Source organism: Mucilaginibacter terrae (genome assembly GCF_042679325.1).
GTDB lineage: Bacteria > Bacteroidota > Bacteroidia > Sphingobacteriales > Sphingobacteriaceae > Mucilaginibacter > Mucilaginibacter terrae.
On sequence record NZ_JBHTMJ010000016.1, the window covers coordinates 1 to 57,549 of the forward strand.

The following is a 57,549-nucleotide window of genomic DNA, read 5'->3' on the forward strand; positions in this document are numbered from 1 at the left end:
CGCTGCCGTTCCCTTCTTCGTTTCAGCTTTTTTAGCCTCGTCCGTTTCGGGAGTGCAAAGGTATGATTTAATATTGTTTCTCCAAATTTTATTTGAAAGAATTTTATTTCGTTGTTTTAAGATTTTGATGCTTTAAACAACTCTCCTACCTTCACTATTTATAAGAACTTAAATCCTTCAGACTCGTTTGTCTTGGGGATGCAAAGATGCACTATTTACACTATACGTGTCAAGTACTATTTTTACTTTTTTTATCGCTCTTAAAACTTCAAATAACAACCCGCTGTCAATTGCAGGGCATCAAATATAAGTACATAACTATCCGCAAAGCAAATAAAATTTACAATTTACAATAACTGCAATTTCCTGCTACATATAGCTGTAAAATTTGTTAATTTCACAAACACATTATACTAATTTAACCTACCTGCATAATATGTATCTTTGAACTGCATGATCAACGATACTCATTTTCCTAAAGGTTTTATCTCTTCCTTAGTGCAAGTACCCGGTTTTAATACCGAAAGCTTTATAGCAACACATCAAAATGCCGATGCGCTTACTTCGGTAAGGATCAATCCGTACAAAACAATTACCTTAAACTATACCCAGCCGGTGCCTTGGTGCACTAACGGATTTTATTTGGATAGCCGCCCGTCCTTTACATTCGACCCGCTTTTTCATGCAGGTTGCTATTATGTGCAGGAAGCATCGTCCATGTTTATCGATCATATTTTACACCATATATATAATAAGGATAACGGGCCGGTGAAAGTGCTCGACTTGTGCGCTGCCCCGGGAGGAAAAAGTACGCTCATTAGTTCGGCCATTGGCGATGAAGATCTGCTGGTGGCTAACGAGATCATTAAAACCCGCGTGCCCGTACTGACCGATAATTTAAACCGCTGGGGAAGAACCAATGTGGTGGTCACCAACAACGATCCTAAAGCTTTTGCCCGGCTCAAGGGTTTCTTTGATATTATTGTGGTGGATGCGCCATGTTCGGGATCGGGAATGTTCAGGAAAGATCCGGCAGCGATGGACGAATGGTCGGGAGGAAGTGTGACCATGTGCCAGCAAAGGCAGGAACGCATACTGGCCGATGTTTACCCCGCGCTTGCCGAAGATGGGTACTTCATCTACTCTACCTGTTCGTACTCCTATGAAGAAAACGAGGCGGTGCTGGATTGGCTATGCGAAAAGTTTGAACTGGAAACCGTGCAGATACCTCTGCAAACCGAATGGGGGGTAGTGGAAAGCCAGTCGGAACAACATAAAGCCTGGGGTTATCGCTTTTATCCCGACCAGGTAAAAGGTGAAGGGTTTTTTGTAGCCTGCCTGCGCAAGCGTGAAGATACCGGCAGGTTGCAAAACTTCCGTTCTAAAAACTCGCCTAAGCCTAATTATAAGGAGATAGATTTATTGAAGCCTTATGTGAACAACCCGGCTGATCTTTACTTTTTTAAACTGAACGACGATTGGCTGGCGATCAACAAACATCACCGCGATAGCCTGGAAACTTTGCAGTACTTTTTATATCTCAAAAAATCGGGCATACGTTTAGGAAAATTGGCCGGAAATGAATTGATCCCCGACCACGAACTGGCTTTAAGTTTAATCTTGAATAAGGATGCCTTTTTACAAACCGAACTTACCTACGAGCAAGCCATAGCTTACCTGCGTAAGGACAATATGGATAATTTTGAAATTTACGGCAAAGGCTGGAGTTTAATGACCTACCAGGGCCATGCTTTGGGCTGGGCTAAGTTGCTGCCGAATAGGGTTAACAATTATTATCCGAAAGAATTGAGAATAATGACACAGTTAGATACAAGAGACAAGACTTTAACTTCGGTTGACGACTGCTTAGGAAGCGTAGGAAATCCTGTTTCTTGTCTCTTATTTCTTGCTTCTATTAATACTCTCCCGTACTCAACATTACCAACGTGCAGGCCGAAAGCGTTTCTATTCCACGTTCCCGGGCAAGGTTGCGCAGTTCTGGGTTTTCGGTACCCGGGTTAAAAATTATACGCTTGGGATTAGTAGACAGAATATAATCGTACAGCGGCGGTTGATTTTGGGTACCTATATATAAGGTAATGGTATCAATATCGCTGTGTACTTTTTCAGCGGGTTCAATAGCCACACCTGCTACTTCTCCTTTTTTAATGCCTACATTAACTATAGGGTGACCTGTGCGCACTAAACGATTGGCGGCCAGGTAAGCATAACGGCTACTATCGGGTGTAGCTCCTAATATGAGTGTCTTTTTTTCTTTAACTAACATGGTTCATTCGGTTTAATAAGGCAATTTGCCCTGCATGATAAATCTGGTGCTGAATAAAACCGTAAACCAATTCTTTGTAGGTGGTTACCGGTTCGCCCATTTCGCGCTGGTCGTTAATCAGTTCATCCCATCTATCATTGGGTAAAGCCTGCATTGCTTTAATGAGGTTACTATTGGCCTCATCTAAATTAATAACCAACTGGTGCCAGTTTTGTTCCGAAGGTTCAGCGGGCTCGGGCCAGTCGCCCCGGGCGGGTTCGGCAGCCGGGTTACCCTGAAAACGACTGATCACTTCTTCGGTCCAGCCGGTCATGTGTAGTATAAGATGTGCAACGCTGTGTACCGAACCGGCCGGTTTGTTAAATGCAGCCTTCCAGTCCCCCTCGGTTATAATTTCGCTGATGGGTTTGCCATACCAGGGCTTACCCAAAAATGCGGTTTCTAATTCGTGCTGAAATTGACCTGCTGTTGTCATATTATACATACCACAATATTAGTTCCATTTTTCGGGAATGCCCATTGTAACATATTAAAAGCAAGGTAATCTATTTATAGATGAGCGATAACGGAACTTTTTCTGTTTGCTTTAAAATGTTTTTAATGCCCAGCCGTCTGCACTTGTAAATACATTATACATTGGTTACCGCCTTAATACCCGAAAACAAGAACAGCTTTACCTTAAAAGCCATTAAAGATTATGGTAAGGGCTTGCTTGCGTTTATACGGCGCAGGGTAAAGAACGATGCCGATGCGGAAGACATACTGCAGGATGTTTGGTATCAGCTGAGTTCGGTGGTTAACGCAGCCCCTATTGAGCAAACGGGAGCCTGGCTATACCGGGTGGCCCGCAATAAAATTACTGATAAACACCGCAAGCATACCGAAGTTTTGCTGGATGATATGCTATTTAATAATAGCGACGATGACGGCGACGACTCGCCCGGCTTTTTGGATATTATGCTGAGCGAAACCAAGACGCCCGAAACCGAATACCTGCGCAACCTTTTTTGGGAGGAGCTTTTTGCCGCGCTGGATGAATTACCGGCAGAACAAAAACAGGTATTTATATGGCAGGAACTCGAAAGTAAAAGCTTTGACGAAATAGCAAAACATACGGGTGTAAATGTGCAAACGCTCACCTCGCGTAAACGCTATGCGGTGCTGCACCTGCGCAAGCGGTTGAAACAATTATATGATGATATGAAAGACTTTTAACATTAAAAATCATGAAAAAAATATTTTTTGCCCGCCCTTACCGGTTTATATTCTTCCCTTTAGCTGCAGCGGCGTTTTTATCGCTCATTAGCTTTATAGTGATGCACTTGTGGAACTACCTGCTGCCTGGCCTGCTGCACGTAGATATGATTACCTTTTGGCAGGCCATGGCTCTGTTTGTTTTATGTAAGATCCTGTTCGGTTTTGGCGGGCGAGGTAAGTTTGGCGGCGGCGCTCCCTGTATGCGCCAAAAAATGGAAGAACGGTTAAAGCACATGAGCCCCGAAGAACAGCAACGTTTTAAAGAACAGTTCAGTAACCGTATGTGCCACAAAAGTGGGCATTGGGGAAGACGTGATTGGTTTGGGGAGGAGGCCAAGCAGGAAGATAAAAAGGCAGATTAAGAAAAATCCCCTCCTGGGAGAGGGTGCGGCTGGATTGAGCGCGAAGGCAGGGGTGGGGTTATTGCCGAGCGATTGGTAACCAAGTCGCTTCATTAACCCAACCCCTACCCCTCCGAGGAGGGGATTAAAAAAACTATCCATTGATCTGCTTTACCGCCGCCAAAGCGCAATTCATTCCATCAATAGCGGCCGAAATTATGCCGCCTGCATAACCGGCACCTTCACCGCAAGGATATAGGCCATGTATTTGCGGGTGCTGCATGGTTTCGCGGTCGCGGGGTATTTTGATTGGTGATGACGTGCGGGATTCTACCCCTACCAGCAAAGCCTCGTTGGTATAATATCCCTTCATTTTACGCCCGAAAGCAGGTAATGCTTTTTGTAACCGCTGGTGGATCCATAGCGGCAATACTTCTTGCAAGTTTGCACTTACCACACCTGGGAGATATGAGTTCTTAGGAATATCTGTTGAAATCCGGCCTTCCACAAAATCCACCATGCGCTGGCCGGGAGCTACCAGGTTACCGCCACCTGCCGTAAAAGCAGCTTGTTCTACCTGTTGCTGAAAGCGCAAAAGTTTAAACGGATCGTTATCATCACCAGGTACGTCTTCCAGGTTAATTTGTACTACGGTACCCGAGTTGGCAAAGGGGTTGTTCCGTTTAGATGGGCTCCAACCGTTCACTACAATTTCGCCCGGCTCGGTGGAGCATGGCGCTATAATACCACCCGGACACATACAAAAAGAGAACACGCCCCTATCATCTATCTGCTCTACCAGGCTGTAATAAGATGGTGGCAGGTATTCGCCACGCACCTCGCAATGGTATTGGGCCTTGTCTATAATTTCTTGCGGATGCTCTATGCGGACACCTAAAGCAAAAGGCTTGGCCTCTATTAAAATATGCTGCCGGTGCAGCATTTCAAATACATCGCGGGCCGAATGACCTGTGGCTAAAATCACTGCATCGGCTTTTAAATTATCGCCAGCAGCAGTTTTTACACCGGCTATTTTACCAAATTGAATATCCAGCGCGGTTACTTTGGTATCGAACAAGAACTCACCGCCGGCATTCAAAATGGTTTCGCGCATGGTGGTAATAATTTGCGGCAGTTTATTTGTACCTATATGCGGACGGGCATCCACCAAAATATCTTCGGTGGCACCATGCGCTACAAACATTTGCAGCACCTGGTTCACATCGCCACGCTTGGTAGACCGGGTGTACAGCTTACCATCCGAATAGGTACCCGCCCCACCCTCGCCAAAGCAATAGTTCGATTCGGGGTTAACCAATCCTTGTTTGTTAATATTGGCCAAATCGCGGCGGCGTTGTTTTACATCCTTACCGCGTTCTATGATGATAGGTTTTACTCCCGACAGTATGCATTGCAGCGCAGCAAATATACCGGCCGGGCCAGCACCAACTATGATAACCGCCTTTTTATCTTTTACAGTTAGATAATTGATGTTGAAATTGGTTGGCGGTGCCGGCTCATCTAAATATATCTGTACCTGCATACGGTAAACCACCTTGCGGCCACGGGCATCAATAGAACGTTTGCGGATTTTTAGTTCCTTTATTTTTTGAGGTGATAGTTTAAGCTTGTCAGCCGCAATGGCTTTCAGGGCTTCTTCGTTTTCGTGTTCCTCGGGCAGGCACACTATTTCAATCTCTTTCATCATAACGCTATGCCGGGTTTTTATCGCGGATGGTGCAAAGATACAGAATGTTCGGCGGGGGGTAAAAAGTGTTCGGGCATGTACGGAGAGTGTTCGTTAACGAACACTATAGTTGATTTTTAAATCCACAAAAACCTAATAACCAATAACTTAATTATTTGGTGCCAAAGTTGGCATAGGTGTATCAAATAAAGCAAGCAAAGCCATGATTACCGAACACAGCTTAGACCGCATTTGGAAAGGTTGCCTTCAGCAAGAAAGCAAACAACAAGAAATGCTATATAAAGTATTGGCCCCTAAAATGTTAGCAGCTTGCAACCGTTACGCTACCGACCGCGACGAAGCGCAGGATATAATGCAGGAGGGCTTTATTAAAGTTTTCGGCGGCATGCATAAATACCGTGGCGAAGGTAGCCTGGAAGGTTGGATTCGTCGGATAATGGTGCATACAGCCATATCCCGCTACCGCAAATTGAAGCCATTGGTATTAACCAACGAATTGCCCGAATGCGTAACCATAAACATGAGCTACAATGAAAGTGGCCTGGAAACTAAAGAATTGCTTTACATGATAGCGCAATTGCCTACCAACTACCGCAACGTTTTTAACCTATATGCTATTGAAGGCTATTCGCACCAGGAAATTGGTGAAACTTTGGGCATTACCGAACTGGTATCGCGCACAACCTTGTGCCGTGCCCGTGGTGTATTAAAAGATAAACTTAGCCGCTTAAACATTCGTGAGCAACACTGTTTGGCGAGTTAAAGAGATGTATTACGGTATTATAAATAAAAAAAGCTTTAAAATCACTTCCAGTTTTTGGTCGGTGTTACCACTGCACCAATGATCAGATACAATTGATTATTGATAAACAACCAAAGGCTAAAATTGGACCTTGTATTTCAATAAGCATATAATAGATATACATCACAAAATATTAAACTGTAATTGACCTGATAAGCGACACGACATTTAATTTAATTTAAAAAACGCTCACTCCGGCAAGCGTCCCGCTTTTAGTTGAATATTTCTAAGTTGCATTGTTGCTCCCTTTATACCTGTCTTTTTATCACAAGTAAGACGCGTACGCCCAATGTTAGCCAGGCTATAAATGTCTTCAAAATTTAATAGAAAGAACCATACAGGCAAAATTGTAGTGTTTATGAAAACATTTTAGTTGTTGAGTATATTATATAATTCAGTTTTAAAAAGATAACTCATAGCTGAACAACAGCAATAATTGAGTTTTGGTATTACTAAATTATAAGATTTGTTTTATGAAAAGGTCATCCATTTTTATTACAGGTGCGCTGCTTGGTTCTTGGTTAGTAACTGGAATTAATTATGCCATGGCGCAAGACGCTCCTATTATGGCACTCGACCCTACGCTCATGGCAGGCTGGTCGGGAAATTTGGCCTATACCGACACTTGGGGTTCTAAATCGGCGTCTACCATTAAAAAAAACTATTCATACCAATCCACACCTGCCTTACGCCAGTCGGTAGTTGCCGGTTTTACCAAGCGGCTGCAAAGCCAAAGCCTGAAGGGCGCCCAGGCGGTGGCAGCTACTTTTGGACGAGGCAAGGCTGATTATGGGACCTATTATACCCAAATGCTGAAAACATCGGGCTTGCATGATAACGACGCCGCCGATGCATTGGCAGGTTTGATTGTGGTGGGATACCAGATTGTAAACAACGTACCCGATGAGCAGGTAACCGCAACTATGGAACGCGCGGCGCGGACCCAGTTGCAGGAATAATTGCTAAGAACGAAAAACTCAATTCATCGGCTACAAGGGCGCAGTTTGGTGAAGAACTGAAGCTGCAAACCGTAGTACTGGTATTAGGCTTACAGGAAACGATGAAGAACAATACCGTAGATGCTTATCGAAAAAGCATCTCATCCATGTTTCAAAGCCAGTATCACATGAATTTGCTTCAATTTAAGCTGACTAACCAAGGCTTTGCCAAAAAATAAGTTTTTTGCTGAGCTGGCTGCCGCAAGCGTCTCGCTTGTGGTTGAACTTTTTTAATTTGCATTATTCTTTACTTTTCTCATTTTACCACAAGCGGGACGCTTGCGGTAGCAGGGAGGGATGCTTGCGTGAGCAGCGGGGAGATGAACTTTTTGAGTTATAATCAAAAATAATATTTGCATTTTAGTCTAACATTACTCAGCTAACTTTTACCATATCAATTATATATGAATATTACAGGTTCTGGCATAGGCAGTCTGATTGCGTCTACCTTCTTTATAATTGGCTTTATTCCACTGATCAGCATTTTAGTTTTTAATAACATTGGTCTATACAAAGATTGGACACGCGGCCTTAGAATATTTGGCTACCTATTTTCCTACGGATTTATTTTTGCATTAGAATATCTTCTCATCTACTCGCTAAAACAGAGCGCAATTTCTCCTTTATTTTACTTCTTTATCTACCTGGTTATATTACTTTTTTTAACCTCCATCTTTAAAAGTAATTTCCGGCGCAACTCCAGAAGATCTTCCCTTACAATATCAATCCTTACCTTGTTGGTATTAACAGCGATTAGCATCAAAGTAAAGCCCAAGGTGGTTCTTTATAATCCTGCGTTTGAAAATGAGTTTGTTAAGGCATTAGGCTTAAAATTTATTGCAGCCGATTCTCTGTATGCATCGCATACCCTGTGTATTGAAAATGACACCTTAGCCGGTTTTTATAATAATGTTTTAAAACATGTATCGGAAGGTGAGGCTAGACCCAAATGCTTCTTTGTTCAAAGCATTAATGATTTGCATTATCGTAAAATAATAAATGAGACCGGCTGGATTGGATCGGCTTACCATATTGATTATGCTAATGGTGCCATTTATACTGACGGAACGGGCTATGGGCATTTAGCTAAAATGATATATCCTGACGCTACCTCAGCGGAAGGATATATTAATTCCTCCAACAGCATGGCCTTGGTTTATAAACGTCTTATCTATAGACACAAGCTGATTGTTATTGCTAATGAGGGGTTCGCTGTGTTTGATATCGATAGCGAAAAGCTGCTTTACTTCAGCTCCACCAGACCTTATCCCCAATTGATAGACAATAAACTGATTTATGTGAACTGGGAAGATAAAAAGGCGACCGTGAACTGGTTTGATATAGACAAGCTAAAAACAATACGGAGTACGGAGATTTCCGGAGGTAAACTTTTGGGAAACAGTCCTTTCAATGACGAAGTATATAGCCCACCTATTTTTAACAAAACAGCGCTTTTTATCCTTACAAATAAAGGACTGCAAGTTCTAAGCTTATCCGATTATAAAAACGTTAGGACCATTGGCTTACCAACGACTAAATCCCCCTGGACATATCATCAAGTAGATAACAGCAAGGCCTATATATCTACAGACAGCATTCTTGTTGCCCTCAACTTAGCAGACGGCAAGACCTGTTGGAAGCTTAATGGCATGCGTTTGTATGGATTATACCATGATTTAGTGATTGCATTATCTTCCGACAGGGCGACGTACTATATAATTGACAAGACTACTGGCAAAATAATACATGTCGTCAAGTCTTCAGACGAAGACAGGGTCAGAGTTTTCGATAAGTACGTAATTATTAGTTCAGGTTTAAACGGCAAGCTGTATAGATAACGCCTACAAAAAAAATACAAATTCCTAATAAGATAATGATTATACCAGCAATCCTAATTTTTGTCATTAGCTTATAAACTATCTCATTTGTGCTCTCTCCGCATCCCCCGCTACCGCAAGGGTCTCCCTTGTGGGCTTTGGGACCCTTGCGGCAGCGGGGAGTGGAATGAATTAAAACACCTAAAATCTGTACTTAAAATAAAAAATGAAAGCAGTAAAAACAAATTGGGTTAACTTGTTAGGAATATTCCTTACAGTAACTTCGTGCATGACAATTTATAATTATATAGATCCACAAGCCTCAAGAACAATATTCCAAGCTTTTATAGCGTCTTTATTTTTAGTATTGGGTTACGGTATGTTGTTTTGGTTGTACTTAATAATCACTTTAATAATATTGGACTATTTACTTATTCATAAAAAAAATCAAAGTCTTAAATTTAATCTTATACTTGAGTGGATTCTTATAAGTTCTCCATTGATTTATGGTATTGTAAAATATTATGAATGGATATTTTTGATTGCAATAGCAAGTTTCCTTATTACTCAGTTAATTAGAGAAAGGTTATTAAAAGCTTTGTTATAATATTTACCAGTACATTTACGGCCCCGCTACCGCAAGGGTCTCCCTTGTGGGCTTTGGATAAATTGGTATCAAGATTTGAAATTACTGCTATAGTACACTACCTAACAATATCCACAAGGGAGACCCTTGCGGCAGCGGGGGGATGTGACTTTCATTAATACTTTATTAGTTATAAGTCTTTTAATTCCAAGTAACCTTTGATCTGCAGGCATTTCTATTTCAAGGTCAAGTAAACCTGTTATGATTTGCTGTTCCATTTTATCGCCTGATGCCAAACGATCTTCAACATGCATTTTTGTAGTTAATTCTAGTCCTCTGATTATATAGCCGTAATTGATGTAAAAAGTGTTACTAAAATTAGATTTTTGCAAATTGATTATTTTAGTTAGTTCATTACCATTGAACAACCAATTATTACCTTTCCTTTTAAAAGCAAAAGGGATCAATATGTCGTCTAAAATTCTTGCTAAATCATCTTTCTTCATATTAAGCACTCCTATGGTGGTCGGTATTATCACCGTATTACTAATGTAATATATTTCTCCCACAAAAAAGGACAAAGGATTTTCATCCCTTGTCCTTAATATATTAGTGATTATCTAAAAGCTTACTGACTCAAGTACATCGATTTCTCTTTGTACAGGTGGCGGAAATAAGGATCTTCCAGGTTAGGGATAAAGCGGATAGCTTCGCCGGTCGATTTCATTTCGGGGCCTAATTCCTTGCTTACTTCCGGGAATTTATCGAACGAGAATACGGGTTCTTTAATGGCATAACCTACCAGTTTACGTTCTATGGTAAAGTCGGTAAGCTTGTTTACGCCCATCATTACCTTGGCGGCGATGTTAATATATGGCACATCGTACGCTTTGGCAATAAATGGTACTGTACGCGATGCACGTGGGTTAGCCTCTATCACGTAAACTTTATCGTTTTTAATAGCGAACTGGATGTTCAGCAGACCTTTTACATTTAAAGCTTTGGCAATTTTAATGGAATATGCTTCCATAGATTGCAGCACGGTCTCGCTCAAATCGAACGGTGGCAGCACGGCAAACGAATCGCCCGAGTGAATCCCGGCCGGCTCAATGTGCTCCATCATACCAATAATGTGTACGTTCTCGCCATCGCAAATAGAATCCGACTCGGCTTCGGCAGCACGGTCAAGGAAGTGATCGATGAGTACGCGGTTGCCCGGCAACGCCTTTAACAGGTTAACCACCGCGCGTTCCAGGTCTTCATCGTTGATGACAATGCTCATGCCCTGTCCGCCTAATACATAGCTTGGGCGCACCAGTACCGGGTAACCTACTTTATGTGCTACTTCGATAGCTTCTTCGGCATTTTCAGCCACACCGTAAAGCGGGTAAGGAATATCGAGGTCTTTCAGCAAGTCGGAGAAACGGCCGCGGTCTTCGGCAATATCCATATCGTTGTAAGAGGTGCCGATAATTTTGATACCATGCTCATGCAGCTTTTCGGCCATTTTTAATGCAGTTTGACCGCCTAATTGCACAATTACACCTTCCGGTTTTTCCAGGTCGATAATCTCACGTACATGCTCCCAAAATACCGGCTCAAAGTACAGCTTATCGGCCATGTTAAAGTCGGTAGATACGGTTTCGGGGTTACAGTTGATCATGATGGCTTCATAACCCGACTCTTTAGCCGCAATCAATCCGTGTACACAACTGTAGTCGAACTCAATACCCTGGCCAATACGGTTAGGGCCCGAGCCTAATACAATAATCTTTTTCTTATCGGACGGGATACTTTCGTTCTCACCCTCGTAAGTAGAGTAGTAGTATGGGGTTTGCGCCTGGAACTCAGCCGCGCAGGTATCCACCATTTTATAAACCCGGTTAATGCCTAAGGCTTTGCGGCGTTGGTACACCTCTTCTTCGGTAGTGTTGGCACCTAATATCCAGGCTATCTGTACATCCGAAAAGCCTTTTTGCTTCACGGTCACAAATATATCTTCGGGAATATTGTTTACCGAGTAGCGGCGCAGTTCGGCCTCCAGGTTCACAATTTCCTGGATCTGGTTTAAAAACCAGCGGTCTATTTTGGTTGCTTTCCGTACCGATTCGATAGGTACGCCCAGGCTCAGCGCATCATAAACATGGAACAACCTGTCCCAGCTCGGATGCTCCAGGCTGTGCATAATTTCTTCCAAATTGCGGCTTTGGCGGCCATCGGCACCTAAACCGGCGCGACCTATCTCTAAACTCTGACAAGCTTTTTGTAATGCCTCAATAAAGCTGCGGCCTATACCCATTACCTCGCCCACAGATTTCATTTGCAGGCCCAGTTCCTTGTTGGCGCCTTTAAATTTATCGAAGTTCCAGCGGGGGATTTTTACAATTACGTAATCGAGCGTTGGCTCAAAGTAAGCAGATGTGGTTTTGGTGATCTGGTTTTCTACCTCATCCAAATTATAACCTATGGCCAGCTTGGCCGCAATTTTAGCAATTGGGTAACCGGTTGCCTTAGAGGCCAGGGCCGATGAACGCGATACCCGCGGATTGATCTCAATAGCGATAATGTCTTCGTTGGCCGGGTTAACCGAAAACTGCACATTACAGCCACCTGCAAAGTTACCAATGGCGCGCATCATTTTAATAGCCTGGTTACGCATATCCTGGTAGCAGCGGTCGCTCAGGGTCATGGCCGGGGCTACGGTAATACTGTCGCCGGTATGGATACCCATCGGGTCGAAGTTCTCGATAGAGCAAATGATAATCACGTTATCGCGGTTATCGCGCAGTAATTCCAGCTCATATTCTTTCCAACCTAAAACGGCTTGCTCAACCAAAACTTCGTGCGTTGGCGACGCTTGCAAACCGCGACTTAAAGCCGCATCAAATTCTTCTTTTTTATGTACAAAGCCGGCACCTTTACCACCCAGGGTATAGCTCGGGCGTATTACCAGTGGAAAACCGATTTCCTGTGCGGCTTCTTTACCTTCTAAAAAGGAGTTGGCAATTTTCGATTTAGCCACACCAATACCAATATCCACCATTAACTGGCGAAAAGCTTCGCGGTTTTCGGTCTTTTCTATAGCGGCAATATCAACGCCCACTATTTTAACCCCAAATTTTTTCCAGATGCCGCGCTCGTCGGCTTCAATGCACAGGTTTAAAGCAGTTTGGCCACCCATGGTAGGCAATACGGCATCAATCTGGCGCTCAGTTAAAATTTGCTCTAAACTTTCGCAGGTGAGGGGCAGCAGGTACACATGATCTGCAATAACCTTATCCGTCATAATAGTAGCTGGGTTACTGTTGATAATAGAAACGCTGATGCCTTCGTCTTTTAGCGAAAGGGCGGCTTGTGAACCGGCGTAGTCAAACTCGCAGGCCTGACCGATAATGATAGGGCCTGAACCGATGATCAGTACCGATTTGATGGAGGTATCTTTGGGCATAGTTTTTTGTAGTCTAAAGTCTTTAGTGCTCAGTCTAAAGTCTATTGTCAATGCCAGAACTGTAAGGTGTAATTCATATACAGCTACAGACTAATCGACTATGGACTATCGACTATAATTTCTATGCGCTGAAAAGGAAATAAAACCCGACTTCAGCGTCGGGATGCAAAGATAGAAGAATAGAGGTTATTTGTTTGAAAAATTTGATAATTAATCAATAGTGTTTGGCATAAGATAAAGGGGAAGCGTAAGCTATCCCCTTATATTTATACTTTAGAGTTACCACATTTTCAAGTATGAACGAATCTGCAAACTTTAGCGGACAGCCTGTCATCAGCCAGGTGTTAAAGTATATGTTTGGTTCATTAGTTAAGCCGACAGCCAAAACCCCACAAGGCAACCAGTATTACAAACGCTTTAAAACGTATCACCATTTTGGTGACAATGATTTTTACAACACTGAACGGATGCAGTTCACTGCAGTAAGTAAGCAGTATTATGCTGGCCTGAAAGGGCAAGATCAATCATTTAGATTTAACCTGTTTCCCCAAACACAGTAAGCTCTCAGATGCCAATAAAAACCGTCCGAATGTCATCTTCGCTGCCCTATATGGTCAGTTATACGACAGTTACAAGGAATTTTTTACCAGGCAGCAGTCCGCTCAAACTTACGCTCAATAATGCCATCGGCCAACAATTAATCAACGCCTTGCATCTTTTGGCAAAACAAAGGCATGGCCAATGAGCCAGCAAAGTGAGTATTGATAGCGGCAATTTAAGGGGTTGATTACGACAATACTTTAACATAGATTTGAAACATGAAGCACATATCAATTTTAGTCCCCAAGGGAGCTATTTTAGGTAGTTTAGAGGGTTCGAGGCAGTTACTTACACAGGTAAACCATTTTTTTGCAGCCCGCGGCATGGCCCCGGTGTTCAAAGTGCAGCTGGTGGGTTTAAGTAAAGAAACGCCTATTAGCGGCGGCTCGTTTACCGTAAATGCCGATTTATTGATTAATGAGGTTGAAAACACCGACCTTATAATTATCCCTGCTCTGGATGGCGAAATTACTTGTGCTATACAAAATAATAAAGAATTTATACCCTGGATTATTCAGCAACACCAAAGCGGCGCCGAGGTAGCCAGCCTTTGTATGGGTGCCTTTTTACTGGCCTCTACCGGTTTGCTAAAAGGCAAAAAATGTGCTACCCACTGGATGGCCGCCAATGATTTTAAACGTATGTTCCCGGATGTGGAACTGGTGACCGAAAAGATTATTACCGATGAGCAGGGCATTTACTCGAGCGGTGGAGCGTTCTCGTACCTCAACCTTATTTTGTACCTGATAGAAAAATTTACCGGCCGCGAAATGGCCGTATTAAGCTCCAAGGTGTTTGCTATAGAAATGGAGCGTACCAGCCAGTCGCCGTTCATTATTTTCCAGGGACAAAAAGACCATACCGACGATTCTATCAAAAAAGCGCAGGATTTTATCGAGCAAAATTACCAGGAAAAGATTTCGGTAGAGCAGCTGGCTTCGTTATTTGCCTTAGGCCGCCGCAATTTGGAACGGCGCTTTAAAAAGGCTACTGCCAATACCGTGGTAGAATATATACAACGGGTAAAAATTGAAGCCGCTAAAATGAGCCTGGAAAGTTCGCGGGAGAGTGTGAACGAGGTAATGTATAACGTAGGTTACAACGATACCAAGGCTTTCCGCAGTACCTTTAAACGGATCACCGGGTTATCGCCCATGGAATATCGCAATAAGTATCAGCGGGAGAGTGTGAGTTAGCGTATGTTAAATAAGCTATTAAAAGAATATGTCATTGCGAGCGATAGCGTGGCAATCCCCGCCAGACTGTTCTAAACGGGATTGCCACGTCGCTATCGCTCCTCGCAATGACATAATGGATGGTTACTTTAGCCCCTTATTGGGTAACATTCGCTTTAAAGCCGTACTTTTCGCTATAGCGTTTGTAAAGCTGTTTGTGCAGGTTATCCAGGCTAATGGTTTTGCCTTGTATAAAGGCGCTCTCCACATTCAAGGTCAGCATATCTAACGCGTCGCCTGTAGAAATGAACAGGTTGGCATCTTTGCCGGTTTCTAAAGTTCCGGTAGTTTTATCGATACCTAAGATCTTAGCGTTGTTCATGGTAATCATAGATAGGGCCTGCTCTTTAGTTAAGCCGTAACCTACCGCCTGGCCAGCCTCAAAAGGCAAGTTGCGCTGACGCCAGAAACCTATACCAGTTAAGCCGTACATTACACCGGCTTCCTGCAACAAGTGTGGTAATTTGTAAGGCAGGTACACATCATCTTCATCCTTATCGGGCAGGGTTTGGGTTTCCTTAATTATTACCGGTACGTTATTGTCCTTCAACACGTCGGTTACCAGGTACGAATCTTTGCCCCCCACAATAACGGCTTGTACGCCATACTGCTTGGCAAAATTTACCGCCTGAATAATCTCTTTAGCGCCATCGGCATTAATAAACAGCTTTTTAGTGCCGTTAAATAAACCGGCCATAGCAGCTAAACGGGTATTGGTAATACTTTGCTTAACCTCGGCATAGCTTTTGGCTTGTGAGAACAAACTGGCTATTCCATCAATAGCTTTTTGCGCCCTTTCGGCAGGCGACTCTTGCGGGCCGGCACCCGGCGTAGCAAAAGCCCTGCGACGGCCACCTGCGGCACGGGCAACAGGCCAGGTTAAGTGAATGCCAATATCCTTTTTATAAGCGGCATCTTCCCAGTTCCAGCCGTCGAGCATCATTACCGATGACTGACCCTGTACGGTGCCACCCTGTGGGGTAGGCTGTGCCAGCAATATCCCGTTAGAACGTACGGTTGGTATCACTTTCGAATCGGTGTTGTAAGCAATAAGGGAACGTACATGCGGGTTGAGTTCGCCGGTCTCGGTTTCGTCGTCAGTAGCTTTTATCGATTCAAATTCTACCAAACCCAACGAGGTAATAGGGCAAATAAAGCCCGGGTAAACTTGCTTACCGCTGGCATTAATTACCGTAGCGCCGGTAGTAGATGGCGCAGCGCCTTCGCCAATAGCGGTGATCTTTCCTTTATCGAAAGCGATGTAACCGTTGTTAATTACCTTGCCGTTACCTACGTGTATGGTGGCCCCGGTAATAACCATGGGGCCTGCTTGTGGCTTGGCCGGCATAATGTTAGCCTGGCCAAACGCGAGGACTGCCGTAAGCATCAATCCTCCAAAACTTAAGAGCGGTTTAAAAATATTATTTGTCATCTCGAACGATAGTGAGGGATCTTGTTTGGATCTGTATGTAGCACATTTAGTGTGAGTAACAAGATTTCTCGTTAACACTCGAAATGACATGAATTTTGATGTGAAGTTATTTTTCATTTCTGTTAACTTTTGGTGGATTTAGTTCTGCGCTTTTTGAACAGTGGTTTGATTTTGGTTCATGCGGTTGTACTCATCAGCTATAACGAATGCCGCATCTTCCACATCCTCGCACTCGTACAAACGCGGACGTTGAAACGCCGGGCGTTGCGTAGCTGCACCACGGCCTTTCGACTCAATCATTTTTTGAATGATGCGGCCTTCATCGGCTTTTAAAGCTTTTTGCTGTTCGGCGTCTTTCGAATAATCCCAGTATGCAATACCGTCGACATAAGTTTTTTCGGCTACAGCGTAAATAGACAGCGGGTTGGCCGACCATAAAACCAAATCGGCATCTTTACCTGCTTTTAAGCTGCCAATGCGGTTATCCACATGCAGCATTTTGGCCGGGTTAAGGGTAACCAGTTTTAAGGCGTCTTCCTGGCTCAGCATGCCGTAAGTAACTGCTTTGGCAGCTTCCTGGTTAAGGCGACGGGCCATTTCGGCATCATCAGAGTTAAAGCCGGTTAATACACCTACCTCGTGCATTAGCTTACCGTTGTAGGGGATAGCCTCGGCCACCTCATATTTGTAAGCCCACCAGTCGCTAAAGGTCGAACCTGCGATGTTGCGTTTTTTCATACCATCGGCCACTTTATAACCTTCTAATATGTGGGTAAAGGTGTTTATCTTGAAGCCCATAGAATCGGCCACGTGCATCAGCATGTTAATTTCCGATTGTACGTAAGAGTGGCAGGTAATAAAACGCTTGCCATCTAAAATTTCAACTAAGGCATCCAGCTCCAGGTCGCGGCGGGTAGTGCTACCTTTTACGGCACGTGCAGCTTTGTATTCTTTAGCGCGGGTAAAGGCGTCAATATAAACCTGCTCCACACCCATACGGGTTTGCGGGAAACGTACGTTAGCATCACCAATTGCAGCAGGGCGGTTGCTTTGTTTAACGTTTTCGCCCAGGGCAAACTTAATGAAACCATCGCTGCCTTCAAATTTTAACTGCTCGGGCATTACTCCCCAGCGTAGTTTAATTAATTGGGTTTGGCCGCCAATGGCGTTAGCCGAACCATGCAGAATGTGAGACGTAGTAACTCCACCTGCCAATTGGCGGTAGATATTAATGTCTTCGGCATCAATTACATCGGCAATACGAACTTCGGAGGTTACCGATTGGGTGCCCTCGTTTATACCTGCAGTGGCTGCAATATGTGAGTGTTCATCCACAATACCGGCCGAAATATGCTTGCCGGTAGCATCGATAACCTTAGCGCCACCTGCCGACAGGTTTTTACCTACCGCTTTAATTTTGCCGCCCTCTATCAGTACATCAGCATTTTGCAGGATGCCTTCTTTTTCGTTGGTCCAAACAGTAGCGTTTTTAAACAGTGTAGTTTCTGCTTTAGGTACCATGGTATTGCCAAATGCAACAAAAGGATAAACCGTAGAGCCAACTACAGGCGCTTTGGCCGTTTGATCGGCGCCCGGTGCACCAGCACCACCACCACGGCCTCCACGGCCACCTGCCGGGGCAGTACCGGTATAAGTAGCGGTCCATTTAACCGAACCACCATCCGGCAGTAAACCATCGCCACGCAGGGTAACGGGCGACATAGAGGTGATGTAACCATTTAAACGGATGTTGCCCGAGGGTTTGTTTTTTAAATCGAAGTAAAGGCTCACCAAATCGCCGGTGCGAACAATGGTGCCCGTAGTTTTGGTGCTATCGGCACCATTGCGGTTAATATTAGCCGTGTAAGCGCCGGGTGTACCGCCTATAATAAGGGTTGTGTTGGCAAAGCCGCTTCCGCTCAAATTATAGGTACCACGCAAATCGCTTACGTCCATTTTGCTTACCACAAATTTTTCGCCCTGTACCCAGTTTTCGTAAATTACGTTATCGGCCTTAAATAAGTTAGCCGATGTAATGATGAAGTTGGCCATTTTGCCTTTAGCCAACGTACCTATCTTATCGCTCACGCCCAACATAGTGGCCGGTATTTCGGTTAAGGACATTAAGGCTTGCTTTTCAGTCAACCCGTTGGTAATGGCGGTACGCAGGTTAGTCCAAAAATCGCGCGCGTTGGTTAAGCCGTTAGTGGTAAGCGCAAAGCGGATCCCGGCCTTTTCTAAAGCGGCAGGATTGGTTGGCGCCAGTTCCCAGCTTTTCATTTGCGCATAGCTAATGTTGCGGGCATCTAAAGCATCTTCCACATCAAAAGCAGCTGGAAAATTCAAGGGTACAATTAAGCTGGCGTTTAATGCTTTAACAGCATCAATACGCTGGTACTCCATACCATCGGTTTTATAAATGTATTGTTTACCAAATTCCTTGGCTATTTTATCGGCCCGGAGAATGCTTTGCACGTCGCCTACCTCAAAAAATTGCGGCAGGGCCTGGGTGCGGTTAAATTCGGCTAAAGAAATATTGTATTCTTTGCTTTGGCCTTTATACCATTGCGCATCCAGGTAAGTTTGACGTAACAAAGCTATACTACCCATTAACGACGATGGATAGTTTGTGGCGGCAGTACCCTTGCTAAAAGAGTAATGTGCGGCAACCTCGTCTTTAATAATTACTTCGTTATCGCGGGCATCGGCCAAACTAAATACGGCCGATGTGCCACGGGCAATACCGTCTTGAACCAAAGTTTGCACAGCACCAAAGCCATTTCGCTTCATTTCTTCGGCACGGGTGTTATTCACATGAAACATTTTAAGGGCGGAAACATCGGGACGGATAGCCTCGTTCCAGCCGTAAGGACCGGGCTTGGTTGATACTGGTACAGATGCGCGGCCAAAACCGCCAAAACCGCCTCCGGCCTGACGCGGAGCCTCGGGGATACCATAAGTAGTGTATGCATCAATTAAGCCCGGATAAATAAATTTCCCTTTTAGGTCAACAGTAACATAACCTTTTGGTATGGTTGTACCGGTACCAACCGATTCAATTTTGCCATCTTTAATAACCAGCGTTCCATTAGTAATAGTTTGAGCCGCGCTCACCACAATGGTGGCATTAGTGAACGCATACTGCCCCGATCTTACATCCCAGGAGCCATTTACCGGGAAAGTTTCCTGCGAATAGCTTAAATGGGTGACAAGAAGGGCAAAACACGCGAGTAATAGTTTCTTCATTTTGCAGTTTTTGAGTTAATCGGTTTAAATATATTTATTTATGAGGCTAAAATGTAGCGGATTTTAAATATTAGCTTTATTGTTACATCAAATTTGTAAATAGTTTGTAGTTAACGGCCATAGTTATGGTATATGTTGTTGCTGTTAACCTATTTTGAGGAAATTATTTTACATAACTATCTAAATAAATAATCATTAACATTCCTACCAGTCTGTCAAAAGCAAAAATACAGAACAAATTTTAGCAGGTAAACTTTAACCGTGTACCATCAGTTATGAACTATTCACAAGCTGTTTCTTATATTTGTTAAAAAATTATATCATGTCTTCATACGAAATTTTTAAATACCTGCACTCGGGTCTCCGTTTTGTGGTACTGCTGCTTATGGTGGTTGCTATTTTACAAGCATTAATAGGATGGCTGGGTAGTAAAACCTACAGCAAAGGCAACCGCAAGCTTTACCTGTTTGCCATGATTGGGGCGCATACCCAGTTATTAATTGGATTAGTATTGTACTTTATAAGTCCGCTGGTGCAATTCGCCAAAACTACAATGAAAGACCCACAGGCTCGCTACTGGACGGTAGAACACATTACCATGATGCTGTTTGCCATTGTTTTAATTACCATAGGCCATAGCAAATCGAAAAAAGCAACCCTGCCCGAGGCTAAACATCGTGCCATAGCTATTTTTTATGGATTAGCAGTAATCATCATCGTGGTTGCCATTATACAGAGTAAAAGGCCGTTTTTAGCTATAACAGGTTTATAGCTAACCATATATTGTTCGGCACAACAGCGCTGCAGCCAAATTATTGTTTGAAAATCAAAAAATATTTTTCGCAAAAAATTTGCAGGTTCATAAATTGTCATATATTTGCCATTGTAAATGACAACAAAAGAACATAAACTAATCTGGTGGCACTTTAGTAATAAGGCAGCCCGGTAAGTTTATTAGTTTACAAAAAAGATTAAGCAATTATAAACCTGATTTGAGACCCGGCGCCAACCACGCCGGGTTTTTTCGTTTAGTTGATTTTTTTATACTGATGCAAAAATTTAAATTAAATACCACTTACAAAAAGCTGCTGGCCGATACCACTACCCCGGTGAGTATTTACCTGCGCCTGCGCGATATATTTCCTAACTCGCTGCTGCTGGAAAGTTCGGACTACCATAGCCGCGATAATAGCCTGAGTTATATATGCTGCGAACCCATTGCCGGCTTGGTGTTGAGCAAAGGCGTATTAACTCAAAAATACCCTGATGGCAGCCAGGAACAACTGCAAGAAGGCCGGTTTAACTTAGTTGAGCAGATAGCTGTTTTTTTAAAGCGCTTTGAAACCGATACCCTGCCGCTCAAAATCATCTCTAACGGTTTGTTCGGTTATTTTACCCATGAGGCGGTGGAGCATTACGAAACCATCAAGCTTAAAAAAGCGACGGATGATGTAAGGCAGATCCCCGAAATGCAGTACCATATATACAAGTACATAATTGCGATCGATCATTTTAAGAACGAACTGTACATTTTTCAAAATCAGTACGGCGAACAAGCCGATGATAAAGGACTGGAAAAAATGCAGTACCTGCTCAAAAACAAGGATTTCCCCGAATATTATTTTCAAAGTAAGGATAGCGAGCAATCAAACCTGACCGACGAGGGTTTTATATCCATAGTAGAGAAAATGAAGCAGCACATTTACCGTGGCGATGTTTTCCAAATTGTACCATCGCGTGCCTTTTCGCAAAGTTTTTCGGGCGATGAGTTTAACGTGTACCGGGCTTTGCGTTCCATTAACCCGTCGCCATACCTGTTTTATTTCGATTATGGCGATTTTCGCATCTTCGGGTCATCACCCGAGGCACAAATCACCATTAAAAACCGGGTAGCCAGTATTTTTCCTATTGCCGGAACGTTTAAACGTACAGGTGATGATGAAAAAGACGCCGAAGCCGCCCGTGCTTTAGAAAACGACCCCAAGGAATCGGCCGAGCACGTGATGCTGGTTGACCTGGCCCGTAACGATCTGAGCCGCCACTGCCAGCAGGTAGAGGTGAAAGCTTTTAAGCAGGTGCAGTATTATTCGCACCTGATTCACCTGGTATCGCATGTGAGTGGTAATTTACGTCCTGGTGTATCGTCGTTTAAAATTGTGGCCGATACTTTTCCGGCGGGTACGCTGAGCGGCGCACCTAAATTCAGAGCCATGGAAATTATTGACGAAAACGAAAATATCAAGCGCAGCTTTTACAGTGGCGCCATTGGTTACTTGGGTTTTAATGGTGATTTCAACCACGCCATTATGATTCGTTCGTTGTTGAGCAAAAACAACGTACTGCACTACCAGGCGGGTGCCGGCATTGTGGCCGACTCCATTGCCGAAAGCGAACTGAACGAAGTAAACAATAAAGTAGCCGCCCTGAGAAAAGCCATTGAAATGGCGGAAGAAATTTAGGTGCGGGGAACGGGGTTTTGGGTTGCGAGGTGTGGGAAAAAAAGGAGCGGGGAGCGAGTTTTGAGGAGTGCGAAAGCGCCGAAGTGAAAAAAAGAAGTTTTTTAAAGAGATTTTAAGGAAAAATGAATAATTCTGAAGATATATCAAGTTCAAACTCCCCCTTTAGGGGGCTGGGGGGCGGCAAAATCCTGATCATAGATAACTATGATTCGTTTACCTATAACTTAGTGCATTTGGTAAATGAACTGGGTTTGGAGTGCGAAGTATGGCGTAACGACCAGTTTAAACTGGAGGATGTGGATCAGTTCGATAAGATCATTTTATCACCCGGTCCGGGCGTGCCTTCGGAGGCTGGCTTGCTGCTGGATGTGATTAAAACGTATGCACCAACCAAAAGTATTTTTGGAGTTTGTTTAGGTCAACAAGCTATTGCAGAGGCTTTTGGAGGCTCGTTGTATAACCTGAGCCGCCCCATGCATGGTATTTCAACACCCATTAAGGTTACCGATGCCGGTGAACAATTGTTCCTTAATTTGCCTGGCAATATCAGTGTAGGCCGTTATCACTCCTGGGTGGTATCTAAACAGGATTTGCCCGATGTATTAACCATTACCGCTATCGATGAAAGGGACGATTCGATAATGGCACTGCGCCATAAAACGCTGGATGTAAGAGGTGTACAGTTTCACCCCGAGTCGGTTTTAACCGAGTATGGTAAAGAAATGATGGGAAATTGGTTAGCCCTCCAGCCCCCTAAAGGGGGAGTTAAAGTGGGGGCGGAAAACTAAAAAACTAAAATTAATAGAAGTATATAACTATTTATAATACTCCCCCTTTAGGGGGCTGGGGGGCTTCATGACGATATTAGATCAAATAGTACAAAAAAAGAGGAAAGAAGTAGCCGCGGCTAAAATGATTACCTCGTATATTCATTTAGAGGAGCGTGAGATGTTCGAGCGTGAGCCGCTGTCGTTCAAGGAGTTCCTGCTCGATCCGGCGCGTACAGGCATTATAGCCGAATACAAGCGAAAATCACCATCCAAAGGCATTATAAACGACCAGGTTAGGGTAAAGGATGTAACCCAGGCCTATGCGGCGGCGGGTGCTTCGGCCTTATCGGTACTAACCGACAGGTACTTTTTTGGAGGTGCCAAGCGCGATGTGTTAGAGGCGCGGAAATTTAATAACATCCCCATTTTGCGTAAGGATTTTATGATAGATGAGTACCAGGTTATAGAAGCTAAAACGTTGGGTGCCGATATTATTTTGCTGATAGCCGCCATATTAACCCCTGCCGAAATCAAACAGTTTGCTGCCCTTGCCAAAAGCATTGGACTGAACACCCTGCTGGAGGTACATAACCTGAAAGAACTGGAACGCAGCCTGGACGATAACCTGGATGCCATAGGTGTAAACAATCGCAATCTGGCCGATTTCAGCGTATCGGTCGATACCTCGTTTCAATTAGCCGAGCATATCCCCGAAGGGGTAATGAAGATCTCTGAAAGTGCTATTAGTAACACACACGTAATTAATTTATTAAAAGAAGCCGGTTATAATGGTTTCCTGATTGGTGAAAACTTTATGCGCCAGCCTGATCCGGGAGCAGCGATGGAAGAGTTTGTAAAGGAGTTAAGGGGGTAATTTGAACTCGCCTGCCATTACTTCAATTTAAACATTAACTGCTATTTTGGCACTTATTGCGCTTTACTTCTGCTAAATACCATACGGCACGCAACTTGGCATTTTGATTGATATATAATTGTTAATGAAGCAAAAATTTTATGATACTGCTCTTAAGCAGGAAACTGCTGTATTGGTAGGTATTATTACGCCCGGCCAAACCGACGAGCAAACTAAAGAATATTTAGAGGAGCTAAAGTTTTTAGTGGATACAGCCGGTGGTAAAACAGTTAAGAACTTTACCCAGCGTATGCAACGCCCCGAGCGCGCTACCTTTGTAGGTACTGGTAAATTAGAAGAAATACAGGCTTATGTAAAAGCCGAAGAAATAGATATGGTGGTATTCGATGATGAGTTATCACCCTCGCAACTACGTAATATTGAAGCTGAACTGGGTGTAAAGATTCTGGATAGAAGTAATTTGATCCTGGATATTTTTGCAGGCCGGGCGCAAACTTCACAGGCCAAAACACAGGTAGAACTGGCCCAGTTGCAATACCTGTTGCCACGCCTTACCCGTTTATGGACCCACCTGGAGCGCCAAAAGGGTGGTATTGGTATGCGCGGACCGGGTGAATCGCAAATTGAAACGGACAGGCGTTTGATCTTAAACAAGATTTCGTTGTTAAAAGAAAGGCTTAAAGAAATTGATAAGCAGAACGAAACGCAACGCAAAAACCGCAATCAGTTAGTGCGCGTGGCTTTAGTGGGTTACACCAACGTGGGTAAATCCACCATTATGAACATGATCTCCAAATCGGAAGTGTTTGCCGAGAACAAGCTGTTTGCCACGCTGGATACTACGGTACGTAAAGTGGTGATTGAAAACCTGCCTTTCCTCCTGTCAGACACAGTTGGGTTTATCCGCAAATTACCTCACCATTTGGTAGAGTGTTTTAAATCTACACTGGATGAAGTACGTGAGGCCGATATATTGGTACACGTAGTTGATGTATCACATCCTCACTTTGAAGACCAGATACATACTGTAAACGAAACGCTGAAGGATATCGGTGCTATTGATAAACCGGTAATAACAGTATTCAATAAAATAGATGCCTACCAGCCAACGCAAATTAACCCGGATGAACCGGAGCAAATGCTGAGTTTAGAAGAATTTAAACACACGTGGATGGCCAGTAATAACAGCCCGGCCATATTTATTTCGGCCCTGAAAAAAGAGAATGTGGATGAGTTCAGGAAGCTTTTGTATGATAAGGTAATTGCAGTACATACCGTGAGGTACCCTTATGATCATTTGCTGTATTAAAGTATATATATTTTTATAAATTTTGCATCTCATCAATAGTAAGATATGTTTTAACTTAATTAGCTGAAAGTTCACCAATTTTTTGGGTAATAATTTGTTTGTTAAAGCTTTACATTACCGTTACATTAATTAATGTCTAAACACATATTTTTGATTATTAACAAAAAAATTATGTCATTATTACAATCATTAGAGTGGCGTTACGCTACCAAGAAATTTGACGATAGCAAAAAGATAAGTGCCGAACAGTTAGATACACTTTTGAAAACGGTACAACTTACACCTTCATCATACGGCTTACAACACTATAAAATATTAGTGGTAGAAGATGCCGCCATACGTGAGCAATTGAAAGAAGCCTCATACGGCCAATCGCAATTAACTGATGCATCGCAGGTAATTGTATTTGCCGCCGAAACGGAGATTAATGAGGCGTATGTAAAGCGTTACATTGACTATACAGCAGAAGTACGCCAGATTGAACGTGCCCAATTGGAGCAGTTTGAAAACGTTATATTAGGGACGGTTTCTCACAAAACTGAAGACGAAAAAATAGCCTGGGCACATAAACAAGCGTACATTGCCTTGGGCGTATTGGTGAGTGCGGCATCAGAGTTAGAAATTGACACCTGCCCTATGGAAGGGTTTGATACCAGTAAGTTCGATGAGATACTGGGTTTAAAAGAAAAAGGTTTAACATCATCGGTTATTGTAACCATTGGCTACAGATCACCTGACGATCATTACAGTCACCTTGCCAAGGTACGCAAGACTGCAGAAGATCTGTTCATTAAAATATAATTCTTTTATAGCATAACAATTGGAATTGTTGAAAGGGCTGTCTTAATAAGGCGGTCCTTTTTTTGTTGATGCCTATCAGTTTATAACCAATACAATTACCTGCAATAACACATTGGCATACACCCCCGCCAGTACATCATCCATCATTACCCCGGTACCTGCTGGCAACTTCTCCATCTTTTTAACCCCCAAAGGCTTTAAAATATCAAAAAAACGAAACAGGATCAACCCTATCAGTAAGTTGGTATTGCTTAGTGGAATAAACAAAAGCGTTACCATTTGCCCCGCCACTTCATCAATAACTACCCGGTAACTGTCTTTTCCCCAATCGGCTTCCACCTGGTTACCCACGTATATGCCAATCAGGGTAATTAAAATAGTAGTAGCCGGAAGTACCCAAGCGCTTTGCAGCAGGCCGTAATGTTGTGCCGCATAGAGCAGCAAACAGGTAACCATAGCGGCAACTGTGCCGCCGCCTTTAATGTATCCTATCCCAAACCAGGAAGCTACGATCTTATTAATGTTCATTTAGTTTATTAACAAAAACGAAGGTAGCAAAAAGCACCAGCACTATTAAATGGCTAAACATTACTTCACCAAAATTGTAGTTATAACATTTATTATAAAAAATTTGCCAGCCAACCTATTTTTAGCCTATTTGCATACATGATACATACCCCCCAAGCACTGATATTCGACATGAACGGCACCATGATTAACGATATGGAATACCATACCAAGGCCTGGATGCGCATATTTAACGAAGAGTTAGGCGGTGATTTCAATTGGGATGAAGTAAAGAGCCACATGTACGGCAAAAATGCCGAAGTGCTGGAACGGGTGTTTGGGCCGCAACGTTTTACTGATGCCGAAAAAGACGAGCTGTCATTTGCTAAAGAAAAAAGGTACCAGGAAGAATACCTGCCACAACTGGCCCTGCTGCCCGGCTTGGCTCTGTTTTTAGAGGAAGCTTATCAAAAACAAATTCCTATGGCCATAGCATCGGCAGCTATTCCTTTCAATATAAATTTTGTGCTGGATAACCTCAAAATCCGTCGTTACTTTAAGGCCATAGTAAGTGCCGACGATGTACTGCTAAGTAAACCCCACCCCGAAACGTTTTTAAAGGCTGCCCGGCAGTTAAATGTTGATCCTGTTAATTGCATAGTATTTGAAGACGTACCCAAAGGAGCAGAAGCTGCTTTAAACGCCGGTATGCCAGCCGTGGTATTAACAACTACTCACTATAAAAACGAGTTTGCGCATTTAGATCATATCCTGCATTTCAGCGATGATTTTACCGATACCTTTTTTTGCTGAACTCTTAAAATAAGTAATACCAACCACATCTCATGGAATCATTAAAAGGAAGAACCGCTTTAATAACCGGTGCCGGCAAAGGCATAGGCAAAGCGCTTGCCATAGCCCTGGCAGCCGAGGGTGTAAACGTAGGCTTACTGGCTCGTAGCACTACCGATCTGCAAGATCTGGCTACCGAACTACAGCCATATCAAGTTAAAATAGCTATCTCTACGGCCAACGTAGCCGATATAGAAGCCGTTAACAACGCTGTAACCAAAATACAAACCGAGCTGGGCTTTATAGATATTTTAATAAATAATGCAGGCGTGGCGTTTTTCGGTGGGTTTTTAGAAATGGAACCGGCCAAGTTTGAGCAAACTATACAAATAAACTTAATGGGCGTATATTATGTGACCCGTGCGGTGCTACCCGGCATGATAGAACGCAAAACAGGCGACATCATCAATATATCGTCTACCGCGAAATTACGCGGCGCGGCGGTAACCAGCGCTTATAGCGCCTCCAAATTCGGGCTTATCGGTTTGTCAGATTCGCTCATGCAGGAGGTGCGCAAGCATAACATCAGGGTAAGTACTTTAACGCCAAGCACGGTGGCTACCGGTTTGGCCATAGACCTGAAACTAACCGACGGCAACCCGGATAAAGTGATGCAGCCCGAAGATTTGGCCGAATTTATAGTGCATAACCTTAAATTAAACCGTCGTGTGTTTGTGAAAGATGCCGGCTTGTGGTCAACAAATCCGTAAAGGTCAATAACACTATAACAAGCAAAAGGCCTCACCGTAAACAGGAGAAGCCTTTTGCTTGTTATTTGTAAGCTGCTAATCCGGCAGCGGCAACGGCATGATCTTGCTCTACGCTACCTCCCGATACGCCAATGGCGCCAACAATGTTGCCCGCGGTATTCATAGGAATACCACCCGGAAAAGTGATCAATCCGCCGTTAGAAACCTCGATGTTATAAAGCGGTCCGCCTGGTTGCGACAGGCCGCCGATAGCCCCTGTTTCCATATCGAAAAAGCGTGCGGTCTTAGCTTTTTTAATCGCTATATCAACCGATCCTAACCAGGCATTATCCATCCTTACAAAGGCTTTTAAATTTGCCCCGGCATCTACCACGGCAACATTCATGGGTACGCCAATTTCCTGTGCTTTTAATTGGGCCGCAGCTATAACGGCCTCGGCTTGTTCTAAAGTAATATTCATTTTGAGTTATTATAAAGGTACAGGGTAAATACAAGCAGGTAGGCTTACTGTTTTAATAAACACATTCTATAAACGAATATAAAAGTACCTGGTTTTAACACCATATACTTACTATTGTGAAAAGTGCTATGCGGTTAATGGTAACGGAAAGGTTGTATATTGGGGCATTATTTCTTATAATATTTATGGATTTCATTTCTGAACTGGCCGAGCTGGCTATGGCTACACGTTTAAAACGCCTGAGTGAACGCCTCTCTGGCGATGTAAATAAAGTATATAAAGAACTTAACCTTAATTTTGAAGCTAAATGGTACCTGGTACTCGAACTGCTTACCCGTCATAAAACACTTTCTATAGTAGATATTGCCGATGAACTGAAGCTTACCCACCCTGCTATTGTTCAGTTTGTTGATCAGATGCTGAAAGCCAAACTCATTACAGCCAGCAAAGACAGCAAAGATGGGCGTAAAAGACTGGTATCGTTATCGGCCAATGGTAAAAAACTGTTAATACAACTGGCGCCTGTACTGGTCATATTAAAAGCTGAGAACCAACGCTGGTTGAGTGAGGCCGATGCTAACCTGTTGACCATAATGGGCCAATTAGAAAAAGCACTTGATGAACGGAGTTTATATCAACGCCTGAAAGAGCAACTGTAACCGGGGGCCAATAAGCACTAAAAATTCTTTGTAGAAGGCATGGCCTAACCATGTGTAATTGCAGGGTATAACAGCCGAGCACAAAAGCCAAAGCGATACTGTGTTATGCTCACAAAGAGTTGAATTAAAATTACATCAACAAAAACGCCATTGCTATTTTTAAAAGCAAATGGCGCAATATAATTAGGGGAAAGAGATTCTTAATTACAGTATTTTTTAATTGCCTCATAGGCTTCTTTCAGGCCAAGTTCGCCGGCCTTGCTAAGATCCAGGCAGCCGTTATTCTTTTCGGCCGATACCTGTATGCGGATAAGTCCGCGCTCGTAAAAGGCCATACGTAAGCGTCCATCTAAAGTTATTGCAGTGGTAAAATCGTCAATAGCGCCTTTGTTATCCCGTTGTACAGCTTTTAACTCACCCCTACGCAAGAACGCCAGTTTATTGGCGGCATTCATTTGTATGGCAGTGGTATAATCTTGCAGGGCACCACGGTAATCTTGTAATTTAAATTTGGCCACACCCCGGTAAAGGTAAGCATCGGAGTTGGTGGGGTTCATATCAATAGCCGTGTTGTATTCCTGTATGGCATTAATGGAATCCTGCAAATTTAATTTAGCCAGTCCCCGGTACACAAATACATCCTCATCCTGCGGGTCGTTATCGTAAGCTTTTTTAAAATCGTCCATAGCACCTAACGAATCGGGTAAATTGCTCTTAGCTAATCCTCTGAAATATAAAGCCTTGGCACTGTTGGTATTGATTTCCAATGCACGGTTATAGGCCTCAATGGCACCTAAGTAATCGTTTAACCCCGCTTTGGCGCTACCCAAAAACAAGTATGCTTCTTCGTTGGCCTGCTGCGATATGGCTTTATTAATATCGGCCATGGCACCTTCAAAATCACCATAGCCAGCCTTTAAGTTACCCCGGTTTTGGTAAGCCTCAGCCGATCCGGTATCCAAACGCAGTACCTGGTTAAAATCCCGCGCAGCACCTTGGGTATCCCCCAGTTTGCTTTTAGCCACACCGCGTTTAATAAAGAAGGCCGTATTTTTAGGATTGATCTTGATCCCTAAGTTATACGTATCAATAGCGCCCTGGTAATCGCGGAACAAAGCACGAGAATTACCTAATTTTAAATAAGCCTCCTCGCTACGTGGCGAATTATCCAGCACACGCTGATAATCCTGCGCCGCACCTGCAAAATTGCGCATCCTTGCACGGGCATTACCACGCTCCAGATAGGCATCCATATAATCGGGACGCAGCTCAATAGCTTTAGTGTAATCTTCAATAGCACCACGTACATCTTTCAGGTCGCGTTTTACGTTACCGCGTGAATAGTAGGTGTAGCTGTTGCGGCCATTCAGTTCAATAGCGGTATTGAAGTCAACAAGCGCGCTAACAGTATCCTTTTTTTCGGCTTTGGCATTACCGCGTATAGCGTAAGCACCGTCATCTTTATTGTTGTTCTTAATAACAAAATCGGCATCATCAATAGCGCCTTCATAATCCTTATTGTCAAAACGGATACCGGCACGGGCGCGGTAAGCCTCCGGGTAAGCATCGGGCTGTAATTCAATGGCTTTATTCAAATCGGGCAGGGCTTTGGCCTTATCGCCAATGTTAACGCGAGCCACTCCACGGCGCAGGTATAACTCGCCATTGGTTGGGTTTTGTGCAATTGCTTTGGTATATTCGGCAATAGCACCTCGGTTATCGGCTACGTTAATTTTGGCATTGGCCAGGTAATGGTTTAATTCCTCCAGCTTAGGATTTAACCGCATGGCCTGGTTGTAATCAACAATGGCGCCCTGGTTATTGCCCATATTTGCTTTGGCATTACCACGGTAATAGTAGGCTTCGGCATTGCGGGGGTTAAGTTCCAGGGATTTGTTAAAATCCAATATGGCTCCGTTATAGTTTTTTAACGCCGATTTAGAGTTAGCGCGATAATAATACAACTCGGCACTTTTAGAATTTGAGGCCAGTGCACGGTCATAATCGGCTATGGCCGAAGGATTATCGCCCAGGTTGCTATAAGCCACACCACGATAAGTGTAAAGGTTAGCACTGGGTTTAATTTGAATGGCCTTGGTATAATCGTCAATAGCGCCTACAAAATCTTTAAGGTTGGTTTTAGCGCTGCCCCGGTATTGATAGATGTCGGCATTTTTAGGTAAAAATCGCAGGGCGGTGGTGTAATCTTTTACTGCTTCCGCAAAATTCTCCAGGTTAGTATTGGCATTGGCGCGGTAGTAGTAAGCCTCGGCGCGGTCGGGCTTCAACATTATGGTTTTGGTATAATCTGCAATGGCACCGGTAAAGTCTTTAGAATTACTGCGGGAATTGCCTCTAAAAAAGTAGGCATTTATATTTGCGGTATCTATATGTATGGCCCTTGTATAATCTACTATGGCGCCGTTGTAATTTTTAACCTTGTCTTTTGCATTACCAGCCTGTATATAAGTATCGGCAGTTTGGGCAAATACCCAAATGGGTAAAAATAGCGTTAGAATAAGTAATAATTTCCCCATATAAATAAAGCAGTTTTTGCTGTTGCCAATAATTTAACCCCGGTACCACAAACAGAGCACCTATTAATTTTATTATGCCTTTTGAGCTTATAAACACCGTACTAACATACACATTTTGCTTAGGTTTAAATAAATAAGCCTTTAGGCCGCTGTGTTATTCCTGTTTTAGTAGCTATTATGGCAATATATTTTTTATTTTTTTATAATTTAAACAAGTTTTTACTTCAAAAAATAAATTGTTAGCAAATTTAACTGACTAACCAAATTTAAAAAATCAAAACCAAAAGTTAATTTTTTAATCTTTAAACCGATCATTAAGGCCGGCAAATGATTTTTCGTTAATAAGATATGCAACTATCATGCAAAACAAAGTAACAAGCTTATTAAACAAGTTTAGTTGCGGGCATATACCCTATGCCATAATTTTTTGCGCCGTTCCTTTAGTTGATTGCGCCGCCTTTTTTAATAAGCGTTTGTTTTATGCCTTCCATTTGCTAAGCAGTATGTTTTGAGTTACACCGCGCTTTTTTGTGTTATGTTTTTTGAGATTTTTATATGAAATATTGCAGAAAAAATGAAATAATCCGGCAGTATTTAAATACAATACGGGCTCCGCTTAAATGCTCAGCCTTCAGTAAAATCAAGTTCTACATTATTGCTCAGGGCAAATCCTGTGCAGGTAAGTACCCATCCCCGTAGTATCTCGGCATCGGTTAGCACTTCGTTTTTCACCATTATAACTTTGCCGCTTTTGCATTTAACAGCACAAGCCGCGCATACCCCACCACCACAACTGTACGGAATAGGCAACTGGTTTTGCAGGGCAGCCTGTAGTATGGTTTGGTTGCTCCCCGCCTGGAGGTTGTGCCACTTGTTAAGGTAATAAATGCGAAGATTTTGAGGTGCAAAGTTGCTTACTGTACTGCTAACGGGCACTGTCTCCAGTACATAGTTCTCCTTATGGATATTAACATCATCAATACCCATAAAAAGCAGGGTTAACCTAACCATGCGCATATAGGTAAACGGTCCGCACAGGTAGTATTGAGCATTTTCAAAGCTTTGTGGCAGATATGTACGCACCAATTGCTCGGCAACAATGTTGTTAAGCCGCTTCCCTTTATTACTTATTAAATGCACAACGGTGAACCGGCCGGTGTGTTTCAAAGCCAGTTGTTCCAACTCGCTTTTGAAGATGACAGAACTTTCGCTCACATTACTGTAAAACAACAAGATGCGGGAATTATCTGCTTTGTTTAACAGGTACTTAAAATGAGCATAAGCCGGGGTAATACCGCTGCCAGCTATAAAGTACACCCGTGTTGTATCATGCTTATTAGTTGGCACCGTAAACCTACCTGCTGGTTCTACAATATTCCAAACATCGCCTACTTGGGCATAAGTATGTAAATAGCGGGTTATTTCGCCGTTGGGGATGCGTTTAATGGTTACCGCCAGCAAATCTTCGTGAGGCGATGAACTCAACGAATATGACCGCCTGATCTCCTCGCCATGGTTATTAATAATCAATGTAATAAACTGACCGGCTTTATAAGCTACCGGCATCCCCGATATTTCTTTTAAATAAAAAGTAGTAGTATCGGCTGTTTCTGGTTTTATAGCTTCAACACTCAGCTGCAACATGTGTATTATATACTGATGACCAGCTTACCAAACTGCGATGAAATCCCCATTTTATCCACCGCCTTTTGCGTATCGGCCAGCGAAAATACCTCATCTACCACGGGTATTATTTGGTGGTTGCTCACTAATTGTAGCATCGCCTTAAAATCATCGGGCGAACCCATCATAGTGCCTAATAGCTGTATTTGTTTAGCAAACAGCGTACGCGGATTCAACTCGGGAATAGCACCCGCGGTAGCCCCAAAAAATATTATACGTGCGCCTGGGTTGCACAAATCGGGGAGCTTTGCAAAATCCTTACCCAGGGCACTATCTATAATTACATCGAAGCCTACGGCCATGTGCTGTAATTCTTCGGCCCAATCCTGCGCTTTATAATTTACACCTGCCGCAGCACCTAAATGCCTGGCCCGTTCTATTTTTTCGCCACTACCCGAGGTAACAAATACCTGGCAGCCTGCTGCTACCGCAAACTGCACGGCAAACGTACCAGTACCCGCTCCGGCACCAACAATCAGTACCTTATCGCCTGCTTTGGCCCTGCCTTTAACAAATAAGGCACGGTAAGCGGTTAACCCGGCTAAAGGTAAGGCAGCGGCCTGTTCAAAGGTTAAATGTGACGGTTTTATATGTAAGTATTCAGTTTTTACTTTGACGTATTCGGCCAGGGTACCGTCTTCGGGTAAGCCCAATATGTTAAATTCTTTACCTTGAAAATTCGGGTTGTTTCCCCATTCGTGACCAGGATTGATCGGCACTTCTTTGCCCACCCAGCTTTGGTCAGCATCATCGGCTACTTCCGCAACCACACCGGCACCATCCGAACCTAAAATGGTTGGGTATTTTATACCGGCGTACTTGCCTATGCTGATCCAGTAATCGCGGCGGTTAAGGGCGGCAGCTTTAATTTGAACTAATGCCTCTCCTGGTTCCAAAGATGGTTTGTTTACTTCATGTATGCCCAAAGGTTCGTTAAGGCCGGTTAATACAACTGCTTTCATACATTAATAGATTAACGGTTGCTTCCGCCCCTGAATTTGATAATGAGATAAATAATAAGTGCTACTACAATGAGCACACCAATAATGCCCGCATAAAAGCCGGCTTTAAAAATGCCGCCAATAACCTCGCAACTGCTCATGAACAGCAGTACAGAAATTATGGTTGGAAAAATAAGTTTTTTCATACCTCATAAATAACAAAAACGGCAGGATTGTTTAACCCTGCCGTTTTTGTTATTAAATTAAAGAGAGTCTTGTTTCTTGACTCTAAGTTCTTGATTCTATTTTTTACTTCGCTTTAGTGTAAAGCTCAGCAACGTGGTTCCAGTTAATTACGTTCCAAATAGCGGCTAAGTAATCAGGACGTTTGTTTTGGTACTTTAAGTAGTACGCGTGTTCCCAAACATCAATACCTAAAATAGGCGTGCCTTTAACCGCAATTTCAGGAAGGTCCATTAAAGGGTTATCCTGGTTTGGAGTGGAAGTAACCGCTAATTTTTTATCGGCAGTAACTACTAACCAAGCCCAGCCCGAACCAAAGCGGGTTGCACCTGCTTCGTTAATTTTGGTTTTCAACTCGTCGAACGAACCGAAAGTGCTTTTTATAGCATCGGCCAGTTCGCCGGTTGGCTCACCACCACCGTTAGGTGAAAGTAAGGTCCAAAACATGGTATGGTTAAAATGACCACCACCGTTGTTACGTACAGCTGGCGGAAATTTTGAAATGTGTTTAACAATTTCTTCGATGCTGCTGGTAGCCTCAGGTTTGCCCTCCAGTGCCTTGTTAAGGTTGGTTACATAAGCCTGGTGATGCTTGCCATGGTGAATTTCCATAGTCGCTTTATCAATATGCGGTTCCAGTGCGTCGGTAGCGTATGGTAACGCCGGTAATTCAAATGCCATATAATTATTTTTTAAAGTTAATTAAGATGTATCAACGCAAATATAAAGCGTTCAAACTCATATTTGTTCAGTTTAATGTTAACTTTTCGTTCGTTTGCTCCTGAAAAACTCCTTAACCAACTCGGCGCACTCATTTTCGCGGATGCCGCCCGTAATTAAAGTTTTAGGATGAGTGATCTTTTGGTTCAGGCGGCCAAAGCCTAAACGTGTATCATAAGCACCAAATACGATTTTACCGATCTGGAACCAGTATGAAGCACCGGCACACATTACGCAGGGCTCCATGGTTACATACAGGGTACAGTCTTTTAAATACTTGCCACCCAAAAAGTTGGTAGCTGCCGTCATGGCTTGCATTTCGGCGTGGGCGCTTACATCGTTCAGCCGCTCGGTAAGGTTATGCCCTTTGCCAATAATGCGGCCCTGGCAGGTTACAATAGCGCCAATAGGGATCTCATCTTCAGCGTAAGCCAAACGGGCTTCGCGCAAGGCTTCATTCATGAAAAGGTCATCGGGCGATACCGATGTTTCGTTGTCAAAACTTATAAAACGCATTAAATGAGTTTGCTTCCGTTAGGCACAGGCCTTTCTACGGTGGTTAATACTATATCGCCATTCTCGTCGGCCAGGCCGGTAACTAAAAATTGCGACATAAAGTTGGCTATCTGCTTTTCAGGGAAATTGACCACGCCTACTATTTGCCGGCCAATTAGTTCCTCTTTAGTATAATGTTTAGTGATCTGCGCGCTCGACCATTTAATGCCCAGCTCGCCAAAATCAACCTTTAACTGGTATGCCGGTTTGCGTGCCTTTGGAAAATCCTGCGCCTCTAAAATGGTACCGGCCCGCAGTTCCACTTTTTCAAAATCGGCCCAAGTGATGGTTTGCATGGCGGCAAAGATACACCTCACCCAACCCTCTCCAAAGGAGAGGGCTTTTTTATTTTTATACTAATGCTTCCTGTTGTTTGGCTTGATACAGGTCGAACTCCATTTGCAGGCCTAACCAGTAGTGTGAGCTAATACCTAATAACTTTTCGAGTTTTACAGCTAAACGTGCAGAAATATGCCTTTTACCTGCAAAAATTTCGCTTAAATGATGTGGTAAGATGCCAAGCGCGAGAGCTACATCTTTTTTCAACAGATTTCTTTCCTCGATCTCTTCCTGCAAAAATTCGCCGGGATGAAAGGCCTCTATTGCTATCTCATTACCATTATGATCAAAAACTTGATTGTTCATAAGCGTATAAACGCCTCCTTGGCGTGTAAGTATTAAGAGTAGTGGTTGTTGATCTCTTCTATACAGATGATTTCTAACCTACTGATCTCGTTGTTTTCGATACGAAATATCATGCGGTAAGCTTTGTTCAATCTAATTGAATACTTACCCTCATATCTCGCTTCTTTCAGTTTCTCAAAATGCAAGCTTCCTATTTGGCGTAAATCAGCCGTGGTTTTTGCCTGGCTAATTTGATAGATGCGTTTTTTAAATGCTTGCAGAACTTCAAGCGGATAAGGCAATTTACCTTTTAATTGCTTGAGTTTTTTACCGGCCACTTCAATAAGGAAATGGTCTTCAATTTTTAGTTGCATCTTTATTTATTTTTTGACATCAATGTTTGCAGAGTTTATAGAGCTGCACCGCTCTCCAAGTGTGTATGTAAAAATTGTTCAAAACAAATATCAGACAAATAATATACATAACCAAATTTTGGTAATATTAATTATTAATCTCTTTCAACTTCCCCTTAATCACCCGCGCCGCTTGCGTGTACCCACCGTCGCTCCCATCCACAAAATGAATGTGCCCGTCTTTCATATCGCGTACATAGCACGACATTACCGAGGCATTGCTTACATGCAGTCCGTAAATAATTTCGCCCGAGGCTTCCAGTTCATCTAAATATTGCTGCAATGCTTCCCGCTGTTTGATGTTGCCTGAAATCACCGTGTTGATCTTGCCGTCAATTACCAGCGTGTCCGACATCTCTACCAAACTTTTCAGGTAAGCCCGGCCTCTTCTGGTCAGGAAAAAAACATGCCCGAAAAGGTTGACCGCCCAGGTTTGCACCAGATGGAGCCATTTAAACTGGCCTAACCGGGTACGCATTTCCAAGCCTATCCGGTTAAATGTAGTCACCAGTTTTAACCGCGATACCGATATGGGTTGTCTTTTTCGGTGCGGGCCGTAAATCGCTTCTATTTTCTTCATTATTTTACTGAATGCAGCGGCTTGTCCTTTATGATGAAGTGCCGCAACCAGTAAAGTAACCACTTCTTCTTTATTTTCGGGCGGAAGGATCTTATCCCAGCGGCATTGCATCCCGGTGAGGTTTAACTCGTCTACAGTAGTATCATGCCCCGATAATAGGTAATCATCCCCCTTAATGATCTTTTCTGCATAATTTAATCCGTTGCCTAATATAATAGGGATATAGAAAGATTTAGAACTCCTGTACTTGGCAATATGTAAATGAAAGCCCTGCTCGTAAATGGTTTTTACCGGTACGGTGCCCGTGCGTAATTCGAGGTTAAAATTAGTAAGCGTGCTGGCTTTGTATAAAGACAGCACCTGCATGGCCTTATTAATTAAACAAGGGGGAACTATAAAAGTAGCACCGTCTCCACCAAAAAAGAAAGGTATGGTAATGTTCATATCAAAGGCCAGGTTAAGTACCGAAACAATACTGCCTGTAGCTATCAGGTTCACGTTTTCGTGACTGCCACTTAAAACCGCCTCGGTAGAGCTTTTAATATCGGTTATAATAACATGCCAGCTGTTAGGTACGGTGCTAAAAAGCTTTTCATTCAGCAGCAGGTCGCCCAGCGGTAACGGACTAATGGGTAACTGGGAGTAAAAATCCTGATCGGGTGGTAACATTTGTTAGTGTGAATGCTTAATAACCATCAACGTTCCAACATACGAAAATCCTGAACATTACGATGTGAAAAGTTGTGCTTTTGCTTCGAAGTTAGGTAACAATACCTGTAACCTATTGTTGCCTGCTGTATATTTGTATAATGCCAGCTAACACTATTCATCGCAAAATTATCCATATAGATATGGATGCTTTTTATGCGTCGGTAGAGCAGCGCGATAACCCCGAACTCAGGGGCAAGCCGCTGGCAGTAGGCGGATTGCCCGAAGGGCGTGGAGGTGTAGTGGCTACAGCCAGTTACGAAGCACGTAAATTTGGCATCCGCTCGGCCATGTCATCTAAACAAGCATTGCAGTTATGCCCGCATGCTATATTTGTACGGCCGAGGTTTGCGGTGTACAAAGAGGTATCGAAACACATTAGAGAAATTTTTAGCCGTTATACCGATCTCATAGAGCCGCTATCGCTTGATGAGGCTTATTTAGATGTAACGGAGGATAAGCTGGGCATTGGGTCGGCCATTGAGGTGGCACTGCAAATTAAGCAGGCCATACAGGATGAGTTGCAATTAACGGCTTCGGCAGGTGTATCTATCAATAAATTTGTAGCCAAAATTGCTTCGGATATTAATAAGCCTAACGGGTTGAAGTTCATCGGCCCGTCGGCCATCGAAGCGTTTATGGAGCAATTGCCGGTAGAAAAGTTTCATGGCGTGGGCAAGGTTACAGCCGAAAAGATGAAGAAGATGGGACTGCATACCGGCGCCGACCTGAAGCAGCTGACTGAAGAAAAACTGGTGAAACACTTTGGTAAAGCCGGTCGTTTTTACTACCAGATAGTACGCGGTGTTGATAACCGACCGGTTCAGCCTCACCGCGAAACGAAATCAATGGGAGCAGAAGATACATTTGCCTACGATTTGACCGAGCCCGAAGAAATGCATACCGAACTGGATAAGATAGCCCAAATTGTAGCCGACCGCTTAGCACGTTATAACCTGAAAGGCCGCACTATTACCCTCAAAGTAAAATACAGCGATTTTAAGCAAATTACCCGTAACCAGTCTTTTGTTAAACCCGTGGGCGATGCCGCTACATTAAGTGATACCGCTAAAAGCTTATTGGCAGCCACCAACCCGGAAGAAGTAAAGATCCGTTTATTAGGCATTTCGGTCTCTAATTTTGGCGAGTTGCAGCCTAAGGCCAAAAAAGAAGAAGCAAGCGATCAGCTCAAGCTATTTTAGCGGATCGCTTGGTTTCTGAAGATGTTATCTATTTATAATCCACACCCATGTTAGCGAACATAAAAGCCCATTTATCGGTTTCCTGCCCTATAATTTGCGCGGTTGAACGGCCCGCGCCATGACCTGCATTAGTTTCGATGCGGATTACGGTTGGAGCAATGCCTTTTTGATATTCCTGTAAACGGGCAGCAAACTTAAAAGAATGCGCCGGAACAACACGGTCGTCATGATCGGCCGTAGTAACCATGGTAGCGGGGTAAGTGGCCGGCTTTAAGGCATGGTATGGCGAGTAATGATACAGGTACTCAAACATACCTTCGCTTTCTTCGGCAGTGCCATAATCGTAAGCCCAGCCTGCACCGGCAGTAAATTTGTTGTAACGCAGCATATCCATTACACCTACAGCCGGAAAAGCCACCTGGCACAGATCGGGCCGTTGGGTGATGGTAGCGCCCACCAGCAAACCGCCGTTGGAACCTCCCGCAACGGCCAGGTAGTCTTTAGAAGTATATTTATTTTTGATGAGGTATTCGGCGGCGGCAATAAAATCGTCGAACACGTTTTGCTTGCGCATTTTAATACCGGCTTTGTGCCAGGTTTCGCCGTACTCGCCGCCGCCGCGCAGGTTAGGGACTGCGTAAACGCCGCCCTGTTCTAACAATACAATGTTAGAGGTGCTGAATGCAGGGGTCAGGCTTACGCCAAAACCACCATAAGCATATAAAAGGGTAGGGTTATGCCCGTTAAGCACCGTGCCTTTTTTATAAGTGATGATCATTGGGATGCGGGTGCCGTCTTTCGACTTGTAGAACACCTGTTTGCTCTCATACAACTCTGGGTTAAACTGCACGCCCGACTTTTTATACACTTCCGATTTACCAGAGGCCAAATTGTATTTGAAGATGGTTGAAGGATAGGTATATGAAGTAAAGGAATAATAAATGTCCTTCTCGTTCTTCTTAGCGCTGAAGCCCGAAGCTGTACCCACCGATGGCAGGGTAACGGCATGCTCCAACTTACCGTTCATATCGTACTGCTGAATAAGCGTAGTGGCATCCTTTAAGTAATGTGCGAACAGTTTGCCGCCCGCGGTAGACACCTCGAGCACATTTTCTGATTTCGCTATCAGGTCCTTCCAGTTGCCGGGCTGCGGTTTGGTGGCATCAACGGTGATTAACTTGTAAGTGGGTGCGTACAGGTTAGTGTAGATGTACAGCTTGCTACCTATGTTATCAACAATGGAATGCACGTTATCCATATTATTCACCACGTTAACAATGGCACTACCGGGCTGGCTCAGGTCCTGGAAGTACAGCTCATTACCCGTGGTAGAATTAGCTGCCGTAATCACCAGGAAGCGTTCATCCTCGGTTAAATAGGCACCAATGTAACGGCGTGGGGTTTGTTCACCTCCAAATATCAGCTTGTCCTGGCTTTGCGGGGTGCCCAACTGGTGATAGTACAATTTATGGTACTGCGTCATGCCCGAAAGTTGACTGGCATCTTTGGGTTTATCGTAGCTGCTGTAATAAAAGCCTTCGTTGCCCTTCCAGGCTATGCCCGAAAACTTGATGTCTTTCAACGTATCACCCATTTGGGTTTTGCTGGCGGCATTGATGATGACGGCGTTAGTCCAATCAGAGCCGCCGGTGGAGAGTTGGTATGCGGCCAAACTACCATCCAGCGTAAATGATATACCGGCCAGGGAGGTGGTACCGTCTTTGCTGAATTTGTTAGGGTCTAAGAACACCTCGGGCTGGCCGCCCTCGGCTTGGCGGTATAGTACCGACTGGCTTTGCAAGCCATCGTTTTTGTAAAAGTAAGTGTAGGCGCCTTCTTTAAAAGGGGCGCTGTATTTTTCGTAGTTCCACAGGGTTTCCAGGCGTTTGCGGATGGCATCGCGGAAAGGGATTTGCTGCAGGTAGCCTTGCGTAACCTTGTTTTGAGCCGTTACCCAAGCTTTGGTATCGTCGGCGCGGTCGTCTTCCAGCCAGCGGTAAGGGTCGGGCACTGTGGTATTAAAGTAAGTATCGGTAACGGTGCCTTTGGCGGTTTGGGGGTAGGCAGATGGTTTTATATTCATACGTTGGGCATAACAAAGGCTGCAAAATAACACAGCCGATAACAATAAACAGCTTGTTTTTTTCATTGAGGTACTGTTTGTGTAAGTGAACGAATACTTAAAGATACTTATTGTTAACGAAAAGCAAGTATATGCGGGATGTAGGTCATGCGGAACCTGTTTCAATAACCCATGTAAGCAGGGGAAAGTGTTCACGCTAAAAGTATCCTGCTGTACTTAAAAAACCGTATTTTTCCGCATGAGGCGTATTTTTTGTTGATGATGAAAATGGAATTTATGGCGAAAAATGGTCAAAAAGTGTTCACGGGTGAACGGTTATGAACGGTTTTTGAACACTTTCGTGAACGTTTTTTGGGAAAAATTTAATGATTACGCCAGATTCCCCAGCCGAGCAATGTATCGTAAAGCATGTAAAACAACTTTCATTTGGGCGTTCCCTGCGGGCCGGGTTATCCGCTCATACTGCACAGGCCTTAGCCACTTGGCCGGTATCCGCTACTACCCCTAACGCGCGGAAGGGGTTTAGAAGGCTGGTGATAATAACAAACTAAAGCTAAAAATTAAGGCGAATCAATCCGCTTTACCCCTAACCTGGAAGATTTTTATTCACGGCACTGTACATAGAGAAATTGATGTATTTGAGCCAATAAGGGTTTAATTAAAGGATAAATTGAGGAATAACAAAGGATGAAATTTTTTGTTGTTTTTGTTGGGCTATTTCTTTAATCTATTGTATATTAAATAGTAACGTTGGTCTAACATGTGTAAGAGGTTGCTATTTGTAAGTTTAGGCTACACCTTTTGTTTGGTATGCGAACTCAAATGATCGAATTTGTGAAAACAAATAGCTTACTTTTACAACTCGTATAAATAGAATTCAAGCATGCTTTTTGAAGAGTATAAATATTTTAATTACCAATTTCCAGAGCCACAATATTTAGGGGCGAAGCACACTCTATTACCTTGGATAAAGCAATTTATTCCAAAAAACGTTAAATCAGCGATTGACGCTTTTGCTGGTTCACAGTCTGTTGGGTACCTTTTTAAACAGCAAGGTTATAAGGTCATCACAAATGACTTTTTGAATTTTAACAATCAGATCGGTATTGCGCTAATTGAAAATAAGAGCACCAAATTAGATAACAAAGATTTAGAGACTCTTTTCCAACCCGCTGCAAATAAAATCTATTTTGACTTAATAGAAAAAACATTTACAAATATATTCTTCGAGAAAGATGAGGCTAATTTTTTAGATAATTTTAGGGCCAACATTTCATTATTAGATAATGAAATTAAACAGGCACTAGCATTTGCAGTCATGAACCGCAGTATAACGAGAAAAATAACAATGGGGCATTTTGGACATACCCAAGCGTTAGTATATGCGAAAGATCCTGAAAGAATTAAACGTAACCGAAGCCTAATTAGGCCTGTGAAGGAAATCTTCGAGGAGATTCTACCAAAATACAACAATTCAATTTTTGACAACAAACAGGATAATAAAAGTTTCAATAAAAATATTCTAGAGTTACTACCTGAAATAGAAAACGTTGATTTAGTCTATTTTGATCCTCCATACTGTGATAGCCATGCAGATTATCAAGGCTTTTATCATTTATTGGAAACTTATACCGAATATTGGAAAGACAAAGATTTTATAAATGGGATAAAGCGTTATGACCCACAAAGATTTAGCGGATTTGATAAAAAAAGAGATGTTATTTCTTCTTTTGAAAAGTTATTTGAACTCTCTGAATCAATTCCCAATTGGTTAATTAGCTATAATAATCGAAGTTATCCAGGAATCGAGGAGTTTGAACGGCTAATTTCAAAATATAGAGATGTAAGTATAGAAACAAAAACATATCAAAACGGAAGAGGCGGGAAAGGAAGTGTTGCAGGTAGTCAAGAAATATTATTTGTTTGTAGTCCTAAGAAAAAGCACTATATTTCTAATAAACATAAAGAACAACTATTAAATGAAGGATTTTAATTACTGGGACAAATTACATAAAGACGAAGAGCTTGATGAATTTAGTAAAGATCCGACGGGAGTTTTATGGTTAAAAACAAAATCCATCACTAGAAAAGAATTAATAGCTGCATTTGCAAAATCCAATGATATTGTTTTAAAAGAAACGGCATTGGCAAAACAGTTTATTGAATTATTTAATGAACTAAGTTTCGACGTTGAAAAATCGAATATATCTTTAAATGAATTTATAAAATTACATAATAACAAACAATTAGAGACACTGGATACTAATCAATTAGTATCTGAATTATATAAGCTTAAGAATTTTGATTGGGGCGGTGACTACCAAAATTCGTTAGATAAATATTTAGTTAGTAGATATGTCAAAGTTCATAATCCTTCCTATGATAATTTACTTTCAAAGTTTGAATCCGAAATAAGTATAGCTGTTCAAGGGTATGTTTTGAACAGCTGGTATAATTATTGGAGCAGCATTCTTATTGAGCATATCTTCAAGTCTCATTCGGGCGTTTTGCCAACTGTGGGACAAATAAAGAGCGTTGACTTCTTTATTAATGATGTACCATTTGATTTAAAGGTAACATATTTACCTGCTGAATACATCAAAACAAAGCGCAAAAAAAATGGGTTGCCTGTTGAGCTTACTTTTTTGAAAAGGAAAGCTTTGGAAGCAAAAATAACCTTTGATAATAAAGCTAAATCATCAGATATTATCTATGAAATCGTTGAGAAAATGAAAGATAGAAATGATGAGTTTTGCTTAACTGTTCTCAAAACTTTGAAAGATGAAAAATTAGCAATTTTAAAGGAGGTTCAGGACAGCCCTCAAACTTTAGCAAAATGGCTTTACGAAAACCAAGGAGAAATGCGTTTTGGCTCGGAAAATCGTTTATTTCTTGTACTTGTTGACACAGAAGACTTTTCAAATTCTTGGAAGCTAAAAAGGAATATAGACCTTTTACGACCGACAATTTTATCATATTTGGACCACTTTAAGACAAAGAACATTGAGGACTTGGCTATATCGTTTGAGTTCAAAAGTAAATCGAGAGTGTTTACCGCTTTAACTGACGTGATTTATGTTGTAAAATAGGTAATTAAAGGGACTTAATGCCTATCTGCTGCCGCAAGCGGCACCAGTGGTTTGTTAAATATATATAAATAAGAACAATTTAATATTAATATGACCTGCTGCTGTCTCGCTTCGGAATGCGCACCTTGACTGCAACTATACAATTCAAATATTTGATCTACAAGCGGGATGCTTGCGGTAGCCAGATCACCCCATAAAAAAAGCCGCCCTTTCAGGCAGCTTTCCATATAAATATATATACACTATTTCTTCACCCAGCCGTCCTTCAACGTCACGGTGCGGTTAAACACCAGTTTTTCAGGCGTGCTGTGCTTATCCAACGTAAAATAACCTTTGCGTATAAACTGGTAACCTTTGCCCACTACAGCGCCGGCCAGGTCGTTTTCTACGTATGCGGTTATCACTTGCAGGCTGTCGGGGTTCAGGTCGTCTTTAAAGTCGCCTTCTTCGGCAGCGGGGTTTTCAGATTTAAACAGGCGGTCGTACAAACGCACTTCGGCAGTTTTAGCATGGGGTACACTCACCCAGTGAATGGTGCCTTTTACGTTAATGCCGCTGGTATCACTGCCCGATTTTGATTCGGGGATGTAGGTACAATGCACTTCGGTAACGTTGCCTTCGGCATCTTTCACAAAGCTTTCACACTTTACAATGTAAGCGTTCTTTAAACGCACCATGAGGCCTACACCCAGGCGGAAAAACTTTTTAGGCGGTACTTCCATAAAGTCTTCGCGCTCAATGTACAGCTCGCTGCTAAACGGTATATCGCGGCCACCTTCGCCACCTTCTACTTCGGGGTTGTTTTCGCCGTACAGGGTTTCGGTTTGGCCTTCGGGGTAATTGGTAATTACTAACTTAATAGGATCTAACACAGCCATACGGCGCCAGGCGGTTTTATTCAGGTCCTCACGGATGCAAAACTCCAGCAAACCTACATCAATGAGGTTTTCGCGCTTGGCTACGCCGATGCGTTCACAAAAATCGCGGATGGAAGCAGGGGTATAACCACGGCGGCGTAAACCGCTGATGGTTGGCATCCGCGGATCGTCCCAGTCTTCCACGTGCCCTTCATTTACCAGTTGCAGCAGCTTGCGCTTGCTCATTACGGTATAGGTAAGGTTCAAACGCGCCATTTCGTACTGGCGCGATGGGAAGATCTCCAGTTTATCTATAAACCACTCGTACAGCGGGCGGTGTGGTATAAACTCCAGCGTACAAATACTATGGGTAATTTCTTCAATAGCGTCCGATTGTCCGTGCGCGAAATCATACATGGGGTAAATGCACCATTTATCGCCAGTGCGGTGATGGTGCGCATGCCGTATGCGGTACATCAGCGGATCGCGCAGGTGCATGTTCGGTGATGCCAGATCCACTTTGGCACGCAATACTTTGGCGCCATCAGGATATTTACCGGCCTTCATATCTTCAAACAGTGCTACATTTTCCTCAATACTGCGGCTGCGGTACTGGTTTGGCGTGCCCGGCTCGGTAGGTGTGCCTTTTTGAGCGGCAATTTCTTCGGCCGTGCTGTCATCCACATAAGCCAAACCTTGTTTAATGAGGTTAAGGGCAAAGGCATATAATATGTCGAAATAATCGGATGCGTATAACTCGTTGGCCCATTCAAAGCCCAGCCAGCGCACATCTTCTTTTATACTCTCCACGTATTCGGTATCTTCGGTTACGGGGTTGGTATCATCAAAACGCAGGTTGGTATTGCCGTTGTAACGCTGCGCCAAGCCAAAGTTAAGGCAAATAGATTTGGCATGCCCAATATGCAGGTAACCATTAGGCTCGGGTGGAAAACGGGTATGCAGCCGGCTGTTGTGCTTACCGGTTGCCAGGTCGTTTTCTACAATTTCTTCTATAAAATTTAATGCTCTATCTTCGCTCATATACAGTACTGTCAAAGCAAAAGTAGCAAAAAATAGCACTTTTGAACAGGCAATAAGGCATTAGTGAAGCCCTGCAGACAAAAAATATTACTTCTAAATAATCGCAGTAATTATATTACTTGTATTTGAAGTTAAATAAATGTGTGCTAATTGCTATAATGTGACATTTTTTAGCATTTTTGTAGATAGCTACCTGTTTAAAATAGTTAACCCTAACGAGTAATTTGCTGATATGAAGAAAATTCTCATCATTGATGATGAAGTAAATACCGCGTTGTTACTGTCAAAGTTTTTGACACGTAATGGGTTTGATGTTACTACTGCATCCAGCGGTGCAAATGGGATGGAATACTTGAAAAGCGGCGATTTTAACCTGGTACTTTGCGATTACCGGCTGGAAGATACCGACGGGCGCGAAGTATTAAAGACCATCAAAACACAATATCCTAAAACCGGTGTAATTATTATTACCGGTTACTCCGATATAAAAATGGCCGTAGAACTCATTAAAATGGGTGCCTACGATTACATTACCAAGCCCCTTTACCCCGATGAAATTTTAACCACGGTTAATAAAGCCATTGAAACCCACCATGCTTTGTTGGAAGCTGCCGACCAGGAAGCAGCAGCCCCGGCAAGTGCAGCTAAAAGCAGTGGTAAAGAAACCCGCAAGCAGATCCTCTCTAATGAGTTTGTAAGCGGCAACAGCCGTGCCTCGCGCGATCTCTTAAGGCAGATAGAACTGGTATCGCCCACCAATTACAGTGTGATTATTATGGGCGAAAGCGGTACGGGTAAAGAATCGGTTGCCAAAAGCATCCACCTCAACAGTCCGCGTAAAGACCAGCCCTTTATAGCGATGGACTGCGGGTCGTTAACCAAAGAGCTGGCCCAAAGTGAATTCTTCGGTCACGAAAAGGGTTCGTTCACCGGCGCGCTGTATACCAAAATAGGCCACTTTGAAATGGCTAACGGTGGTACCTTGTTTTTAGATGAAGTAGGAAACTTATCGTATGATATACAAGCCGCCCTGTTACGTACCGTGCAGGAGCGCAAGGTAAAGCGCATAGGCTCTACCAAAGAAATCGACCTTGATGTCCGCATTATTGTGGCCACTAACGAAAACTTGCAGGATGCTATTCAAAAAGGCCGTTTTCGCGAAGACTTATATCACAGGTTTAACGAGTTCAGTATATACATGCCGCCACTGCGCGAGCGGGGTAACGATGTAATGCAGCTGGCAGGTCACTTTTTAAAGAGTGCCAATGGCGAACTGGGTCGCAACGTAACCGATTTTTCGCCCGAGGTGGTAGAATGCTTTATGAGTTACCGCTGGCAGGGAAATATCCGCGAGTTGAAGAACGTGGTACGCCGTGCTGCCTTAATGACCGAAGGCGACGAGATACAAATGAAGGCCCTGCCTTTAGAGATGCTGGCCTACAGTAAAATGTCGGGCATGGAGTCATCGATGGGTGGTGGCAACAACCATAGTAATGGACAAGAAGCCCCGGTGGTGAAAGAAGTGCGTCACGATTTAAAGAACGCCGCCCTCGAAGCTGAGTATGATACCATTTTAAAAGTACTGCGTGAGGTTAACTTCAATAAAACAAAAGCGGCCGAAATTTTAAAGATTGACCGCAAAACGCTTTACAATAAAATGAAGGCCATTAACCTGAGCAAATAAGCATTATGGAATCGGCGGCAAATAATAAACCTGCAAATGAGCAAGACCTGAGTATGATAAAGCACGACGTTAAAAATCAGCTTTCTAACATACACCTGGCCGTTGAACAGTTGCGTTACGAGGTGGAAAACCCAACCGAAGATTGCGTATTTTATATGGATACCATTGCTGCAAGCTGTGCAAAAATTGACAGTTTGATAAAAGATATATAGGACAGGCGCGCCGTCCTCTTATTTATTTGTAAAAGCGCCGAACATTTTGGCGCTTTTTTAATTTAACCTATTCAACATCAGCCATGCCGGTACTTAGCCATCAGCAGCGTAACAATATTATTTTAGTAAGCATAATTGTGCTGGGCTGCTTTTTGTTGTACGCCCTTAGTGCCATATTCAGTGCTATTTTGGGGGCCATTGTACTGTATGTAATGTTCAGGCCGCTCTACTTGAGTATAACTGAAAAGCGCGGCTGGAACAAGGGATTGTCGGCCCTGGTCATTATTGTTTTATCGCTTTTTGCTATTGTTATCCCGTTTTTGCTGCTGAGCATTTTGGTCATCAACAAAATCATCAGTTTTAAGAGTAATACACTGCCTATCGAATCGTGGGTGGATAAAATTGACATGTATACTTCCGAGTATATGAACCAGCCCCGTTTTGCTGAAGATACCCTGCACAAACTGGGTACTTATGCCGCCGATCTGTTTCCCTCGTTATTAGGCAGCGCAGCCAACATTATTTTAACACTGCTGGTAATGTATTTTATTCTCTATTTCATGCTGGCCGAGCTGCGCGAATTTGAAGCCGGGCTATTAAGATATGCGCCATTCAGTGAGCAGCATGCGCTTAAATTTGCCATGGCTTTGCGTAACGCTACCTACTCTAATGTGTTGGGGCAGGGCATTATTTCCCTGGTTCAAGGAGTGCTTTTGGCCAACGGTTTTTGGATCGTAGGTATCCCCGATGCTATATTTTGGGGGGTTATAGCCACCTTTATTTCATTTTTACCGGTGGTAGGTGCGCCAACTTTATCTATTCCGGCAGGTATTTATCTTATGCTGCTTGGGCGTACCTGGGCGGGCATTGGTATTATGGCCTACGGGTTGCTGTTCATTGGTAATTTAGATCATGTGTTGCGCATGGTGATCAACAAACGTATTGCCAACACACATCCTATCATTTCCATTATAGGCGTATTTATAGGTATTCCGTTATTTGGTATTTTGGGATTAGTTTTTGGGCCGGTACTGTTATCGTACTTTATACTCATGACGGAGATCTACCAAACTAACCGCCTGGCGGCCGACAGATTGGAACGGATACGAACGGTACCCGGCGAATAATAAATTTTAAAATCGGCATAAACAAACGCTTAGCTTAGCCGTTAACTACTATAACTGATTACAACAACATAAATTTTAATCACCATGAATACAAAAGACGTTCAAAACCTGATCAACAAAATACCAAGCTTTGCTGAAAAATTGCCGGGCTTAACCAACAAACTTAAAAAAGAAGAAGGTTTGGGCGATGGTACCAAAGTAGTACTGGCTTTAATTGCCGGTTTAGCTGCAGGTGCTGCCCTGGGTATATTATTCGCTCCCGAAAAAGGTGCCGAAACCCGCGATAAGTTATCAGAATCATTAAGTAACCTTAGTGATACTATTAAAGAAACCGCTGCTGCCGAAATTGACAAACTTTCGAGCTTGAAAACTAAAGTGGTTGATAACATTAAAACCAAGATCAGCGGTGAAGAAGCCGAGTACCAGGACGATTTGGAACACGCATAAATTTTAACGATCACGGTGGTGTAAGCCACTGCGATGAATACCCTATTTAGATGGAAGAGAACAAAGAAGCTGAACAACCGCCACAACCCAATATTCTGGACCAGCTAAAGGATTACGTTGAAACACGTGTTACGCTGGGTAAGTATAAAGCTATTGAAAAAAGCACATCGGTTGCAGCCAGTTTGGTTACTGTTGTAGTTGTGGCTTTTAGCGCTATCATGACGTTCATGTTTTTCACCTTTACTATTGCCCTGCTTTTGGGTGATTTGTTAGGTGCGGCATGGAAAGGATTTGGCATAGTAACTTTATTTTATTTGCTGATAGCCATTATTGCTATAGCGGCCAAATCAACCATTGAAAAGCCCATTGTTAACCTGCTGATTAGCAAAATATTTAAATAGCCATGGATATTCCCGTTAAAAACATATTCGACCTGCAGGCAGAGATCATTAGGTTGGAAAAAGTAAGACAGGAGCAGGAGATGGTTTTAAAGCAGCGCTTTAGCAGTCCGTCGGCAATCATTTCTTCTATCCGTTCTATATTTCCTAAGGCCCCCGAGGGCGAAGGTAGCAGCGGCGGCATAGGCTCGTTCTTCTCGCCCGACTTGTTAAGTTTGGTATCGAGGTTCGTTATTCCTATCGCCTTAAATAAAACGCTGTTTAAAAAATCGAACTTTTTGATCAAAACTATTGTGGGCCTGGTGTCGCAAAAAGCATCTACCTATATTAGTGAAGATTCGGTAACCTCGGTTTGGGGACGTGTAAAATCACTGTTTGGTAAAAAGCCATCAACAGCGCGTAAAGCGTCAACCGTTAAAGAACCCGTTCCGGTATTAAAGGTACCCGTGGTAAAAGAGCCGGTCTATAAACCGTCTTTATAAAAAAATTTAATAATGGAAGTTGATTGGCGCAAGCTGATCAACTTTTTTGTTGACAGGTTATTATGGCAATTTCTATTAATTCCTAAAATTCCGTTTCAGCTAATATTCTTTACTACTTTTGCATTTTTAAAATTTACGAGTGGGAAAAGATAAGTTAAAGCGCTTTGCCGAAATAGAAACATTTAGCAATGTAGTACAGTTAGAAGCCGGCATACCGTATAAAAGTCAATGGGCAGCGGAGTTTTTTAAAAACAATAACCCTGTAGTGCTGGAACTGGCTTGCGGCAAAGGCGAATACACCGTTAACCTGGCACAACTATTTCCCGAAAAAAACTTTATTGGTATAGATTATAAAGGCAACCGCATTTGGCGGGGTGCCAAAACAGCTATTGAAGAAGGGATTAACAATGTGGGTTTCCTGCGTATTCAAATAGAAAAGCTAAACGAGTTCTTCGCACCAAACGAGATAGATGAGATCTGGATCACTTTCCCCGATCCTCAACCCCAGTTGAGCCGCGAAAAGAAACGTTTGACCTCGCCCCGCTTTTTAGAACTGTATAAGCAAATACTCCGCCCAGGCGCTTTTATTAACCTGAAAACCGATAACGACGACCTGCATGCCTACACTGCTGAAAAGATAGCAGAACGCGGTCTCAAACTGCATGTACGTACCGAAGACCTGTACCACTCGCCGTATGCTGATGAGGTACTCAACATTAAAACTTATTATGAAAAGAAGTATTTAAAGGATAATAAGAGCATCAACTACCTCAAATTTTCGTTAGAATAACATTATGGCCGCCGATCCTAACTTTACCAATCATGTTTTTGAAATAGCCCGGCAGATCCCGGCAGGCAGGGTAGCATCATACGGGGCTATTGCCAGGTTTTTAGGTGTGGCTAACTGGTCGCGCAAGGTGGGTCATGCTATGGGTGAAGTTGGCGGCGTAGAGCCACCGGTTCCGTATCAGCGGGTGGTAAATAGCACAGGGCGTTTAACCGGCGGTACCTCGGGCATTGAGCACCGCGCTAAACTACTGGCCACCGAAGGCGTTACCGTAATAGGGGATAAAGTGCAGGACTTTAAAAACGTTTTTTGGGATCCATCCAAAGAACTGAATTACTAATATATGCGCTAACCGCGCGAAGCAACCAATCAACTATTCAACCACTTTACTACTCACCAACAAATGGCACAACTTGTAGAAGAATTTAACGCCTATCGTACCAAAATGAACGATAGGATTATGGACACGGCCAATACCAACATCAAACGCTTTTTTGCCTTAGATACCACCACTTACGCCGATGGCGCCCTCGATGTAAAAACCAAGGAAATGCTGGGTTTGGTAGCCAGCATGGTACTTCGCTGCGACGATTGCATTAAATACCACTTAGGCAAAGCCCACGAAGCCGGCGTAAACCATGCCGAAATGAACGAGATATTTATGATTGCCAACCTCGTAGGCGGTTCCATTGTGATTCCGCATTATCGCAGGGCGGTAGAGTATTGGGACGAGTTAAATGGTGCTTCTTAGTTTTTAGTCGAGAGTTTTAAGTCAAAAGTTTTTAGTTATTTAGTTTCCATATGGGAACATTTAGAGACCTAGTCGCATACAAAAAAGCATTTGCCTTATCAATGGAGATCTTTTGGCTAACCAAAGGTTTCCCTAAGGAGGAAACGTATAGCTTAGTAGACCAGATCAGGCGTTCATCGCGTTCGGTATTTGCCTGCATTGCGGAGGCTTATAAAAAGCGGAGATACCCCAATCATTTTGTAAGCAAGTTAACCGATTCGGACATGGAATGTGGCGAAACACAAGCATGGTTAGATGCTTGCCTAGCCTGTAATTATTTAACAAAAGAAAAGGTTGAGGAGCTTAACCTGCAATGCGGGGAGGTGTCCCGATTGTTAAACTATATGATAAATCATCCTGAAAAGTTTCAATAACTATGGAAACCACTCTTGACTTAAAACTTAAGACTCCCGACTCAAGACTCAATACTGAAGTTACTATTCCCAATTACCCATTCGAACCTGACGATAGTGTAGGAAATCCTATTTTCCGTATTCAGCGGGATGATTGTGTGGAGACTTATAAGAAATCTGATTTTTTGATCGCCCATCGTAAGGAGTATTACTTTATGGCGCTGGTGAAAGCGGGCAGCAGCAGGCATTGGATTGATACCGTACCTTACGTTATTAAACCCAACGCCTTTTACTTTACCATTCCGCACCAGGTGCATTTAAAGGAGGAGGTTAAGCCCTTTACCGGTATCAGCTTAGGGATTACCGAAGAGTTTTTAGCATTGGATGAAAGCGGGTCGCTTAAAAATTTGCCTATCATACAAAATCCCGATAACGGTCATGAATTGATATTAAGTGATGCAGATTTGCTATTTGTAGAAGATCTGCTCGAAAAGATGCTGGTAGAGTATAACACCAAAAACAACTGGCAAAACACCATGCTACTGGCTTATACCAAGGTATTGCTCATTTACCTGAGCCGGTTATACGAGCAGCAATTTAGCATGGTAACAGCGCAGCCAAACCGCTTGCTGCTAAAAAGTTATCTATCAAAAATTGAAGAGTGGTACACCCGTTTGCACGATGTGGCGGCTTATGCCGGTATGATGAATGTTTCGGCAGGGCACCTGAGCGAACTGATAAAAGAGCAAAGCGGTAAACCTGCCATTGTACACATTCACGAACGTTTAATTGTGGAAGCCAAACGGCTGCTTTTTCATACCGATCAGTCTATTAAAGAAATAGCTTACGCATTAGGTTTTGAGGATGCCTCTTACTTTAACCGCTTTTTTAAACGCATTGCCTTAACTACCCCGGCCCACTACCGGAGCAGCATCCGCAAAATGTACCATTGAAACCAGTTTATGTGCTGTTAGTGTTAATGCATAGGCTTATACCTTTGTATTATAAATACAAACACAAACATGAAAACAGTATTAATAACAGGAGCCAATAAAAGCATTGGTTTTGAAAGTGCCAGGATATTGGCTAAAAATGGATATTTTGTGTACCTGGGTGCACGTGATGCCGCTAAAGGAAAAGAAGCTGCTGCCAAATTACACGCCGAAGGTTTAACTAATGTAGAGCCTATACAAATTGATGTAACCGATAAAGCATCTATTAAAGCCGCCCAAAAAAGCCTGGCCGAAAAACAAGCATCGCTGGATGTATTGATCAACAACGCCGGTATTTTAGGCAGTTGGGAGCAAAGTGCGCAGGATGTAGACGTTAATATAATCCGCGAAGTGTTCGATACCAATTACTTCGGCGTAATTAACGTAACCCAGGCATTTTTACCGCTGCTCAAAAAATCGGATGCCCCGGTGATCGTCAACGTTACCTCGGGTTTAGGCTCACTTACCCTGCACAGCGACCCTAATTCTAAGTTCTACCCTGTTAAAACAGCCGCCTACGGCCCATCTAAAACGGCTTTAAACGCTTTTACCGTGGTATTGGCTTACGAGCTGCGCGATACTAATTTTAAAGTAAACGCTATTGACCCGGGTTATACCGCTACCGATTTTAATAATAACCAGGGACCGTTCAAGGTAGAAGATTCGGCAGCCTTTGTAGTGAAATACGCCATGTTAGGCACCGATGGGCCAACCGGTAAATTCTTTAGTCATGATGTGCCCGAAAACAACAACGAGTGCCCCTGGTAAACCAGAGTTGACCAAGCATTACTATGTGGCGGCTCCACACCTTATGCCCGTTATACCTGTAAGCATGGGGGAACCCGAAGGAGAAGCCGGAAGATAAATGGGTATGATGATACGGGCACCTGTAAAAGTGAGGTGCCCGTATCAATAGTTTGGTTATTGGGTGGCTCCTTGCGGGTTAAGTGAAGTTTAGCTTAATTTCCAGTCGGGGCGTTCAAAGTGGCAGGTGTAGCCATAAGGGTTTTTTTGCAGGTAGTCCTGGTGTTCGGCTTCGGCGTTCCAAAAGTCGGAAGCGGGTACCACTTCGGTCACCACTTTACCGGGCCATACACCCGAAGCGTCCATTTCGGCTATCAGAACGTTGGCCGTATCGCGCTGCTCATCGTTCAGGTAAAATATGGCCGACCGGTACGACATACCCATATCATTACCCTGCCTGTTGCGGGTAGTAGGATCGTGGATCTGGAAAAAATATTCGAGCAATTTGCGGTAGCTTAGCTGTGCCGGGTCAAACTCAATGGCTATGCCCTCGGCATGCGTGCCATGGTTGCGGTAAGTAGCATTAGGCACATCGCCACCGGTGTAACCCACCACGGTAGAGGTAACACCCGGGTAATGCCTGATCAGTTCTTCTACCCCCCAAAAGCAACCACCGGCCAAAATAGCCTTTTCTGTATTCATATAGCTTGTTGTTTAATGGTTATTGTGAGCAATTATAAGCGGTTAAACACTCAAATTGTTTACACAAAAATAAGGGTTTGGTGGGATGGATTTATGGGAGGAGGGTCATAAATGGGGGGGACGATGCGCTACGACAAAGACATATAAGCTGTAATGACTGCACAGATAAAGTTGATGAAGGGACAGCGAAATTCGAACCAAGAATTGTGAGGATATCAGATCAGAAAAATAAGCAAAGAGCATTGACATTCAGTGGTATCAGGATTTGGCACACGCGACAAGCGTGCGCCAGCAAAGGTTTTACATCAATATCCTTAATAAATGCTAAATCGAAATTCGCAATCTTTTAACACGAATATCATTCCCAATTATAAAGCGTTCAAAATCTTCCTTGTCAAGTCCTAATACCTCGTAAAGTTCTTCTAAAGTATAACCCATATCCGTATTAAATACTTTAATTATTTTTTTGAATAGTGCAGGCTCATCAAGGTACACATCCGATTTTTCAACCCGGCGTTCGTCAAAACGACTAAGTTCGTTTAGCATATTAATATATTTACCTTTATGAATTGTTCCGAGTGCATTAGCTCTCACAATCAATGAGCTTTTTGAAGCTTTCCAGTATTGTTTTAAATCTGACAGTTTTCCGTAAGTTATGTATAGCAAATCTCGCCTTATTTCATTCTCAGGCATTAAAAATTCTGACGCAAAGCGGTTAGCTTCATTCTCAACATCAATAACCTCTTCTATGTAAGATCCAAACGGAATATGCATTACCATGTGTCCAAGTTCATGGGCAATAGTAAATCGCTTACGATAATTCGGCATTTCGGCATTGACTACTAACACCTTCTGGTTTGATTCAGTTATAATAGTTGTACCATCGAATGTCTCAGGTGCGTTTGGAAGAAAATATACAATCACTCCATTCTTTTCAAAAATACGAATCAAATCATCAAGAGGCCCTTTGGGCGCATTTATGAAAGCTCTTGTTTTTTGTGCTATTATTTCAGGCGTTTGTCCATTTCTAGTAGATACCTCGGGAAACTTGAATTCAGGTAGATCTACTTCTTTTAATAGCGAATTGAACCACATTCTAATTAGGTCAAAAGTAGCTTCTAGCTTGTAAAGCTCCTTTTTTGGCATAGATGCTTTCTTCCGATAAAAATATTCGGCCTGACTGACCAACGGTTCTTCTCTATAAAAGAAACTTTCAGGAAATTTCAATTCCTCGGCTATTTGTTTGATTAGTTCTGTTGGGATTGGCAATATCCCTTTTTCCATTCGGGAATAGTTGCCTTGACTCTGCATACTAATCGCATTAGTAAGCTCCTTTTGTGTGTAACCTCTTGCTTCCCTTGCAAGGGTTAGCATTTTATAGTTTACAGTCATTTAGTATTTTTTAAATAAGGGAGTGCTAGCTCCCTTAAAGCTTAAGAACCCTCAATGTCCTTCTTTTTGCTTTTTGGCTGAACTGTCAAATCTGCATCGTCAGGTACTGCTGTAACAGCAGGGTTTGTAACTTGCGTAATATAACCATTCACCAAAACCCTTAAGTTGGATATCCATTCAATCTGTTTTTCAACGATTTGTACAGCATAAATACGTTTAAGCTGCTCCCATGTCCTGTCGACCACATAGCCAACATGAACAATAATAGGTTGGCCTGGAAAGTTTAGTTTGCTTTGCGTAACAAGCATTTCAGAATTATTTGTCTTCACATTCGATGGTCTACCTGCATTATCTAATTTTTTAAATAAAAAAACATAATTACTAATAAATAGCCCGAATCTGTTGTAACTCAATTTTTTTATCTGATCGCCATATGTATCAAAGAGCAATCCTTTAATTTGTTCATGCATACGTATTGACTTAGATAAATGATTCAAGTATTCCGGGTGTCTTCGGTTGATTTCATTAGTCATATTTGTATGGGCTGTCTCAATTAACCCCACCAAAACAGGAATGTTCTGTTTAATTTCCTGTTCAAATTTTACCTGTTCCGGATGTAAATCTGGAACTTCTTCATCGCTCTTGCGACTGTCAAATAAATTTCTTATCTTTGTCATCACTAAAAAATTATGTTAATAATAGCTGGTACTGTCAATATCAGCGTTTATGGACGACCTCATAAGATCTTTAAAACCACTCACTAGCATGGGTGGTTTTTTTGTGTCCGATACAAATGTATAAATATTTTTTCATTAAAAACTGTAAATATTTTATAATGTATTTCTGTAGGCCTATTACTCCTCATGTTGCTCACGTGTGCCACCTGATTTAAAGTAGCAAGATGATTACAATCACTCACCTACATGGACCCTCTGCTTAATCAAGCCTTCGTTATAAAGCGCACGGTAAATTTTGATACCGCTAAGTCGTCAGATATAACAAATA

58 protein-coding genes (1 of these 58 only partly in view) are annotated in these 57,549 nt (G+C 42.9%); 34 read left to right on the forward strand and 24 right to left on the reverse strand.

The annotated features are described in order from the left end of the window. Positions 1-453 precede the first annotated feature (453 nt). Entirely contained in the window at positions 454-2,022 is a 1,569-nt protein-coding gene (locus ACFQ3S_RS15780) for a methyltransferase RsmF C-terminal domain-like protein (protein ID WP_377166188.1), read from the forward strand. Here the strand turns inward: ACFQ3S_RS15780 and ACFQ3S_RS15785 are convergent. Then, entirely contained in the window at positions 1,916-2,287 is a 372-nt protein-coding gene (locus tag ACFQ3S_RS15785) for a CoA-binding protein (protein WP_377166190.1), read from the reverse strand. The genes ACFQ3S_RS15780 and ACFQ3S_RS15785 overlap by 107 nt on opposite strands. After that, on the reverse strand, positions 2,277-2,762 hold the full coding sequence (locus tag ACFQ3S_RS15790; RefSeq protein WP_377166192.1) for a DinB family protein: 486 nt from the start codon (positions 2,760-2,762) through the stop codon (positions 2,277-2,279). The genes ACFQ3S_RS15785 and ACFQ3S_RS15790 overlap by 11 nt, the downstream gene beginning before the upstream one ends. 161 nt (positions 2,763-2,923) lie before the next feature. Here ACFQ3S_RS15790 and ACFQ3S_RS15795 point away from each other — a divergent pair, with 161 nt between their 5' ends. Both ACFQ3S_RS15795 and ACFQ3S_RS15800 read left to right on the forward strand, forming a co-directional pair. Beyond that, positions 2,924-3,502: an RNA polymerase sigma factor gene (locus ACFQ3S_RS15795; protein ID WP_377166194.1), complete on the forward strand. Its 579-nt coding sequence runs from the start codon at positions 2,924-2,926 to the stop codon at positions 3,500-3,502. 11 nt (positions 3,503-3,513) lie between these two features. After that, positions 3,514-3,906: a hypothetical protein gene (locus ACFQ3S_RS15800; protein ID WP_377166196.1), complete on the forward strand. Its 393-nt coding sequence runs from the start codon at positions 3,514-3,516 to the stop codon at positions 3,904-3,906. Positions 3,907-4,039: 133 nt separating this feature from the next. Here the strand turns inward: ACFQ3S_RS15800 and ACFQ3S_RS15805 are convergent, their stop codons facing one another. Beyond that, the gene (locus ACFQ3S_RS15805; protein ID WP_377166198.1) at positions 4,040-5,593 is read right to left on the reverse strand and encodes an NAD(P)/FAD-dependent oxidoreductase; all 1,554 of its coding nucleotides are present in this window, start codon (positions 5,591-5,593) and stop codon (positions 4,040-4,042) included. Between the two features lie 202 nt (positions 5,594-5,795). On the opposite strand from ACFQ3S_RS15805, the gene ACFQ3S_RS15810 reads away from it, so the two are divergent. The 4 genes from ACFQ3S_RS15810 (at position 5,796) to ACFQ3S_RS15825 (ending at position 9,817) form a co-directional block, all read left to right on the forward strand. Next, complete coding sequence (locus ACFQ3S_RS15810) at positions 5,796-6,356, forward strand: RNA polymerase sigma factor (RefSeq protein ID WP_377166200.1); 561 nt, start codon at positions 5,796-5,798, stop codon at positions 6,354-6,356. Between the two features lie 512 nt (positions 6,357-6,868). Beyond that, on the forward strand, positions 6,869-7,354 hold the full coding sequence (locus ACFQ3S_RS15815; RefSeq protein WP_377166202.1) for a hypothetical protein: 486 nt from the start codon (positions 6,869-6,871) through the stop codon (positions 7,352-7,354). A 443-nt stretch (positions 7,355-7,797) separates the two neighbouring features. Beyond that, positions 7,798-9,231, forward strand: a complete 1,434-nt coding sequence (locus tag ACFQ3S_RS15820; protein ID WP_377166204.1) for a hypothetical protein — start codon at positions 7,798-7,800, stop codon at positions 9,229-9,231. A 205-nt stretch (positions 9,232-9,436) separates the two neighbouring features. Further along, positions 9,437-9,817, forward strand: coding sequence for a hypothetical protein (locus ACFQ3S_RS15825; RefSeq protein WP_377166206.1), 381 nt, complete (start codon positions 9,437-9,439; stop codon positions 9,815-9,817). Between the two features lie 101 nt (positions 9,818-9,918). On the opposite strand, the gene ACFQ3S_RS15830 is transcribed toward ACFQ3S_RS15825, so the two are convergent. Beyond that, positions 9,919-10,302, reverse strand: coding sequence for a DUF4304 domain-containing protein (locus ACFQ3S_RS15830; RefSeq protein WP_377166208.1), 384 nt, complete (start codon positions 10,300-10,302; stop codon positions 9,919-9,921). A 122-nt stretch (positions 10,303-10,424) separates the two neighbouring features. After that, positions 10,425-13,244, reverse strand: coding sequence for a carbamoyl-phosphate synthase large subunit (gene carB / locus ACFQ3S_RS15835; RefSeq protein WP_377166210.1), 2,820 nt, complete (start codon positions 13,242-13,244; stop codon positions 10,425-10,427). Between the two features lie 296 nt (positions 13,245-13,540). Here carB and ACFQ3S_RS15840 point away from each other — a divergent pair, with 296 nt between their 5' ends. Both ACFQ3S_RS15840 and ACFQ3S_RS15845 read left to right on the forward strand, forming a co-directional pair. After that, positions 13,541-13,804 carry a hypothetical protein gene (locus ACFQ3S_RS15840; RefSeq protein ID WP_377166212.1) on the forward strand — a complete coding sequence of 88 codons (264 nt, stop codon included), beginning with the start codon at positions 13,541-13,543 and terminating at the stop codon, positions 13,802-13,804. 258 nt (positions 13,805-14,062) lie between these two features. Continuing rightward, positions 14,063-15,040 (forward strand): GlxA family transcriptional regulator, encoded by a 978-nt coding sequence (locus tag ACFQ3S_RS15845; RefSeq protein WP_377166214.1) that lies wholly within the window; start codon positions 14,063-14,065, stop codon positions 15,038-15,040. Positions 15,041-15,176: 136 nt separating this feature from the next. On the opposite strand, the gene ACFQ3S_RS15850 is transcribed toward ACFQ3S_RS15845, so the two are convergent. Both ACFQ3S_RS15850 and ACFQ3S_RS15855 read right to left on the reverse strand, forming a co-directional pair. Next, positions 15,177-16,466, reverse strand: coding sequence for an amidohydrolase family protein (locus ACFQ3S_RS15850; RefSeq protein WP_377166216.1), 1,290 nt, complete (start codon positions 16,464-16,466; stop codon positions 15,177-15,179). A gap of 183 nt (positions 16,467-16,649) precedes the next feature. Then, a complete protein-coding gene (locus tag ACFQ3S_RS15855) occupies positions 16,650-19,757 on the reverse strand; it encodes an amidohydrolase family protein (RefSeq protein ID WP_377166218.1) in 3,108 nt (1,035 codons plus the stop codon). Positions 19,758-20,079: 322 nt separating this feature from the next. Here ACFQ3S_RS15855 and ACFQ3S_RS15860 point away from each other — a divergent pair, with 322 nt between their 5' ends. The 6 genes from ACFQ3S_RS15860 (at position 20,080) to ACFQ3S_RS15885 (ending at position 25,970) form a co-directional block, all read left to right on the forward strand. Next, positions 20,080-20,529: a cytochrome B gene (locus tag ACFQ3S_RS15860; RefSeq protein WP_377166220.1), complete on the forward strand. Its 450-nt coding sequence runs from the start codon at positions 20,080-20,082 to the stop codon at positions 20,527-20,529. A 277-nt stretch (positions 20,530-20,806) separates the two neighbouring features. Continuing rightward, positions 20,807-22,216 carry an anthranilate synthase component I family protein gene (locus ACFQ3S_RS15865; protein WP_377166222.1) on the forward strand — a complete coding sequence of 470 codons (1,410 nt, stop codon included), beginning with the start codon at positions 20,807-20,809 and terminating at the stop codon, positions 22,214-22,216. A gap of 122 nt (positions 22,217-22,338) precedes the next feature. Further along, entirely contained in the window at positions 22,339-23,004 is a 666-nt protein-coding gene (locus ACFQ3S_RS15870) for an anthranilate synthase component II (protein ID WP_377166224.1), read from the forward strand. A 67-nt stretch (positions 23,005-23,071) separates the two neighbouring features. Then, on the forward strand, positions 23,072-23,860 hold the full coding sequence (gene trpC, locus ACFQ3S_RS15875) for an indole-3-glycerol phosphate synthase TrpC (protein WP_377166226.1): 789 nt from the start codon (positions 23,072-23,074) through the stop codon (positions 23,858-23,860). Positions 23,861-23,984: 124 nt separating this feature from the next. Beyond that, positions 23,985-25,169: a GTPase HflX gene (gene hflX / locus ACFQ3S_RS15880; RefSeq protein WP_377166228.1), complete on the forward strand. Its 1,185-nt coding sequence runs from the start codon at positions 23,985-23,987 to the stop codon at positions 25,167-25,169. Between the two features lie 171 nt (positions 25,170-25,340). Then, positions 25,341-25,970 carry an NAD(P)H-dependent oxidoreductase gene (locus ACFQ3S_RS15885; protein ID WP_377166230.1) on the forward strand — a complete coding sequence of 210 codons (630 nt, stop codon included), beginning with the start codon at positions 25,341-25,343 and terminating at the stop codon, positions 25,968-25,970. Positions 25,971-26,045: 75 nt separating this feature from the next. On the opposite strand, the gene ACFQ3S_RS15890 is transcribed toward ACFQ3S_RS15885, so the two are convergent. Further along, complete coding sequence (locus tag ACFQ3S_RS15890; RefSeq protein WP_377166232.1) at positions 26,046-26,498, reverse strand: phosphatidylglycerophosphatase A family protein; 453 nt, start codon at positions 26,496-26,498, stop codon at positions 26,046-26,048. A gap of 138 nt (positions 26,499-26,636) precedes the next feature. On the opposite strand from ACFQ3S_RS15890, the gene ACFQ3S_RS15895 reads away from it, so the two are divergent. Together ACFQ3S_RS15895 and ACFQ3S_RS15900 are read left to right on the forward strand one after the other, a co-directional pair. Beyond that, on the forward strand, positions 26,637-27,290 hold the full coding sequence (locus tag ACFQ3S_RS15895; RefSeq protein ID WP_377166234.1) for an HAD family hydrolase: 654 nt from the start codon (positions 26,637-26,639) through the stop codon (positions 27,288-27,290). 32 nt (positions 27,291-27,322) lie between these two features. After that, positions 27,323-28,039, forward strand: a complete 717-nt coding sequence (locus ACFQ3S_RS15900; RefSeq protein ID WP_377166236.1) for a 3-ketoacyl-ACP reductase — start codon at positions 27,323-27,325, stop codon at positions 28,037-28,039. Between the two features lie 61 nt (positions 28,040-28,100). Here ACFQ3S_RS15900 and ACFQ3S_RS15905 read toward each other — a convergent pair whose 3' ends face one another. Continuing rightward, complete coding sequence (locus tag ACFQ3S_RS15905; RefSeq protein ID WP_377166238.1) at positions 28,101-28,499, reverse strand: GlcG/HbpS family heme-binding protein; 399 nt, start codon at positions 28,497-28,499, stop codon at positions 28,101-28,103. A 185-nt stretch (positions 28,500-28,684) separates the two neighbouring features. Between ACFQ3S_RS15905 and ACFQ3S_RS15910 the strand changes: the two genes are divergently transcribed. Continuing rightward, on the forward strand, positions 28,685-29,158 hold the full coding sequence (locus ACFQ3S_RS15910) for a MarR family winged helix-turn-helix transcriptional regulator (protein WP_377166240.1): 474 nt from the start codon (positions 28,685-28,687) through the stop codon (positions 29,156-29,158). 200 nt (positions 29,159-29,358) lie between these two features. On the opposite strand, the gene ACFQ3S_RS15915 is transcribed toward ACFQ3S_RS15910, so the two are convergent. From ACFQ3S_RS15915 to ACFQ3S_RS15960, 10 genes are all read right to left on the reverse strand, one after another. After that, on the reverse strand, positions 29,359-31,695 hold the full coding sequence (locus ACFQ3S_RS15915; protein WP_377166242.1) for a tetratricopeptide repeat protein: 2,337 nt from the start codon (positions 31,693-31,695) through the stop codon (positions 29,359-29,361). A gap of 624 nt (positions 31,696-32,319) precedes the next feature. Beyond that, positions 32,320-33,339 carry a 2Fe-2S iron-sulfur cluster-binding protein gene (locus tag ACFQ3S_RS15920; RefSeq protein WP_377166244.1) on the reverse strand — a complete coding sequence of 340 codons (1,020 nt, stop codon included), beginning with the start codon at positions 33,337-33,339 and terminating at the stop codon, positions 32,320-32,322. A 5-nt stretch (positions 33,340-33,344) separates the two neighbouring features. Further along, a complete protein-coding gene (locus tag ACFQ3S_RS15925) occupies positions 33,345-34,340 on the reverse strand; it encodes a quinone oxidoreductase family protein (protein ID WP_377166246.1) in 996 nt (331 codons plus the stop codon). An 11-nt stretch (positions 34,341-34,351) separates the two neighbouring features. After that, a complete protein-coding gene (locus tag ACFQ3S_RS15930) occupies positions 34,352-34,525 on the reverse strand; it encodes a hypothetical protein (protein WP_377166248.1) in 174 nt (57 codons plus the stop codon). A gap of 103 nt (positions 34,526-34,628) precedes the next feature. Continuing rightward, on the reverse strand, positions 34,629-35,243 hold the full coding sequence (locus tag ACFQ3S_RS15935; protein WP_377166250.1) for a superoxide dismutase: 615 nt from the start codon (positions 35,241-35,243) through the stop codon (positions 34,629-34,631). 78 nt (positions 35,244-35,321) lie between these two features. Then, entirely contained in the window at positions 35,322-35,798 is a 477-nt protein-coding gene (locus tag ACFQ3S_RS15940) for a nucleoside deaminase (RefSeq protein ID WP_377166252.1), read from the reverse strand. Then, a complete protein-coding gene (locus ACFQ3S_RS15945) occupies positions 35,798-36,133 on the reverse strand; it encodes a tRNA-binding protein (RefSeq protein WP_377166254.1) in 336 nt (111 codons plus the stop codon). The genes ACFQ3S_RS15940 and ACFQ3S_RS15945 overlap by 1 nt, the downstream gene beginning before the upstream one ends. A gap of 55 nt (positions 36,134-36,188) precedes the next feature. Beyond that, positions 36,189-36,482, reverse strand: a complete 294-nt coding sequence (locus ACFQ3S_RS15950) for a HigA family addiction module antitoxin (protein WP_377166256.1) — start codon at positions 36,480-36,482, stop codon at positions 36,189-36,191. Between the two features lie 32 nt (positions 36,483-36,514). Then, a complete protein-coding gene (locus ACFQ3S_RS15955) occupies positions 36,515-36,835 on the reverse strand; it encodes a type II toxin-antitoxin system RelE/ParE family toxin (RefSeq protein WP_377166258.1) in 321 nt (106 codons plus the stop codon). A gap of 127 nt (positions 36,836-36,962) precedes the next feature. Beyond that, positions 36,963-38,123, reverse strand: a complete 1,161-nt coding sequence (locus ACFQ3S_RS15960; protein ID WP_377166260.1) for a DUF3095 domain-containing protein — start codon at positions 38,121-38,123, stop codon at positions 36,963-36,965. A 182-nt stretch (positions 38,124-38,305) separates the two neighbouring features. Between ACFQ3S_RS15960 and dinB the strand changes: the two genes are divergently transcribed. Further along, the gene (dinB, locus tag ACFQ3S_RS15965) at positions 38,306-39,364 is read left to right on the forward strand and encodes a DNA polymerase IV (RefSeq protein WP_377166262.1); all 1,059 of its coding nucleotides are present in this window, start codon (positions 38,306-38,308) and stop codon (positions 39,362-39,364) included. Between the two features lie 28 nt (positions 39,365-39,392). Here the strand turns inward: dinB and ACFQ3S_RS15970 are convergent, their stop codons facing one another. Beyond that, positions 39,393-41,447 carry a prolyl oligopeptidase family serine peptidase gene (locus tag ACFQ3S_RS15970; protein ID WP_377166264.1) on the reverse strand — a complete coding sequence of 685 codons (2,055 nt, stop codon included), beginning with the start codon at positions 41,445-41,447 and terminating at the stop codon, positions 39,393-39,395. 883 nt (positions 41,448-42,330) lie between these two features. Here ACFQ3S_RS15970 and ACFQ3S_RS15975 point away from each other — a divergent pair. Together ACFQ3S_RS15975 and ACFQ3S_RS15980 are read left to right on the forward strand one after the other, a co-directional pair. Next, on the forward strand, positions 42,331-43,440 hold the full coding sequence (locus tag ACFQ3S_RS15975; RefSeq protein WP_377166266.1) for a DNA adenine methylase: 1,110 nt from the start codon (positions 42,331-42,333) through the stop codon (positions 43,438-43,440). Beyond that, complete coding sequence (locus tag ACFQ3S_RS15980; protein ID WP_377166268.1) at positions 43,427-44,536, forward strand: hypothetical protein; 1,110 nt, start codon at positions 43,427-43,429, stop codon at positions 44,534-44,536. Before ACFQ3S_RS15975 ends, ACFQ3S_RS15980 begins: the two co-directional genes overlap by 14 nt. Before the next feature lie 242 nt (positions 44,537-44,778). On the opposite strand, the gene ACFQ3S_RS15985 is transcribed toward ACFQ3S_RS15980, so the two are convergent. After that, entirely contained in the window at positions 44,779-46,434 is a 1,656-nt protein-coding gene (locus ACFQ3S_RS15985; protein ID WP_377166270.1) for a glutamine--tRNA ligase/YqeY domain fusion protein, read from the reverse strand. A 232-nt stretch (positions 46,435-46,666) separates the two neighbouring features. Here ACFQ3S_RS15985 and ACFQ3S_RS15990 point away from each other — a divergent pair, with 232 nt between their 5' ends. The 12 genes from ACFQ3S_RS15990 (at position 46,667) to ACFQ3S_RS16045 (ending at position 54,474) form a co-directional block, all read left to right on the forward strand. Continuing rightward, on the forward strand, positions 46,667-48,118 hold the full coding sequence (locus ACFQ3S_RS15990; protein ID WP_377166272.1) for a sigma-54-dependent transcriptional regulator: 1,452 nt from the start codon (positions 46,667-46,669) through the stop codon (positions 48,116-48,118). A gap of 5 nt (positions 48,119-48,123) precedes the next feature. Further along, complete coding sequence (locus tag ACFQ3S_RS15995; RefSeq protein WP_377166274.1) at positions 48,124-48,330, forward strand: hypothetical protein; 207 nt, start codon at positions 48,124-48,126, stop codon at positions 48,328-48,330. Positions 48,331-48,413: 83 nt separating this feature from the next. Continuing rightward, on the forward strand, positions 48,414-49,457 hold the full coding sequence (locus tag ACFQ3S_RS16000; RefSeq protein WP_377166276.1) for an AI-2E family transporter: 1,044 nt from the start codon (positions 48,414-48,416) through the stop codon (positions 49,455-49,457). Between the two features lie 84 nt (positions 49,458-49,541). Next, a complete protein-coding gene (locus ACFQ3S_RS16005) occupies positions 49,542-49,904 on the forward strand; it encodes a YtxH domain-containing protein (RefSeq protein ID WP_377166278.1) in 363 nt (120 codons plus the stop codon). Between the two features lie 50 nt (positions 49,905-49,954). After that, positions 49,955-50,305 (forward strand): phage holin family protein, encoded by a 351-nt coding sequence (locus ACFQ3S_RS16010; protein WP_377166280.1) that lies wholly within the window; start codon positions 49,955-49,957, stop codon positions 50,303-50,305. 2 nt (positions 50,306-50,307) lie between these two features. Further along, positions 50,308-50,784, forward strand: a complete 477-nt coding sequence (locus ACFQ3S_RS16015) for a hypothetical protein (RefSeq protein ID WP_377166282.1) — start codon at positions 50,308-50,310, stop codon at positions 50,782-50,784. A gap of 139 nt (positions 50,785-50,923) precedes the next feature. Beyond that, positions 50,924-51,574, forward strand: a complete 651-nt coding sequence (trmB, locus tag ACFQ3S_RS16020; protein ID WP_377166284.1) for a tRNA (guanosine(46)-N7)-methyltransferase TrmB — start codon at positions 50,924-50,926, stop codon at positions 51,572-51,574. A gap of 4 nt (positions 51,575-51,578) precedes the next feature. Continuing rightward, positions 51,579-51,911 (forward strand): MGMT family protein, encoded by a 333-nt coding sequence (locus ACFQ3S_RS16025; protein ID WP_377166286.1) that lies wholly within the window; start codon positions 51,579-51,581, stop codon positions 51,909-51,911. Between the two features lie 63 nt (positions 51,912-51,974). Further along, positions 51,975-52,322: a carboxymuconolactone decarboxylase family protein gene (locus ACFQ3S_RS16030; protein WP_377166288.1), complete on the forward strand. Its 348-nt coding sequence runs from the start codon at positions 51,975-51,977 to the stop codon at positions 52,320-52,322. A gap of 50 nt (positions 52,323-52,372) precedes the next feature. Next, entirely contained in the window at positions 52,373-52,735 is a 363-nt protein-coding gene (locus ACFQ3S_RS16035; protein WP_377166290.1) for a four helix bundle protein, read from the forward strand. A 2-nt stretch (positions 52,736-52,737) separates the two neighbouring features. After that, positions 52,738-53,667, forward strand: coding sequence for a helix-turn-helix domain-containing protein (locus ACFQ3S_RS16040; RefSeq protein WP_377166292.1), 930 nt, complete (start codon positions 52,738-52,740; stop codon positions 53,665-53,667). 69 nt (positions 53,668-53,736) lie between these two features. Continuing rightward, positions 53,737-54,474, forward strand: coding sequence for an SDR family oxidoreductase (locus ACFQ3S_RS16045; protein WP_377166294.1), 738 nt, complete (start codon positions 53,737-53,739; stop codon positions 54,472-54,474). Positions 54,475-54,660: 186 nt separating this feature from the next. Here the strand turns inward: ACFQ3S_RS16045 and msrA are convergent, their stop codons facing one another. The 3 genes from msrA to ACFQ3S_RS16060 all read right to left on the reverse strand — a co-directional run bounded on the left by msrA (position 54,661) and on the right by ACFQ3S_RS16060 (position 57,221). Next, on the reverse strand, positions 54,661-55,152 hold the full coding sequence (gene msrA / locus ACFQ3S_RS16050) for a peptide-methionine (S)-S-oxide reductase MsrA (protein WP_377166296.1): 492 nt from the start codon (positions 55,150-55,152) through the stop codon (positions 54,661-54,663). Between the two features lie 324 nt (positions 55,153-55,476). Next, positions 55,477-56,544, reverse strand: coding sequence for a helix-turn-helix domain-containing protein (locus ACFQ3S_RS16055; protein WP_377166298.1), 1,068 nt, complete (start codon positions 56,542-56,544; stop codon positions 55,477-55,479). A gap of 41 nt (positions 56,545-56,585) precedes the next feature. Next, the gene (locus tag ACFQ3S_RS16060; protein WP_377166300.1) at positions 56,586-57,221 is read right to left on the reverse strand and encodes a hypothetical protein; all 636 of its coding nucleotides are present in this window, start codon (positions 57,219-57,221) and stop codon (positions 56,586-56,588) included. Between the two features lie 246 nt (positions 57,222-57,467). Between ACFQ3S_RS16060 and ACFQ3S_RS16065 the strand changes: the two genes are divergently transcribed. After that, on the forward strand, positions 57,468-57,549 hold the 5' portion of the coding sequence (locus tag ACFQ3S_RS16065) for a hypothetical protein (protein WP_377166302.1). Its footprint extends 416 nt past the window's final position; only the first 82 of its 498 coding nucleotides appear in the window; its start codon is at positions 57,468-57,470; its stop codon lies beyond the right edge, outside the window.

Coding starts and splice junctions, on each gene's coding strand:
- ACFQ3S_RS15865 (WP_377166222.1), top strand. CDS start 20,807: ATGCAAAAATTTAAATTAAATACCACTTACAAAAAGCTGCTGGCCGAT.
- ACFQ3S_RS15950 (WP_377166256.1), bottom strand. CDS start 36,482: ATGAACAATCAAGTTTTTGATCATAATGGTAATGAGATAGCAATAGAG.
- ACFQ3S_RS15975 (WP_377166266.1), top strand. CDS start 42,331: ATGCTTTTTGAAGAGTATAAATATTTTAATTACCAATTTCCAGAGCCA.
- ACFQ3S_RS15785 (WP_377166190.1), bottom strand. CDS start 2,287: ATGTTAGTTAAAGAAAAAAAGACACTCATATTAGGAGCTACACCCGAT.
- dinB (WP_377166262.1), top strand. CDS start 38,306: ATGGATGCTTTTTATGCGTCGGTAGAGCAGCGCGATAACCCCGAACTC.
- ACFQ3S_RS15940 (WP_377166252.1), bottom strand. CDS start 35,798: ATGCGTTTTATAAGTTTTGACAACGAAACATCGGTATCGCCCGATGAC.
- ACFQ3S_RS15850 (WP_377166216.1), bottom strand. CDS start 16,466: ATGCTTACGGCAGTCCTCGCGTTTGGCCAGGCTAACATTATGCCGGCC.
- ACFQ3S_RS15960 (WP_377166260.1), bottom strand. CDS start 38,123: ATGTTACCACCCGATCAGGATTTTTACTCCCAGTTACCCATTAGTCCG.
- ACFQ3S_RS15860 (WP_377166220.1), top strand. CDS start 20,080: ATGTCTTCATACGAAATTTTTAAATACCTGCACTCGGGTCTCCGTTTT.
- ACFQ3S_RS15900 (WP_377166236.1), top strand. CDS start 27,323: ATGGAATCATTAAAAGGAAGAACCGCTTTAATAACCGGTGCCGGCAAA.
- ACFQ3S_RS15990 (WP_377166272.1), top strand. CDS start 46,667: ATGAAGAAAATTCTCATCATTGATGATGAAGTAAATACCGCGTTGTTA.
- ACFQ3S_RS15800 (WP_377166196.1), top strand. CDS start 3,514: ATGAAAAAAATATTTTTTGCCCGCCCTTACCGGTTTATATTCTTCCCT.
- ACFQ3S_RS16030 (WP_377166288.1), top strand. CDS start 51,975: ATGGCACAACTTGTAGAAGAATTTAACGCCTATCGTACCAAAATGAAC.
- ACFQ3S_RS16025 (WP_377166286.1), top strand. CDS start 51,579: ATGGCCGCCGATCCTAACTTTACCAATCATGTTTTTGAAATAGCCCGG.
- ACFQ3S_RS15815 (WP_377166202.1), top strand. CDS start 6,869: ATGAAAAGGTCATCCATTTTTATTACAGGTGCGCTGCTTGGTTCTTGG.
- ACFQ3S_RS16005 (WP_377166278.1), top strand. CDS start 49,542: ATGAATACAAAAGACGTTCAAAACCTGATCAACAAAATACCAAGCTTT.
- ACFQ3S_RS15995 (WP_377166274.1), top strand. CDS start 48,124: ATGGAATCGGCGGCAAATAATAAACCTGCAAATGAGCAAGACCTGAGT.
- ACFQ3S_RS15885 (WP_377166230.1), top strand. CDS start 25,341: ATGTCATTATTACAATCATTAGAGTGGCGTTACGCTACCAAGAAATTT.
- ACFQ3S_RS15970 (WP_377166264.1), bottom strand. CDS start 41,447: ATGAATATAAAACCATCTGCCTACCCCCAAACCGCCAAAGGCACCGTT.
- ACFQ3S_RS15895 (WP_377166234.1), top strand. CDS start 26,637: ATGATACATACCCCCCAAGCACTGATATTCGACATGAACGGCACCATG.
- ACFQ3S_RS15845 (WP_377166214.1), top strand. CDS start 14,063: ATGAAGCACATATCAATTTTAGTCCCCAAGGGAGCTATTTTAGGTAGT.
- ACFQ3S_RS15925 (WP_377166246.1), bottom strand. CDS start 34,340: ATGAAAGCAGTTGTATTAACCGGCCTTAACGAACCTTTGGGCATACAT.
- ACFQ3S_RS16045 (WP_377166294.1), top strand. CDS start 53,737: ATGAAAACAGTATTAATAACAGGAGCCAATAAAAGCATTGGTTTTGAA.
- ACFQ3S_RS15805 (WP_377166198.1), bottom strand. CDS start 5,593: ATGATGAAAGAGATTGAAATAGTGTGCCTGCCCGAGGAACACGAAAAC.
- ACFQ3S_RS15855 (WP_377166218.1), bottom strand. CDS start 19,757: ATGAAGAAACTATTACTCGCGTGTTTTGCCCTTCTTGTCACCCATTTA.
- ACFQ3S_RS15820 (WP_377166204.1), top strand. CDS start 7,798: ATGAATATTACAGGTTCTGGCATAGGCAGTCTGATTGCGTCTACCTTC.
- trpC (WP_377166226.1), top strand. CDS start 23,072: ATGACGATATTAGATCAAATAGTACAAAAAAAGAGGAAAGAAGTAGCC.
- ACFQ3S_RS16040 (WP_377166292.1), top strand. CDS start 52,738: ATGGAAACCACTCTTGACTTAAAACTTAAGACTCCCGACTCAAGACTC.
- ACFQ3S_RS16055 (WP_377166298.1), bottom strand. CDS start 56,544: ATGACTGTAAACTATAAAATGCTAACCCTTGCAAGGGAAGCAAGAGGT.
- ACFQ3S_RS15810 (WP_377166200.1), top strand. CDS start 5,796: ATGATTACCGAACACAGCTTAGACCGCATTTGGAAAGGTTGCCTTCAG.
- ACFQ3S_RS16000 (WP_377166276.1), top strand. CDS start 48,414: ATGCCGGTACTTAGCCATCAGCAGCGTAACAATATTATTTTAGTAAGC.
- ACFQ3S_RS15790 (WP_377166192.1), bottom strand. CDS start 2,762: ATGACAACAGCAGGTCAATTTCAGCACGAATTAGAAACCGCATTTTTG.
- ACFQ3S_RS15915 (WP_377166242.1), bottom strand. CDS start 31,695: ATGGGGAAATTATTACTTATTCTAACGCTATTTTTACCCATTTGGGTA.
- hflX (WP_377166228.1), top strand. CDS start 23,985: ATGAAGCAAAAATTTTATGATACTGCTCTTAAGCAGGAAACTGCTGTA.
- ACFQ3S_RS15840 (WP_377166212.1), top strand. CDS start 13,541: ATGAACGAATCTGCAAACTTTAGCGGACAGCCTGTCATCAGCCAGGTG.
- ACFQ3S_RS15920 (WP_377166244.1), bottom strand. CDS start 33,339: ATGTTGCAGCTGAGTGTTGAAGCTATAAAACCAGAAACAGCCGATACT.
- ACFQ3S_RS15930 (WP_377166248.1), bottom strand. CDS start 34,525: ATGAAAAAACTTATTTTTCCAACCATAATTTCTGTACTGCTGTTCATG.
- ACFQ3S_RS15985 (WP_377166270.1), bottom strand. CDS start 46,434: ATGAGCGAAGATAGAGCATTAAATTTTATAGAAGAAATTGTAGAAAAC.
- ACFQ3S_RS16035 (WP_377166290.1), top strand. CDS start 52,373: ATGGGAACATTTAGAGACCTAGTCGCATACAAAAAAGCATTTGCCTTA.
- ACFQ3S_RS15935 (WP_377166250.1), bottom strand. CDS start 35,243: ATGGCATTTGAATTACCGGCGTTACCATACGCTACCGACGCACTGGAA.
- ACFQ3S_RS16060 (WP_377166300.1), bottom strand. CDS start 57,221: ATGACAAAGATAAGAAATTTATTTGACAGTCGCAAGAGCGATGAAGAA.
- ACFQ3S_RS15980 (WP_377166268.1), top strand. CDS start 43,427: ATGAAGGATTTTAATTACTGGGACAAATTACATAAAGACGAAGAGCTT.
- ACFQ3S_RS15830 (WP_377166208.1), bottom strand. CDS start 10,302: ATGAAGAAAGATGATTTAGCAAGAATTTTAGACGACATATTGATCCCT.
- ACFQ3S_RS15905 (WP_377166238.1), bottom strand. CDS start 28,499: ATGAATATTACTTTAGAACAAGCCGAGGCCGTTATAGCTGCGGCCCAA.
- ACFQ3S_RS15910 (WP_377166240.1), top strand. CDS start 28,685: ATGGATTTCATTTCTGAACTGGCCGAGCTGGCTATGGCTACACGTTTA.
- ACFQ3S_RS15825 (WP_377166206.1), top strand. CDS start 9,437: ATGAAAGCAGTAAAAACAAATTGGGTTAACTTGTTAGGAATATTCCTT.
- msrA (WP_377166296.1), bottom strand. CDS start 55,152: ATGAATACAGAAAAGGCTATTTTGGCCGGTGGTTGCTTTTGGGGGGTA.
- carB (WP_377166210.1), bottom strand. CDS start 13,244: ATGCCCAAAGATACCTCCATCAAATCGGTACTGATCATCGGTTCAGGC.
- ACFQ3S_RS15870 (WP_377166224.1), top strand. CDS start 22,339: ATGAATAATTCTGAAGATATATCAAGTTCAAACTCCCCCTTTAGGGGG.
- ACFQ3S_RS16015 (WP_377166282.1), top strand. CDS start 50,308: ATGGATATTCCCGTTAAAAACATATTCGACCTGCAGGCAGAGATCATT.
- ACFQ3S_RS15890 (WP_377166232.1), bottom strand. CDS start 26,498: ATGAACATTAATAAGATCGTAGCTTCCTGGTTTGGGATAGGATACATT.
- ACFQ3S_RS15945 (WP_377166254.1), bottom strand. CDS start 36,133: ATGCAAACCATCACTTGGGCCGATTTTGAAAAAGTGGAACTGCGGGCC.
- ACFQ3S_RS15955 (WP_377166258.1), bottom strand. CDS start 36,835: ATGCAACTAAAAATTGAAGACCATTTCCTTATTGAAGTGGCCGGTAAA.
- ACFQ3S_RS15780 (WP_377166188.1), top strand. CDS start 454: ATGATCAACGATACTCATTTTCCTAAAGGTTTTATCTCTTCCTTAGTG.
- ACFQ3S_RS16010 (WP_377166280.1), top strand. CDS start 49,955: ATGGAAGAGAACAAAGAAGCTGAACAACCGCCACAACCCAATATTCTG.